Origin of the sequence: Haemophilus paraphrohaemolyticus (assembly GCF_002015045.1) — a bacterium.
Taxonomy (GTDB): domain Bacteria; phylum Pseudomonadota; class Gammaproteobacteria; order Enterobacterales; family Pasteurellaceae; genus Haemophilus_A; species Haemophilus_A paraphrohaemolyticus.
On the sequence record NZ_MUXX01000012.1, the window covers coordinates 461372 to 518914 of the forward strand.

General features: G+C 41.1%; 45 protein-coding genes, 1 pseudogene and 1 riboswitch (1 of these 47 running past the window's edge). Of the genes and pseudogenes, 10 read left to right on the plus strand and 36 right to left on the minus strand.

From position 1 onward, the window contains the following. Positions 1-1455, minus strand: partial view of a YadA-like family protein gene (locus tag B0184_RS07705; protein ID WP_078177656.1) — the start only. 3978 nt of this gene lie to the left of the window's left edge; only the first 1455 of its 5433 coding nucleotides appear in the window; the start codon lies at positions 1453-1455; the stop codon falls past the left edge of the window. 490 nt (positions 1456-1945) lie between these two features. Between B0184_RS07705 and B0184_RS07710 the strand changes: the two genes are divergently transcribed. The 3 genes from B0184_RS07710 (at position 1946) to B0184_RS07720 (ending at position 4622) form a co-directional block, all read left to right on the plus strand. Next, entirely contained in the window at positions 1946-2626 is a 681-nt protein-coding gene (locus B0184_RS07710; RefSeq protein WP_005707996.1) for a TIGR00153 family protein, read from the plus strand. Positions 2627-2636: 10 nt separating this feature from the next. Next, on the plus strand, positions 2637-3902 hold the full coding sequence (locus B0184_RS07715) for an inorganic phosphate transporter (RefSeq protein ID WP_005708004.1): 1266 nt from the start codon (positions 2637-2639) through the stop codon (positions 3900-3902). A 114-nt stretch (positions 3903-4016) separates the two neighbouring features. Continuing rightward, positions 4017-4622, plus strand: coding sequence for a TIGR04211 family SH3 domain-containing protein (locus tag B0184_RS07720; RefSeq protein ID WP_005707978.1), 606 nt, complete (start codon positions 4017-4019; stop codon positions 4620-4622). Between the two features lie 91 nt (positions 4623-4713). On the opposite strand, the gene pdxY is transcribed toward B0184_RS07720, so the two are convergent. Together pdxY and uvrB are read right to left on the minus strand one after the other, a co-directional pair. Continuing rightward, positions 4714-5577: a pyridoxal kinase PdxY gene (gene pdxY, locus B0184_RS07725; RefSeq protein WP_005708026.1), complete on the minus strand. Its 864-nt coding sequence runs from the start codon at positions 5575-5577 to the stop codon at positions 4714-4716. A 159-nt stretch (positions 5578-5736) separates the two neighbouring features. Then, the gene (uvrB, locus tag B0184_RS07730; RefSeq protein WP_005707995.1) at positions 5737-7755 is read right to left on the minus strand and encodes an excinuclease ABC subunit UvrB; all 2019 of its coding nucleotides are present in this window, start codon (positions 7753-7755) and stop codon (positions 5737-5739) included. A 149-nt stretch (positions 7756-7904) separates the two neighbouring features. Between uvrB and B0184_RS10585 the strand changes: the two genes are divergently transcribed. Next, positions 7905-8051, plus strand: a complete 147-nt coding sequence (locus B0184_RS10585) for a lipoprotein (RefSeq protein WP_005708016.1) — start codon at positions 7905-7907, stop codon at positions 8049-8051. 77 nt (positions 8052-8128) lie between these two features. Here B0184_RS10585 and msbA read toward each other — a convergent pair whose 3' ends face one another. The 8 genes and pseudogenes from msbA to B0184_RS07770 form a co-directional block, all read right to left on the minus strand. Further along, on the minus strand, positions 8129-9877 hold the full coding sequence (gene msbA / locus B0184_RS07735) for a lipid A ABC transporter ATP-binding protein/permease MsbA (protein ID WP_005708022.1): 1749 nt from the start codon (positions 9875-9877) through the stop codon (positions 8129-8131). 310 nt (positions 9878-10187) lie between these two features. Next, positions 10188-13349, minus strand: coding sequence for a type I restriction endonuclease subunit R (locus tag B0184_RS07740; protein ID WP_039851024.1), 3162 nt, complete (start codon positions 13347-13349; stop codon positions 10188-10190). Between the two features lie 831 nt (positions 13350-14180). Next, positions 14181-15806: pseudogene (locus B0184_RS07745) on the minus strand (class I SAM-dependent DNA methyltransferase); the annotation flags it as partial. Positions 15807-16045: 239 nt separating this feature from the next. Then, positions 16046-17713 (minus strand): FAD-binding protein, encoded by a 1668-nt coding sequence (locus B0184_RS07750; protein ID WP_005708028.1) that lies wholly within the window; start codon positions 17711-17713, stop codon positions 16046-16048. A 146-nt stretch (positions 17714-17859) separates the two neighbouring features. After that, positions 17860-18669, minus strand: coding sequence for an ABC transporter ATP-binding protein (locus tag B0184_RS07755; RefSeq protein WP_005705671.1), 810 nt, complete (start codon positions 18667-18669; stop codon positions 17860-17862). 1 nt (position 18670) lies between these two features. Beyond that, positions 18671-20656, minus strand: coding sequence for a dipeptide/oligopeptide/nickel ABC transporter permease/ATP-binding protein (locus tag B0184_RS07760; protein WP_005708006.1), 1986 nt, complete (start codon positions 20654-20656; stop codon positions 18671-18673). Beyond that, positions 20656-21609: an ABC transporter permease gene (locus B0184_RS07765; protein ID WP_005707982.1), complete on the minus strand. Its 954-nt coding sequence runs from the start codon at positions 21607-21609 to the stop codon at positions 20656-20658. Before B0184_RS07765 ends, B0184_RS07760 begins: the two co-directional genes overlap by 1 nt. A gap of 148 nt (positions 21610-21757) precedes the next feature. Continuing rightward, positions 21758-23356: an ABC transporter substrate-binding protein gene (locus tag B0184_RS07770; RefSeq protein ID WP_005708011.1), complete on the minus strand. Its 1599-nt coding sequence runs from the start codon at positions 23354-23356 to the stop codon at positions 21758-21760. Positions 23357-23750: 394 nt separating this feature from the next. Here B0184_RS07770 and nagE point away from each other — a divergent pair, with 394 nt between their 5' ends. Further along, positions 23751-25217, plus strand: coding sequence for an N-acetylglucosamine-specific PTS transporter subunit IIBC (gene nagE / locus B0184_RS07775; RefSeq protein ID WP_005708023.1), 1467 nt, complete (start codon positions 23751-23753; stop codon positions 25215-25217). A gap of 70 nt (positions 25218-25287) precedes the next feature. On the opposite strand, the gene hisC is transcribed toward nagE, so the two are convergent. The 3 genes from hisC to ppx all read right to left on the minus strand — a co-directional run bounded on the left by hisC (position 25288) and on the right by ppx (position 29217). Beyond that, on the minus strand, positions 25288-26388 hold the full coding sequence (gene hisC / locus B0184_RS07780) for a histidinol-phosphate transaminase (protein WP_005707992.1): 1101 nt from the start codon (positions 26386-26388) through the stop codon (positions 25288-25290). 118 nt (positions 26389-26506) lie between these two features. Then, on the minus strand, positions 26507-27595 hold the full coding sequence (gene serC / locus B0184_RS07785) for a 3-phosphoserine/phosphohydroxythreonine transaminase (RefSeq protein ID WP_005708017.1): 1089 nt from the start codon (positions 27593-27595) through the stop codon (positions 26507-26509). Positions 27596-27699: 104 nt separating this feature from the next. Further along, entirely contained in the window at positions 27700-29217 is a 1518-nt protein-coding gene (gene ppx / locus B0184_RS07790; RefSeq protein ID WP_005707998.1) for an exopolyphosphatase, read from the minus strand. 225 nt (positions 29218-29442) lie between these two features. Between ppx and B0184_RS07795 the strand changes: the two genes are divergently transcribed. Together B0184_RS07795 and lysC are read left to right on the plus strand one after the other, a co-directional pair. After that, positions 29443-29772, plus strand: coding sequence for a DUF496 family protein (locus tag B0184_RS07795; RefSeq protein ID WP_005708000.1), 330 nt, complete (start codon positions 29443-29445; stop codon positions 29770-29772). Positions 29773-29967: 195 nt separating this feature from the next. Further along, a riboswitch (Lysine riboswitch) is annotated at positions 29968-30162 on the plus strand. An 80-nt stretch (positions 30163-30242) separates the two neighbouring features. Beyond that, the gene (gene lysC / locus B0184_RS07800; protein ID WP_005708001.1) at positions 30243-31592 is read left to right on the plus strand and encodes a lysine-sensitive aspartokinase 3; all 1350 of its coding nucleotides are present in this window, start codon (positions 30243-30245) and stop codon (positions 31590-31592) included. A gap of 68 nt (positions 31593-31660) precedes the next feature. Here lysC and yciH read toward each other — a convergent pair whose 3' ends face one another. The 13 genes from yciH to ung all read right to left on the minus strand — a co-directional run bounded on the left by yciH (position 31661) and on the right by ung (position 45304). Beyond that, on the minus strand, positions 31661-31972 hold the full coding sequence (gene yciH / locus B0184_RS07805; protein WP_005707983.1) for a stress response translation initiation inhibitor YciH: 312 nt from the start codon (positions 31970-31972) through the stop codon (positions 31661-31663). Between the two features lie 76 nt (positions 31973-32048). Next, complete coding sequence (pyrF, locus tag B0184_RS07810) at positions 32049-32741, minus strand: orotidine-5'-phosphate decarboxylase (protein ID WP_005708013.1); 693 nt, start codon at positions 32739-32741, stop codon at positions 32049-32051. Positions 32742-32752: 11 nt separating this feature from the next. Continuing rightward, positions 32753-33949 (minus strand): lipopolysaccharide assembly protein LapB, encoded by a 1197-nt coding sequence (gene lapB / locus B0184_RS07815; RefSeq protein ID WP_005707984.1) that lies wholly within the window; start codon positions 33947-33949, stop codon positions 32753-32755. Beyond that, positions 33949-34233 (minus strand): LapA family protein, encoded by a 285-nt coding sequence (locus B0184_RS07820; protein WP_039851043.1) that lies wholly within the window; start codon positions 34231-34233, stop codon positions 33949-33951. The genes lapB and B0184_RS07820 overlap by 1 nt, the downstream gene beginning before the upstream one ends. Before the next feature lie 21 nt (positions 34234-34254). Then, on the minus strand, positions 34255-34536 hold the full coding sequence (locus tag B0184_RS07825) for an integration host factor subunit beta (protein WP_005707980.1): 282 nt from the start codon (positions 34534-34536) through the stop codon (positions 34255-34257). A gap of 133 nt (positions 34537-34669) precedes the next feature. After that, positions 34670-36334: a 30S ribosomal protein S1 gene (gene rpsA / locus B0184_RS07830; protein WP_039851029.1), complete on the minus strand. Its 1665-nt coding sequence runs from the start codon at positions 36332-36334 to the stop codon at positions 34670-34672. Between the two features lie 96 nt (positions 36335-36430). After that, complete coding sequence (gene cmk, locus B0184_RS07835; RefSeq protein ID WP_005708030.1) at positions 36431-37102, minus strand: (d)CMP kinase; 672 nt, start codon at positions 37100-37102, stop codon at positions 36431-36433. 27 nt (positions 37103-37129) lie between these two features. Continuing rightward, positions 37130-38203 (minus strand): trypsin-like peptidase domain-containing protein, encoded by a 1074-nt coding sequence (locus B0184_RS07840; protein ID WP_039851032.1) that lies wholly within the window; start codon positions 38201-38203, stop codon positions 37130-37132. 64 nt (positions 38204-38267) lie between these two features. Next, on the minus strand, positions 38268-38852 hold the full coding sequence (locus B0184_RS07845; RefSeq protein WP_050855462.1) for a DUF1919 domain-containing protein: 585 nt from the start codon (positions 38850-38852) through the stop codon (positions 38268-38270). Between the two features lie 120 nt (positions 38853-38972). Beyond that, positions 38973-39929, minus strand: a complete 957-nt coding sequence (locus B0184_RS07850; RefSeq protein WP_005708020.1) for an ABC transporter substrate-binding protein — start codon at positions 39927-39929, stop codon at positions 38973-38975. A 145-nt stretch (positions 39930-40074) separates the two neighbouring features. Next, positions 40075-42078, minus strand: coding sequence for a bifunctional tRNA (5-methylaminomethyl-2-thiouridine)(34)-methyltransferase MnmC2/FAD-dependent 5-carboxymethylaminomethyl-2-thiouridine(34) oxidoreductase MnmC1 (gene mnmC / locus B0184_RS07855; protein WP_039851045.1), 2004 nt, complete (start codon positions 42076-42078; stop codon positions 40075-40077). 4 nt (positions 42079-42082) lie between these two features. Continuing rightward, the gene (gene glnD, locus B0184_RS07860) at positions 42083-44629 is read right to left on the minus strand and encodes a bifunctional uridylyltransferase/uridylyl-removing protein GlnD (protein ID WP_005708019.1); all 2547 of its coding nucleotides are present in this window, start codon (positions 44627-44629) and stop codon (positions 42083-42085) included. Positions 44630-44632: 3 nt separating this feature from the next. Next, positions 44633-45304 (minus strand): uracil-DNA glycosylase, encoded by a 672-nt coding sequence (gene ung, locus B0184_RS07865; protein WP_005707994.1) that lies wholly within the window; start codon positions 45302-45304, stop codon positions 44633-44635. A 200-nt stretch (positions 45305-45504) separates the two neighbouring features. On the opposite strand from ung, the gene grcA reads away from it, so the two are divergent. Beyond that, on the plus strand, positions 45505-45891 hold the full coding sequence (gene grcA, locus B0184_RS07870; protein ID WP_005708007.1) for an autonomous glycyl radical cofactor GrcA: 387 nt from the start codon (positions 45505-45507) through the stop codon (positions 45889-45891). A 67-nt stretch (positions 45892-45958) separates the two neighbouring features. On the opposite strand, the gene B0184_RS07875 is transcribed toward grcA, so the two are convergent. Beyond that, positions 45959-46354 (minus strand): hypothetical protein, encoded by a 396-nt coding sequence (locus tag B0184_RS07875; protein ID WP_039851035.1) that lies wholly within the window; start codon positions 46352-46354, stop codon positions 45959-45961. 61 nt (positions 46355-46415) lie between these two features. Beyond that, positions 46416-47810 carry a prephenate-dependent tRNA uridine(34) hydroxylase TrhP gene (gene trhP, locus B0184_RS07880; protein WP_005708018.1) on the minus strand — a complete coding sequence of 465 codons (1395 nt, stop codon included), beginning with the start codon at positions 47808-47810 and terminating at the stop codon, positions 46416-46418. 142 nt (positions 47811-47952) lie between these two features. Between trhP and B0184_RS07885 the strand changes: the two genes are divergently transcribed. After that, positions 47953-48336, plus strand: coding sequence for a cytochrome b562 (locus B0184_RS07885; protein ID WP_005707988.1), 384 nt, complete (start codon positions 47953-47955; stop codon positions 48334-48336). A 70-nt stretch (positions 48337-48406) separates the two neighbouring features. Here the strand turns inward: B0184_RS07885 and B0184_RS07890 are convergent, their stop codons facing one another. The 7 genes from B0184_RS07890 to mepM form a co-directional block, all read right to left on the minus strand. Further along, positions 48407-48919: a GNAT family N-acetyltransferase gene (locus tag B0184_RS07890; RefSeq protein WP_005708027.1), complete on the minus strand. Its 513-nt coding sequence runs from the start codon at positions 48917-48919 to the stop codon at positions 48407-48409. Positions 48920-48966: 47 nt separating this feature from the next. Further along, a complete protein-coding gene (gene narQ, locus B0184_RS07895) occupies positions 48967-50679 on the minus strand; it encodes a nitrate/nitrite two-component system sensor histidine kinase NarQ (protein WP_005708005.1) in 1713 nt (570 codons plus the stop codon). Between the two features lie 20 nt (positions 50680-50699). Beyond that, positions 50700-51518 (minus strand): pyridoxal phosphatase, encoded by an 819-nt coding sequence (locus B0184_RS07900; RefSeq protein WP_005708025.1) that lies wholly within the window; start codon positions 51516-51518, stop codon positions 50700-50702. 89 nt (positions 51519-51607) lie between these two features. Further along, complete coding sequence (locus B0184_RS07905; protein WP_005707979.1) at positions 51608-52456, minus strand: OmpA family protein; 849 nt, start codon at positions 52454-52456, stop codon at positions 51608-51610. Between the two features lie 144 nt (positions 52457-52600). After that, positions 52601-54316 carry a single-stranded-DNA-specific exonuclease RecJ gene (gene recJ / locus B0184_RS07910; protein WP_005707989.1) on the minus strand — a complete coding sequence of 572 codons (1716 nt, stop codon included), beginning with the start codon at positions 54314-54316 and terminating at the stop codon, positions 52601-52603. Positions 54317-54319: 3 nt separating this feature from the next. After that, positions 54320-55033 (minus strand): bifunctional protein-disulfide isomerase/oxidoreductase DsbC, encoded by a 714-nt coding sequence (gene dsbC, locus B0184_RS10675; RefSeq protein WP_005707991.1) that lies wholly within the window; start codon positions 55031-55033, stop codon positions 54320-54322. A gap of 18 nt (positions 55034-55051) precedes the next feature. Further along, entirely contained in the window at positions 55052-56440 is a 1389-nt protein-coding gene (mepM, locus tag B0184_RS07915; protein ID WP_005707999.1) for a murein DD-endopeptidase MepM, read from the minus strand. Between the two features lie 209 nt (positions 56441-56649). Between mepM and znuC the strand changes: the two genes are divergently transcribed. Beyond that, positions 56650-57462, plus strand: a complete 813-nt coding sequence (gene znuC, locus B0184_RS07920; RefSeq protein WP_005707987.1) for a zinc ABC transporter ATP-binding protein ZnuC — start codon at positions 56650-56652, stop codon at positions 57460-57462. Positions 57463-57543: the final 81 nt, after the last annotated feature.

Here is a 57543-nt window from a genome sequence, read left to right on the forward strand (position 1 = left end):
GTTAGGACCAGCAATAGTACGAACTGTTGCATCATTTACAGTTTGAACTGCATGAGATGCACCTGTTGCTCCAACAACTTCTGTTGAGTTAGCACCCAATACAACTGAATTTTCTGTTGTTAATTTAGTAATATTCGCACCCAATGCTACGGAGTTTGCACCGCTTACATTTGAGCTAGTACCCACTGCGATAGCGTTTTCAGCCGTTGCTTGTGTCTCTTTACCTTGCGCAATAGATGCCTTACCTGTTGCGTTAGCTCTATTACCAAACGCAAGAGCACTTTCGTTTGTTGCTTTTGACGCATTACCAATGGCAATTGCGTCGGTAGTAGCGTCTTTTCCTGAGGCAGAGTATCCTAGATCTTTTTCCAAACGTTTTATAGCTAAATTCAAACGAGCAACCGCTGCAGTTGCACTAGCGACTCTAAATTTCTGCTCTGGAGTATCTGTTGTTTTTAGATTCTCCTCCTCTTTAGTTAAGGTTGTTTCAGCTTTAGCAAGATCACTTTTAAGATTATTCAATTTAGAATTGATACCGGTTTTATCAGAGTCTAAATATCCACCTGCAACTGCATTATTACCTAATGCTATTGAATTGTTCTTAATTGCAACGCTGTTTGTACCAAATGCAATCGTATTCGAACCTATAGTAGAAGTAGTAGCGCCATGACCTAAAGCAATGCTACTTGTTGCTCGAGCACCAGCCTCTTTACCAATAGAAATTGTCGAGTCAGCATTTGACTCAGAATTTCTATAAACAGTTCCTAGCTTTTGCGATGTAGCATCACGATCAAAAAACTCGCGATATGCACCTGATAATTGTCCGATAGCAATTGACCCATGAGTATCAGCCTGAGCAATAGCTCCTATTGCAACCCCACCATCTCTATTACCCCCGATTGAAGAAAAAGCACCTATAGCAACACCACTATTATGTACAGCCTTCCAACCTTTATTATCATTAATATCAGCTCGTGCACCAATACCTAAAGATACAGCCGGCCCTGCTACTTGAGCACCATAACCAACAGCGGTAGCCATTGAGTCTTTACCACCCTGTCCACCAGCAGAGATACGGTTACCAATTAACGTATCTCCAGTATTACCATCTTGATTATCAGCAATATCAAAACCAATCTTCACAGAACCTGCGCGAACAAGAGGATTATTACTAATAAGGATAGTACTGTCTGAATTTTTCGCAGCCTGAGAAGATCCTTGCAATATTGCAATTTGTTTAATTGGATCCGCAATTGTAGTGCTAACTTTATCTTGATTAATATAAGTAGCAGCCATCGCATGTTCAGCCATAAGAGAAGAACAGGTTACTAACGAAACTGCTACTAATTTTGAAATTGTTTTTGATTTAGTTTTGCCCTTTGCTGAAGCAAGTTCAGAAACCGCTACCCAAGATTGCGTTGCGTGATTCCAGATCACACGGAAAATTTTGTTCATAAAATTTTTCCTTATATTAAAAGGTTGTAAAAAAAATCAAAGCTGTACATTTACAATAAACAGCTTTGAAGATAAAAAATCCTGCGCCGATAGTATCAATAGAATGCGTATAAGTCGAGCAATTTTACAGATGTTTACAATTCTTTATATATGACATCCTATCTTTAAAAAACTACCTATATAAATGCAAAAAAGCTCGCCAAATTTGACGAGCTTTTTTAACTTACGTAAACCGTATTAATACAAATTACACACGTTTGAAGTCAATGTGAACCAATTTTGGTTTGAATCTCAAAGCCGGTGTCCAGATTTTGGGGTGCAGATCATTTAGCGGTTAAATTCACCAAAACTTTTGCAAAATTTAACCGCTTGCATACCCCCCTACCACAATTACCCCGTGATCTTTCCAATAAAATTAAGTAAAATATAGGCGATTTTGTCTACTTTTCATAGCAAGATCATTTTAAATTCATTCTAATGGAGAAATTTTATGGCAATGAATAACATTTTAGGTTTATTCGCACAATCGCCACTCAAACCTCTCAAACAGCTCTCTGTAAAAGTAACTGAATGCAGCGAGCAGTTAGAACCCTTCTTTGAAGCTTCTTTCAATCATGATTGGGATACGGCAGAAGACATTCGAAACCACATTGTGGAATTAGAACGTGATGCCGATTTGCTCAAACGTGAAATTCGCTTGAAATTACCTCGCGGATTATTCCTCCCTGTTGAACGCTCGGATCTATTAGAAATAGTTACACAACTGGATAAATTAGCAAACTACTCAAAAGATATCGCAACCCGAGTTATTGGCCGTCACTTGGAAGTGCCAGAAATTATGCAGCCTGCATTCCGCCAATTTATCTTCCGTAGTCTCGATTCTTGTCGCCAAGTACGTAAAGTATTAGGCGAACTGGATGAGTTACTTGAAACGGGCTTCCGTGGCCGTGAGCGTCGTTTCGTGAACGAAATGATCTTAGAGCTAGACAAAATTGAAGATGATACTGATCAACTTCAAATCGCACTACGTCGTACACTTTTCGGCTTAGAGTCGGAATTAAACCCAATTGATGTAATGTTTTTATATAAATGTATTGAGCGAATCAGCATCTTAGCAGATCAAGCTCAGCGTATTGGTTCGAGAATCGAACTGATGCTTGCAAAAGCGTAGGAGACAGCTGATGGAACTTTTACAAGAATACGGCTCAATTTTAGTGATTGTTACAGCTGTTTTAGGATTCTTAATGGCGTTTGGTATTGGTGCAAATGATGTATCAAATGCAATGGGAACTTCAGTAGGTTCAGGTACAATCACCATAAAACAAGCAATTATTATCGCAATGGTTTTCGAACTTGCAGGGGCTTATCTTGCAGGTGGTGAAGTAGCTGATACCATTAAAAGTGGTATTATTCAAGCAGATGCTTTTACGGATACGCCAGAAATTTTAGTTCTAGGGATGATGTCTTCTCTTTGTGCAGCAGGTGTTTGGCTAATTGTTGCAACTAAAATGGGCTGGCCTGTTTCAGGCACGCACACTATTATTGGTGCTGTAATTGGTTTTGCTTTAGTTACCGTTGGCGCTAGCTCAATTCAATGGGGACAACTAACCGGGATTGTAGGTAGTTGGTTCATTACTCCTGTTCTCGCTGGAATTATCGCTTTCGTGATTTTCGTGAACTCACAAAAATTGATTTTTAACCGCTCAGAACCGTTCAAACAAGCGAAGAAATATGGTCCATTCTATATGGCTGTTACCATTTTTATTCTTTGTATTGTAACGATCTCAAAAGGTTTAAAACACGTTGGTCTTAACTTAACTAACTGGCAAACTTTTGGTATTTCACTGGGCTTATCGCTTATTGCGGGTTTAATCGGTGCTGTTTATTTCCGCAGCCAAGCTTTTGAGAATAAAGTGAAAGATAAAAGCGGATTCGGTGGCGTTGAAAAAATATTTAGTATTTTGATGCTTTTAACCGCTTGTGCAATGGCTTTCGCACACGGTTCAAACGATGTAGCTAACGCAATTGGTCCATTAGCGGCAGTTGAATCTATCGTAACAAGTGGCGGACAACTTCAAAGCTCTGTTGGTATGGCGCCTTGGGTATTACCACTCGGTGCTGTTGGTATGGGCATAGGTTTGGCGGTAATGGGTAAATCGGTTATGGCAACAGTGGGAACAGGTATTACTGAACTTACGCCAAGCCGTGGTTTCGCAGCTCAATTTGCTTGTGCTGTTACCGTAGTTCTTGCATCTGGTACGGGTTTACCAATTTCAACGACACAAACCTTAGTAGGTGCAATTCTAGGTGTTGGCTTCGCTCGTGGTATTGCGGCAATCAACTTAGGTATTATCCGTAATATCGTTGCGTCGTGGTTTGTTACCTTGCCAGCAGGTGCGGTACTTTCAATTATTATTTACTACCTCTTGCACACAATTTTCCATTAATTTTATTAGGGTGGAATTCAATTTCGCCCTTTTAATTTTATTTCTAAACCATTTCCGAAAATGGAAGTCGAACAGAAATAGTTTAGAAATAAAAATTTTCTATAAGGATTTTCTATGTCAAAAAAATTACACAAAGCACTTCTCTCTTCACTACTACTAAGCTGCTCGCTTCCTGCCTTTTCTTCAGATTACATCACCGAAAACCTCAGTACTTATATGCGTAAAGGTGCTGGAGATCAATTCAAAATTTCAGGCAGTATTCAAGCAGGAGAGAAAATCACGGTGCTAGATCGCAAGGAACGCTTTGTGTTAATTCGTGACAGCCGTAATCGTGAAGGCTGGGTACTTGCATCTGAAGTTTCACAAACCGCAAGCCCGAAAGAGTTAATCCCTCAACTACAACAACAAGTTCAAGATTTAAACGGCAGACTGGCTAAAATTGATAGTGACTGGCAACAACGCACAGTTGAAATACAACGCCGTAGCAACGAATCGCAAAAGCAGACAAGTGATTTACTTGCTGAAAATGCACAACTTAAACGTGAAATGGAAATTCTAAAAAATAAAAATCGTAGTTTAGAAACCATGCAAGATAGCGAGAAACGCACTATCGCCATTCAATATTTTATTTATGGTGGCTCTGTTTTAGTGGTAGGCTTAATTTTAGGTTTAATATTGCCATATCTTGCACCACGTCGTAAACGTGGAGGGTGGGCATAAAAATCTCTTTGATAATTAAAACGGTAAATTGCTTTCAAAAGTTTGTAAATTAAAACTACGAAAGCAATTGACCTCTTTATAATTTAGAGTATTACGCTATTTTCACCGCTTTATACTGGCTTTTCGGACTCACAATCCACTCTCTTGCTGCAATAATTTGTAACTCATATTTTCCGCTTTGTTGTGTAACACTCATTACATCATTTACCGCATTTGCCGTATGCTCGAAGGCCTCTAAATCTGATTTACCATTGAGCAAATTTGCTAAAAATAGACCGCTTGTTAAATCTCCTACGCCTACAGGATCACGACCAACAAATTCGTGCAATGGTCGGCGGATATGCCAAATCCCTGCTTCAGTTGCGAGTAACATTTCAAACTGGTTAGGGTCTTGCCCTACTTTGCTTAAGTGTTTCACCAACACACGTTTCGGCCCTTTTGTTAAAATCGCTTTGGTTGCTTCAACTGCTTGAGCAAAGTTTTCTACAGGTAAGCCCGTAAGCTCTCGCAATTCCACCAAGTTTGGGGCAATTAAATCGGCTTTTGCCATCGCTTCATCACGCAAAAATTCCGCCACACCAGGGGCAACAATGCAACCTTTGTCAGGATGCCCCATCACAGGATCGCAAAAATACACCGCATTCGAATTTTTCGCTTTAATTTTCTCAACCGCTTTTAAGATTTCAGCACCCTGCTCTGCTGCACCAATATAGCCCGATAAAATCGCATCACATTCGTGCAGTGCATCAATCTCATCAATCCCTTTCGTAATTTCGCCAATTTGTTCTTTAGGAATCACCATTCCTTTCCATTTACCATATTGAGTGTGGTTGGAAAATTGCACCGTGTTCAACGCCCAAACATCCACCCCAAGCAACTGCATCGGAAACACCGCGGCTTTATTGCCTGCATAACCATAAACAACGTGCGATTGAATAGACAATACGTTTTTCATTATTTTCTCCTTTAAGAACGATATTGTTTGCATAGATAGATCTAGGACAATAGCACGCTTGGAGCAAAATTTCATCTGCTTTCAAAATGAAAGTTGGTCGGATTTCTTTGCTATTTGCAAAAAATAAGAGAAATCGACTGCTTGAAAAGCAAAAATGAGCTAAACCTCTAACAAATGCCCCTTCAACTGCCCAATCTTATCCCTCACCGCTGCCGCTTTTTCAAATTCCAGATCCTTCGCGAAATCTCGCATTTGTTGTTCGAGATGTTTAAGTTCTTTTTCCAGTTCCTTACGCGATTTAGGTGTGTAGGAAGCGGTGGAATTTTCGGAAACTTTTGCAGATTTTTTGCCGCGTTTTGGTTTGTCGGTTTGACCGATGTCGAGCAATTCTCCAACTTTTTTGTTTAATGCTTGTGGAACGATGCCACGTTCTTCGTTGTATTTCATCTGTTTCTCACGGCGGCGTTCAGTTTCGGTAATCGCTTTTTGCATTGAATTGGTGATGCGGTCGCCGTAGAGAATCGCTTTGCCGTTGAGGTTACGTGCGGCACGTCCGATGGTTTGGATAAGCGAACGTTCGGAGCGTAAGAAGCCCTCTTTGTCGGCATCTAAAATCGCCACCAGCGAGACTTCGGGCATATCCAAGCCTTCGCGCAATAAGTTGATGCCGACCAACACGTCGAACATCCCCATTCGCAAATCGTGAATAATTTCTACCCGCTCAACGGTGTCGATATCGCTATGCAAATAACGCACACGTACGCCGTGTTCGTCTAAATAATCGGTTAAATCTTCCGCCATTTTTTTGGTGAGCGTGGTAACCAAAACTCGTTCGTCCACCGCTACTCGTTTGTGAATTTCGGAAAGTAAATCGTCTACTTGGGTTGCTACTGGGCGCACTTCAATAATCGGGTCTAGTAAGCCTGTTGGACGCACCACTTGATCCACCACATCAGGGTTTTTCTCTAATTCATAAGCCCCTGGAGTCGCAGAAACGTAAATAGTTTGTGGAGACAGCTGTTCAAACTCTTCAAATTTGAGCGGGCGGTTATCCAGTGCCGAAGGTAAGCGGAAACCGTATTGCACAAGCGTCTCTTTTCGTGCTCGGTCGCCACGATACATACCGCCAATTTGTGGCACAGTAACGTGCGATTCATCAATCACCAAAATACCATCTGCTGGCATATAATCAAACAAGGTCGGTGGTGGTTCGCCCTCTTTTCTACCCGAGAGATATCGGGAGTAGTTTTCAATACCTGAGCAATAACCGAGTTCATTCATCATTTCGATATCAAACTGGGTGCGCTGGGTAATGCGCTGCTCTTCCAGCAATTTATTCTCTTTGATGAAATATTCGCGACGTTCCACTAACTCTACTTTGATCTGCTCAATCGCTTCTAAAATGCGCTCTCGAGGCGTTACATAGTGAGTTTTCGGGTAGATGGTGTAACGCGGCACACGCCCCAAGCTATGCCCCGTGAGCGGATCGAACAGGGAAAGATTTTCGATCTCGTCGTCAAACAGCTCCACGCGTAAAGCGACTTCGTCTGATTCCGCAGGGAAAATATCAATTACCTCACCACGAACGCGGAAGGTAGAACGCTGGAACGCTTGGTCATTGCGAGTATATTGCAACTCAGCAAGACGAGAAAGAATAGTGCGTTGGTCGATAATATCGCCCACTTGCAGATGCAGCATCATCTGCATATAAGCTCCTACATCTCCCAAGCCGTAAATAGCGGAAACGGAAGCCACTACAATAGTATCGCGACGTTCAAGGAAAGATTTGGTTGCAGAAAGTCGCATCTGCTCAATCTGTTCGTTGATCGAAGCATCTTTTTCGATAAAAGTATCGCTGCTTGGGACATAAGCTTCTGGCTGGTAATAATCGTAGTAAGAAACAAAGTATTCCACCGCATTTTCGGGGAAAAAGGCTTTCATTTCTGCATAAAGCTGAGCGGCAAGGGTTTTATTCGGTGCAAGCAACATTGCGGGGCGGTTCAACTGGGCAATTACGTTGGCAATAGTAAAGGTTTTGCCTGAACCCGTTACACCTAATAAGGTTTGATGTGCCAAGCCATCATTTAGCCCTTCGGTTAATTTTTCAATTGCAGAAGGCTGATCGCCAGAGGGGCTAAATGGACTATGCAGAATAAAAGGTTTGCCTTGTTTGCTCATACGTTTCCTTTTTTAATACTGTAAAAATGTGAGGTATCTTACCACAATCAAGCGGGCAATTTATCGGGATTTTTTGCTTTACAACCCATTTTTACAAAATGCTCGGAACGCTTTATAATGGCGACTTCTTTTACTTTATAGGCGGTCTTATGAAAAAAATAGTATTACTTTTAGTAAGCGTGTTGGCAATCACAGCTTGCTCTCAATCGAAAAATATCTATTTTAACGGTGCGGAAGGCTCACATTCAGGCATTCGTTATAGCACAACAGATAAATCTTTTTCGCTTAATCCATAGAAAAAACCTCGCAATCTAAATGATTTGCGAGGTTTTCTTTTTTCCTATATGCCTTTTAGTTTAGATAAGCAACTTCCTTACGCCCCAAATTGCAATTTATGAAGTTGCTTATAAGCACCATCAAGTGCCATCAATTCGCTATGCGAGCCACGTTCGACAATCTTACCCTGATCGACCACCAAAATTTCATCCGCTTTTTCAATTGTTGATAAACGGTGTGCAATCACAAGCACGGTTTTGTCTTTTTGCAACTCAGCCAAGGCAGATTGAATTGCGCGTTCTGATTCGGTATCTAATGCAGAAGTCGCTTCATCCAATACTAATACTGGCGAATTACGCAATAAAGCACGAGCAATTGCTAAACGCTGGCGTTGTCCGCCTGAAAGACTCGCCCCATTTTCGCCAATAACGGTATCTAAACCATCATCCAATTTTTCGATAAACTCCATTGCGTGTGCCGCTTTGGCTGCCTGAATAATCTCTTCACGAGAGAATTTGTCGGTTGCCGCATAGGCAATATTATTAGCAATCGTGTCGTTAAATAGATGCACCTGTTGCGAGACAATCGAACATTGTTCACGTAAATTCGCTAACGTGTAATCTTGAATATTCACACCATCAAGCAAAATCTCGCCTGAATCAACGTTATAAAAACGGGTTAAAAGGTTGGCAATCGTCGATTTACCTGAACCAGAACGCCCTACCAATGCCACGGTTTTACCTTTAGGAATGCTAAATGAGACCTGATTTAATGCTGGAGTCTCTTTACCTTCATAAGTGAAAGAAACATTTTTAAACTCAACATTGCCTTTGGCACGCTCAATTTTAACCTTGCCTTTATCTTCTTCTGTCGGTAAATCTAAAAATTCAAACAGCGTTTGACACGCCGCCATTCCTCGTTGGAACTGTGAGTTCACATTCGTCAGTGATTTCAGCGGACGCAACATTGCCATCATTGAAGAGAACACTACCGTGAATGAACCGGCAGTTAAATCCTCAATATCTAAGCCTTTTACAGTCGAAAGATAAAGCACTGCCGACAATGCAAAAGAAGCAATAAGCTGCACTAAACCATCTGAAATCCCATCAGAAGAGATCACTTTCATCCCTTTCAAACGCATATCGTTACTCACGCGTTCAAAACGTTCTTTTTCAACTTGCTGCCCACCAAAAGAGATAACCTCTTTGTGCCCTTTGAGCATCTGTTCTGTGGTTACAGTCAGATCGCCCATCGAACTTTGAATGTTGCGGCTTAACTGACGGAAACGGCGAGAAACAATGGCAATTAACGTACCAATAATTGGTGCAAGCACGAAAAGTACAACCGAAAGTTGCCAACTAGTATAGATCATCACCACAAAAAGCGAGATCAAATAAACGCCTTCGCGCACAATCGTAACTAATACGTGTGAAGACGAATTTGCCACCATTTCCGTATCATAAGTGACACGTGAAAGTGAACGACCAACAGGATTTTGGTCAAAATAGCTCACAGGCATATACATCAAATGCTGGAAAATATTGCGGCGAAGCGTCATCACCACTTTGCCCGACACCCAAGCCAAACAATAACTCGCAAGATAGTTTGTGATACCACGCACGAGAATGAACAGCACCACTAACACCGCCATCAATTTTAAAAAGCCGTGATCTGCTTGACCAAAGCCCTCATCCAGTAACGGTTTAAGCAGATAAATCAGTCCTGAATCGACCAAAGCATTGAGCACCAACGCTATAGCCCCAACAATTAAGCCCCATTTATATTGGCTAATGGTTGGGAATAAACGCTTAAACGTCTTGAATGTTGAAAGATCTTTTTCTTGCATAATTCTCTATTTAGTAAGGAAAATCGGGCGTATTGTACTCTGAATTTGCGTTTTCACCAAACTGCCCCTATTTTTCATCTAAAGTTTCACTCTCTACCAAACAATTCTCTTACTTTTTCTGGATAATTCTCCCGATAATACGCCCCGCTGCTCTCTTTGCGATCCAACATGACTTACGCCATAATTTGCACAGTTTTTAGAGCGTAGTGGATTTCGATACCTTGAAAATCGGCATAGATGAGCGGAGCAAACTCTTATTGCAAACGGTCTGATTCTACAAAAGTTCTGCTAAATCAGACCGCTATACTGCTCAAACACTCAACTCATCCGCAATCTCTTCCGCTTGCTTCAACACATACTCCACCGCACCTTCTGCCTGATCAGGTGGGTATTTGTAGCGTTGTAGGGCGCGTTTAACGAGAATACGCATTTTTGCCCGTACCGCTTCTTTGTATTGCCAGTCGATTGTGACCGATTTTCTAAGTGTTTCCGTGATTTCTTTCGCCAGTTTAGAAAGCACTTCATCCCCCATCAAATCTTTTGCACTTTGATTTTGAGATAGGGCTTCATAGAAGGCAAGTTCTTCCTTGGTTAATCCTAGTTTTTTCCCTAATGCTAAACGTTCTTGGAAATCTTGGCTCATTTTAAAGAGTTCGTCCAAAATCTCTACCACAGTCAAATTGTGATTGTGGTATTGATTCAATGCTTCTTTCAAACGCTGTTCAAAATCTTTTTGCAATGTTAGGTTTGTGCCTGATCTAACTTTAATTTCACTTGCTAAATAACGTTCCATTGCCGTAACCCATAAATTTTTAGTTGGGCTATTTTTAACAGTTTGTAAAAATTCTTCGGAAAGCAAACTGATTTGAGGTTGTGGTTTTTCTAGCAGATCAAATAAATCAATCACGCCTTCAGAATAGACGGCTTGATTGACCAGTTTTTTTAATAAAATCTGTCTTTCATTTGTACCTGTGCCTTTTTGTTCACGTTTAGTTAAAATTGCCCGTACGGCATCATAAAAAGCAATTTCTTGGTTATATGGCTCAACTTCAGCCAATGAGCCGCATAGCATATAGCCTTTTTTCACCAATCCCGCCGCTTTCAAAAAGGCTTTTTTGCGTGGCTCGGTTTCTTTTTTATTAAACCAATGTTGCTCGTGTGCTTTGCCATCAAACGGTAATTGATCGAGGCTTAAAATATGGTTAGCAGCAAAACGAATCGCCATCAAAAGATCATTCGGATTATCTTTTTCTAAGGCAATCTGAACATCAAAGGTTTTCCCTTCAACCGGCGTTGCAAACAGGATGCGGACAAACTCTAAATGCTCTTTCATTTTAAAGAACACTTCAATCACGCTATCCGTCAGCTTGCCCTTGCCTTGCGAGTTAGTATATTGTTTGGTGGCTTCTTTGAGCTTGTCAGCAATACCGACATAATCCACAATCAAGCCGCCATTTTCTCGGCTTTTATTGCGGAATACACGGTTTACTCGGGCGATGGCTTGCATCAGGTTGTGCCCTTGCATCGGCTTGTCGATATACATCGTATTACAGCAAGGCGCATCAAAGCCTGTCAGCCACATATCGCGCACAATCACCACTTTCAGCGGGTCGTTTGGGTCTTTAAAACGGCGTTCCAGCGTTTGTTTTTCCTGTTTGCTGTAAACGTGTTTCTGCATTTCCGGCGCATCGGAAGCAGAACCCGTCATCACAATTTTAATCGCCCCTTCGTTAATATTGTCCGAATGCCATTCAGGGCGCAGTTTGATGATTTCATTGTATAAGTCCACGCAAATCTGACGGCTGGAAACCACCATCATTGCTTTGCTGTCGACGACTTCATTGCGTTTGGCAAAATGTTGCACAAAATCTGCGGCTAAATCGGCCAGGCGGGCTTGCGAACCCAGCAATTTTTCCTGTAAACGCAGGGCAGGGGATTGCTCCTCTTCCAGCAAATCATCAATTTCTTTGAATAGCTCACCGTGTTCTTTTTCGTTTAAGCGGATTTGGCGCGCTTCATACACAATCGGCACCGTTGCGCCATCTTCTACCGCATCTTGCAAGTCATAAATGGACACATAACGTCCGAACACATCTTGCGTGTCCTTATCTTCTAGGCTAATCGGCGTACCGGTAAAACCGATAAACGAAGCATTGGGCAGCGCATCGCGCAAATGGCGGGCGTAGCCTGCCTGAAACTTGCCGTTATGCAGCTTTTGCGTAAAGCCATATTGGCTGCGGTGAGCCTCATCGCTGATCACAATAATATTGCTGCGCTCATTTAAAACAGGGAAGCGGCTTTCTTCCTCATTGAGGGCGAATTTCTGAATCGTCGTAAAAAACACGCCGCCGACTTCATTTTGTGCGAGCAGTTGGCGCAGTTGATCACGGTCTTCCACTTGTTGCGGTGTTTGTTTGATTAAATCTTTGCCTGAAGAAAAAGTTTGGAAAAGCTGACCGTCTAAATCGTTGCGGTCGGTAACCACCACAATAGTGGGATTTTTCAATTCAGGCTGGGCGAGTAGTTTACCCGCGTAAAACAACATGGAAATTGATTTACCCGAGCCCTGCGTATGCCACATCACCCCAATGCGGCGGTCGCCTTTTTCTGAAGTCGCCCAAATGGTGGAATCTACCGCTTCATTTACGCCGTAATATTGATGGTACGCCGCGATTTTTTTAATGGTTTTGCCAACGGAATCCCGTTCAAACAAGACGAAATAGCAGATATAGTCGAGTAAATCCTTAGGCTGCAACAAGCCATTGAGCAGGCTTTGCAATTCATCATCAAAATATAAGCGCGCGCTTTTATTTTTTTCATCCACCACTTTCCACGGCGTAAAGCGTTGGAAATCTGCCGAAAGCGAGCCCAAACGTGCGGCAATGCCGTCTGAAATAATCAGGGCTTGGTTGTAAACAAACAGCTCGGCAATCTCATCTTTATAGGTTTCAAACTGATTAAACGCCTGCAATAAATCCGCCGATTCGCGCAACGGATTTTTGAGCTCAAACACCACCAAGGGCAGACCATTGACAAAGCCGATAATATCGGGAATCCGCTTGCCCCCTTTACGGCTACGGATTTCCAGCTGATTGACGGCAACAAAGCGATTGTTTCCCCAATGCTCAAAATCCACCAAGCGCGCCATCTCGATTTTCTGCTCACCATCAGCCTGATATTCCACCCGCACGCCATCACGCAACAGCTTATAAAACGCCTGATTGCGTACCACCAAGTCGCCAATATCGCTTTTCGTTGCCGATTTGACCACAGAATCAACCGCACTTTCAGGCAGCTGCGGATTAAGTTTACGCACCGCCTCACGCAGTTGCTCAATAAAAACTACACCGCTCAAATCGCCACGGGCAAACTCGCCCTCATGAACAGGCAAGTCTTTACCATAGCGATATTCCCAATCGAGGGATTGCAGGCGTTGAAGGGTGAGTTGTTCGATGTCGTTTTCGTTTATCATTGTCATTTTTCTAAAGTAAGATTACTGTTCTTCAGGATCTTTTATTCCTAAAAATTTATTGAGTATAAGTTTTGGCGGTAAGATAATTTTCTTTTCTTTTAATAGTTCCTTATCAAAACTTTGACCCTCTCTGGAGCTTGGTTTAATTAAGTCATTAAAGTACTCAAACTTATATTCCATCACCATTTTTAAATATGATGAATTAACAATTTTATTATTTATGGAATAAACATGGTATGCCGAACTGACAGAACCTATATCATCCTCCATTATTCCCCAATTTAGAATTTCTCTACTCATACCAAATACTAAATCTGTTTTGTGTAATAGTTTATTATTTCCTGGATTTTTTGATAATTGTTTATTGAATTTCTGACTTCTAGGAACAATTCCATTATTTGTAACGGAATATTCTGGAATATTTTTTAAATTCTTTACTTTTTCTTTTTTCTCTTCAATAAATTCATCAAACGCTAAAATCTTCCAACCACTAGGAACATCAATGTTCTCAAAAACATCAAATTTATTTGGAAATTCAGCTGTGATCTTTGTTAGTTCAGCTAGTTTTTCATTTGGCATTTGTAATAATTCTTTTACTGTTTTTCCGCTAATTACAGACATAGCCTCCAGTTCAGATTCAGCTTGCGTTTTTCCTTTAGCAAGAGCAGTTGCCTTAGCTATAACTGGATCAAAGTCAATAAACCAGCTTTTAAAAATTGCTTTGAAGATTTGGTTTAGAGTTTGGTTGATTTTTGTGCTGAGTAAGAGCTTTTCATTCAAAATAAAGGATTGACATACATTAGTCTGTTTTTTTACTGAGGGGGTGAAATTATCATATCCTAATTCACCCAAATTCTTCTTAATCTCCGCTTCCAATTCTGCACTTTTCGCAAATTGCTCCTTTAAAAGAGCGGTCAGATTTTGCATTTTTTCTGCAAATGGTACGCCGTCGTCTTCTTGTTCTGCGGTGCCGACATAGCGTCCCGGTGTGAGGACGAAGTCGTTGTCTTTAATTGCTTCTAACGTAGCGGATTTGCAGAAAGCGGCTTGGTCTTCATAGCCGTCTGATTTTTGCCAAGCGTGGAGGGTATTGGCGATTTTGGCGATGTCGTCAGCGGTGAAATCACGCAATACACGGTCTTTCATATAGCCGATTTGGCGAGCATCGATAAACAATACTTCGCCTTGACGCTTTTTGTTGCGGTTTAAGAACCAAATGCAGGCGGGGATTTGGGTGTTGGTGAAGAGCTGGCCGGGCAGGGCAACCATACATTCGACCAAGTCGGCATTGATGATGGCTTTGCGGATTTCGCCTTCGTTATTGGTTTGACTGCTCATGGAGCCGTTGGCAAGCAACAATGCCATTTTGCCGTTGGGCGATAGGTGGTAAATCATGTGTTGCAGCCAAGCGAAGTTGGCGTTGCCTTTGGGCGGCGTGCCGTATGCCCAACGTGGGTCGTCGGCAAGGGATTCACTCCACCAATCGCTGATATTGAAGGGCGGGTTTGCCATGATGAAATCCATCTTTTTGTCGATGTGTTGCGGCTGGGTAAAGCTGTCGGCGTTGTGTTTGCCGAAGTCGTAATCAATGCCACGAATCGCCATATTCATCGCCGCGAGTTTCCAAGTGGTTGGGTTGAATTCTTGCCCGTAGATGGAAACGTTGTTGATGTTGCCTTGATGGGCGGTAATAAAGCGTTCGGTTTGCACGAAAAAGCCGCCGCTTCCCATAGCCGGGTCATACACGCGGCCGGAGTATGGCTCGAGCATTTCGACAATCAGGGAAACAATGGATTTCGGCGTGAAATATTGTCCGCCGCGTTTGCCTTCTGCTTGGGCAAAGCGACCGAGGAAGTATTCGTAAACGTGGCCGAGAATGTCTTTTGCGCCTAAATGAACGGGCTCGCCGTTGTAAGTCGGACGGGTAAAGTTGGTATCGGAAAAGAGGATAATCAGCCCGCGCAGGGTGTCTTCGTTTACCGCATAGCCGCTGATGCGTTGGAGTACGCCTTTGAGTTTTTCGTTATCTTTTTCAATAGCATCAAAGGCATCATCAATCAGTTTGGCTACGCCAGAAAATTTCCCACCCCAAGGTAGTTCAGCCCCGATGTTTAAGATGGAAACGGCTTTAATTTCGTCCCAACGGGCTTGCTGCGGCACCCAGAATACATTGTCGGCGGTATAGTAGTCGCGGTTTTCCAGTTCGGCGGTTAAGGCGTCTTGATACTCTTCTTCAGTATCAAAAAAAGTGCGGTCAAGATATAGGGGATTTTCAGGTGTGGAGAGTTCCGCCTGAATTTTTTCCTGTTGATGAGTGAAATTATCAGAAATGTATTTTAAAAAGATAAGACCAAGAACGATATGTTTATAGTTAGCGGCGTCAAGTTGTTGGCGGAGTTTATCCGCAGATGCCCAAAGTTTTTCGTCTAAATCGTTTAAAAATGACTGAGCGAGGATCTGGTCACCAGATTTGTCGTTTGTCGTTTGTCGTTTGTCGTTTGTCGTTTGTCGTTTGTCGTTTGTCGTTTGTCATTATACTACAAATCCCTAAAAAAGATGAATAAAAACAATAATTTATGGTTTAATTGATTAAAATTTGTAAGGTGTTTCCACCCTACAAAAATGTGCTATTTTACCCGAAATTCTTGGGTAGATATAGACTATTACTCACTTTAGCCTATTGTTTGATTTTTCGCCTAATCTATCATTTTACTCATCATTTGGCGATAAATTCTCTCACTTTTTTCGGGATAATCCGCCCGATAATGAGACCCTCTACTCTCTTTCCGCGCTAACATCGCATTCACCACTGCTTGAGCCGTTTTTAAGCCGTAGAAAATTTCAATACCTTGAAAATCAGCGTTTTCGATCGGGTCAAAATCCTGCTCCAAGCGGTCTAATTTTTCTTGTAATTTGCAAAGGTTCTCTTCAGTACGGTAAACGTTGGCGAATTTAGTCATTGCTTGACGAATTTCACTGAGCACTTGCGAAGCCGTGAGCGTGTTATCTGCATTTTCATTATGTAAACGGTTTAACGCCTGTTCTGCAAGATTTTTGGCATTTTCGACCGCTTGTTCGTTTATTGCAGAGGCTGAACAAGCGGTTAAATCTTGCTGGATTTTTGCCATTGCACGTTTGGCGAATACTAAACTTCCACCGACAGAATTGCCGCCCAAGCGATTTGCGCCTTCAATGCAAGAAGAAACTTCGCCCACCGCAAACAAACCTTGCACTGCACTTTCTGCATTAGTGTCAATTTCAATGCCTCCGTTACAGCTATGGGCGAATGGTGCAATCGACACACGATCAGTTAATAAATCGATTCCCGCATCGGCTTTCAGCCAATCTAAATAAACGCGGTAGAACTCTGTTTGATCTTGATAAAGTTTTGGCGAATAGTGCAAATAAACGCCCTGCTCTTCTGGGGTTTCGAGCAGATATTGCATAATGCGTAAGTCGAATTTTACGCAATCAAAATCGACCGAAAATGGCGCATAGGCACTACGTTCTGCTACCATTTGAGTAAATTCTTCTGCCGATAAATCAGGGAATAATGAGTTGCCGTTTTTATCCGTTACTGCAGTGCAATATTTCAGCGTATGTTCGCCAAACAGCACTTTGTATTTCGGGGCAATAAACGAAGGAATAAACTGAATAAACTCTAAATTAGTCAGTCTAGCTCCTGCTTGCAAGGCAAGAAAATGGGTAGAACCAATCACATCAGCAGGGTAAAGATTATCTTTATAAAGCCCTGCAATTCCACCACTGGCAAGAATAATGGTGGAAGTTTGCACGTAAAAATAAACGATTTTTCGACCGTTCTTTTCTGGGTTTTGGTAAGCAAAAACTGCCCCCACTACGTGATGATTTTCAGTTGCAATATATACAAGGCTAGCATTTTCAAACAACGTCGTCGTATTTTGTTGAGCAATAATCACCTCCGCATTTTTACGTGCTTTTTGCCATTCGTTAATCAGATAAATCGGGCGGGCGTGTTTGGCAAAACAAGCAGGGCGGTTATCGTTACGTTTCCACGGGTAGAAACCAATTTCATTCAATAATTCAACCGCTTGCGGTGAGTCTTCAATATAGGCTTTGACGATTTCAGGGTTGTTCATTCCTTGTGCCACACGCTCAATATCTTGCTGGAATAAGTCCTTATCGTGCTCCTCGCCTGTTACTTGAATGCCCAAGCTTGCTTTCAGTGGAAAAAAACTTGCCCCAGAACCAAGTTGGGTTTTAGTGATAAGAATGTGATTGATGCCTTTTTTGTGGGCTTCAACGGAACAGCTCAAGCCACCAATGCCTGAGCCTACGATAAGGAGATCGGTTTTAAGGGTTTGGGTAATTTGGATGTTGGGCATTGTAGATTTATCCTCTTACTAGCCCCCTCTTTAGAAAAGAGGGGGTATTCTTTAAACATCAACATCTTGCAAAAAACTCAGGCGAGTTTCCTCGCCTGTTATTCACTCTAAAGAGCGGTCAAATTTGCAAAAATTTTTGCAATCAATTACAACAATGATGGGGCTGCACCGAGCAATTTTTTGGTGTAGTCAATCGTTGGGTTTTCAAAAATTTCTGCGGTGGTGCCTGTTTCCATAATTTTACCGCCGTTCATTACTACAATGCGGTCAGATACTTGGCGGACAGTTTGGATGTCGTGTGAGATGAACACCATGGCAAGGTTGAGTTCTTTTTTCAAGTCTGCCAATAAGTTTAGCACTTGAGCACGAACAGAAACATCGAGTGCAGACGTCGGTTCATCAGCCACAATCAGGCTTGGATTTAACGCTAAGGCACGAGCGATCGCCACACGTTGCTTTTGACCACCAGATAAGCGCGTTGGCTCAACCGCTGCAGCAGAGCGTGGAAGCCCTACGCGAGAAAGCAGTTCATACACGCGTTTTTCGCGTTCGTGTGGTTGCAGAATATTATGAATATCCATCGGATCTTTCAAAATATCCAACACTTTCATCCGTGGGTTTAACGCAGTGGCTGGATCTTGGAAAATCACAGAGACTTGTCGACCAAAACGTTTGCGTGCTTCTGAGCTGCCATATTCCATTTGTAAGCCGTTAAATTTTACCGTGCCTGAAGTCGGTTTTAAAAGACCGATCATCACATTCGCCAGCGTTGATTTACCGCAACCAGACTCGCCCACCAAGCCGATGGTTTCGCCTGCTTTAATACCTAAAGAAACGTTATTCACGGCGGTGAATTTTTTGCGGTTAAATAACGAGCCGTCGCGAGAAGGGAATTGCACCACAATGTTCTCTAAATCGATGATGTTTTGTTCTTTGATTACTTTGATACTGCTCATCTTATGCCTCACTTGCGACTTTAGTTTCAGCTGCTTTGCCTGCTAAATGCGAAGCCCATAGGTGTTGTGCATCGCCTTCGATTGGCGTTAATACGAGTTTTTGGTTCGGATCAGCTTCTGGGCGTAATGAACGGCTTGCGAAGCGGTCGCCAGTGGCGAAGTCGTATGGAGATGGTACGCTACCAGGGATTTGGTATAAGCGTTCCGCACGCACTTCAGTTGAAAGCACAGAACCTAATAAACCTTGGGTATATTCGTGGGTTGGATGTGCCAATAAGGATGATGTCGGCGCAGTTTCCACCACTTGACCTGCATACATTACGGTGATGGAGTGTGCAAGTTGTGCGACAAGTGCCAAGTCGTGGCTCACGAATACCATCGCAAAGCCGAGTTTTTCACGCAATTCATTGAGCAATTTCACCACTTCTGCTTGAACAGTTACGTCTAATGCGGTAGTTGGTTCGTCCGCAATTAAGAGTTTCGGTTCGCGGGTTAATGCCATTGCGATTACCACACGTTGGCGTTGACCACCTGATAACTCGTGCGGATAGCGGTTCAACACTTTGCTTGGATCTAAGTGTACCCATTCCAACAATTTTTCAGCGGTGTGTTTGCTACCACGTTTAATCAGTTGGTTCATTTGATCTTTGATACGCATTGATGGGTTTAATGCACTCAAGGAGTCTTGGTAGATCATCGCGATTTCTGTACCACGTAGCTCAGCTAAATGGTTAGAGTTCAACAAGCTGTGTTGTTTGCCGCTGCGGTCAGTAAAGAGAATTTCACCCGTGATTTTCGCAGTTTTCGGCAATAAGCCCATAATGGAGAACGCTGTAATCGATTTACCACAACCAGATTCGCCCACCAATCCCATCGTTTCACCTTCGTTTACAGTGAAGCTGATATTATCCACAAGAGGAATGTCACCATAACGATTTGGGAAACGAATCGACAAGTTTTTCACTTGTAAAATTGGTTTCGCATTGCTGTTAAGTTGCATACGGTCAGTGCGAGTAACTTCTTTATCGTGTAAGCGTAAGAGATAGCGTTTCAGTGCCAAACCTTCGCCCAATGCTTCTTGCACGTCAGTTGATAAACGTTCATCTGATTTATGTTCAGATTTTTTGCTTGCTTTCAAACGTGGGTTCACTAATGCATCAGTTAAGCCTTCTGCAAGAATATTTAACGCTAATACGGTGAGTAAAATCATCACGCCCGCAAAGGTTGTTGCCCACCACGCACCGTTTAACACGATGTTACGACCTTCCGACAACACGTTACCCCAAGATGGATGTGGTGGTTGTACGCCTGCACCTAAGAAAGAGAGTGAGGCTTCAAACACAATCGCATCTGCTACCATTACGGTTGCAAAAACCAATACAGGTGCCGCGGTGTTGCGAACTACATGTTTGAGTAAGATATAAGTGCGGCTACCGCCGATTACGCGCTCTGCACGCACATAGTCTTCATCCCATTGAGATACCACATTTGCACGCACTACACGAGCAAGTTGAGGTGTATAAACCACAGCAATGGTGAAGATAATTACTGGCACAGTGTTACCGAATGTAGCAAGTAATACAGCCGCTAATGCGATACCTGGGAATGCCATCAAGATATCCATCAATCGCATAATGATCTCATTACCCCAGCGGTCTGCGGTTGCGGCGGTTGCCCCGAGAATGCCCCCAAAGAGAATCGCACAGCCCACAGCACCTAAACCGATAAAGAGTGATGTTTGTGCACCATAAACAATACGAGAGAAAATATCGCGACCCAAGCGGTCTGTTCCGAATAAGAAATCACCACTTGGTGGACGCATACGGGCAATTGCCGCTAATGGATCGTGCGTTGCTACCACAGGTGCAAAAACTGCCACTAATGCCACTAAAACTAAGAAAACTAAAGCGATTTTTGAAGCGGGTGAGAGTGCTTTGAAACGTGCTCCGCCCATCGATAAACGCTGTGCTAAACCTTGACGAAACATTATAGACTCCGAATTTTAGGGTTGATTAGAACATACAAGACATCCACGATGATATTCACAATCACGAATGTAAATGCGATAGTTAATACCACACCTTGCACCAAGTTTAAGTCGTGGTTCACGATACCGTTGAAGATCAATTTACCCATACCTGGTAAGTCGAAGATTTGTTCGATAACCACTGCACCACCTAATAAATAGCCCACGCGTAAACCAAGCACAGTCACAGGCGTAATTAAAGCGTTGCGTAACACGTTATAGCGAATCACGGTCGGATATGGTACACCGTTACCAATTGCAGTACGCACATAGTCTTTATCCATTTCTTCAACCATTGTAGTACGCACCACGCGGATTAAAGACGCACATACAGGCACAGCTAATGCAAGCGAAGGTAAGATCATTGATTGCACATAACCGCTTGGATCTTCACTAAATGGTACAAAACCACCAGAAGGTAACCAGTCAAGTTCAAGCGAGAACCATTGAATAAGTAAAATACCGAGCCAGAAAGATGGTGTTGCGACTGCCGCCACAGAGATTAAACGAATTACTTGGTCTACCCAGCTGTCACGATAAAGTGCCGCTAACACACCAAGTGTAAATGAAACCACCGCAGCAAATACTACACCAATTAAAGTAAGTTGGAGGGTAATTGGGAACGATTTTGCAATCATACCGCTAATTGGAAGCTCTGGCGGCATTGTCATCCCAAAATCAAAGAAGAATAAATTGCCGAGAAAGCGGAAATATTGTACGAAAAGTGGATCATTTAAGCCGTGGCTTTCACGATAAAGTTCTTTTGCCGCTTCTGATGCACTTTCACCCAATGCAACAGTGGCGGGATCGCCAGGAGTGAATTGAAGTACCACAAATACAAGTGCGGTTACCCCCAAAATCATCACGGGCAATGCCATCAATCGGCGAAAAAGTAAGCGAAGTATAATTTCCATGTTGTTCCCCAGTTATCACTGCGAATATAGAGAATATATGGCAGAGTTGTGTTTAAGAATAGAATGTGGGTTGTTTATTTTCCTCTCCCATAAAGGGAGAGAGTGAATTAACAACCCAACATTTTAAAGAGCGGTTGATTTTGCCGAATTATTTACGACCAACACCTAAGAAAGATACCCCTGTTGTTGCCAATGGTTGGTAGCCTTCAAGTTTGCTTTCATCCCACGCAGATGGAAGTTTACGGTGAACGATTGGATAAAGTGGCACTTCAGCCGCGATAAGATCGAACGCTTCTTTCCAAAGTTTGCGTGCTTCTTCGTGGTTTGCCGCACGCACTGCGCCATCTAAGAAGCCTTGAAGTTTCGCAAATTCAGGCGTGTTGCTCCAACGGAAACGGCGTTTCGGCCATACATCACCACGGTACCACCAGCTTAATAATAAGTCTAAGTCATCACCGAATACAGACGGATCCCCTGGTGCGATCCCCACACTAAATGAGCCCACGTCCACGTTGTTTGCATAGAATGCACCAGATTGTAAGTGTTGAAGTGTCACTTTCACGCCTGGGATGTTATTCCAAGATTCTAAAATTAACGGCGCACACTCTTTCACCCAGTCGTGGTCGGTTGAAAGTAATTCAAATTTAAGCTCGGTTAAACCTGCTTCTTTTAACAATGCCGCCGCTTTTTCTGGATTATATTCATATTGCGTTGCCGCTTTCATATAATCTGGGTGAGTGCTTTGTACATAGCAAGTTGATGCTTCTGCATTACCATCGAATACGAAGTCTACTAATTTTTGTCTGTCTAAACCGTAGTGTAACGCTTGACGCACTTTTGGATTGTCAAATGGTGCTTTTTCGCAGTTAAACATTAAGAATAATAAGCCGAATGATTGCACTGATTTAACGGTTTGTTTTTTTGCTTTTAAGCGTGGAATATCAAGATATGGCACACTTTCCATCGCTTGTGTACGTTTAGATTCTTGTGCAGTAACACGTGCTGCCGCATCAGATAACAAGAACCATGACATTTTTTCCACTAATGCTGGATATTTACCGTTATAAGGCTCATAAGCTTCAAAGACGATTTTGTCATCTTTGACAGCTGAAACGAATTTATATGGGCCAGAACCGATTGGGTGAGCATCAAATTTAGATTGACCTACCTCTTCAATCACGTGTTTCGGTACAATTTTCACGATAGTTAAGCGTTTAGCAAATAACGCAAATGGATATTTGAGTTTGAACTCAACGGTTTTATCATCCACCGCTTTCACGCTTTCAACGAAGTCAATGAACATCACGAATAAAGATTTATTCGCAGGATCCATAATACGATTGTATGAATAAACCACATCTTCTACGGTAACTGGTTTACCATCGTGGAAGGTTGCACCTTCACGAAGGGTTACGCGCCAAGTGGTATCATCAATTTGTTCTGGCTCTTTCGCTGCTAATGCAAGATAAGGCTCACGAGTTGCAGGGTGTAAATCCACCAAACCTTCAAAAATATGCAAGTTCGCTGCAAATGGTGAAGCACCACTTGATGTCATTGGGTCAAAACCTGTTGAAAGCGGGTATGCAATCCCTGCTTCAATGGTTTTACCTTTAATACCACTTGCCACTGCATTTGGCACGAATGTACCTAATGAACCGCTAAATGCCAAACCTGCAGTAACACCCGCTGCAACTTTAAGGAAATGACGACGAGATTCATTATTGAGGGAAGAACAATATTTAGTCATATTAGACTCCTTGTTTGTGATGAAAAACTCATTGTGTTCCTATCGTTTTCTCAATAAAAAACTGAAAACACAACCAGCAAACTCATTCTTTTAAAATGAAGTGAAGCAATCACTTTTTCAAATAAAATGATTTGGTTAAATCATATTTTCTTCCAGAATCTCTGTCAATAAAGGAAAACGGTTAAATTTTGATTCTGTGATCAATGTCACACTCTTTTTATTTCTACCCTTTTCGGAATTTTTACAATAGAAAAATAAAATGCATTTTCGAGTGTCACGCCATTTTTAGAGATTAAATATAGTGATCCACTTCACAAATTTATATAATGCTTCTTGCTATTCTTAATGCAAAACTTGTATTCTTTATCTACATTCAAAACAAAAGGAGCTTCTTATGAGTGTTCTCAGCTATGCACAAAAAATTGGGCAAGCCTTAATGGTGCCTGTAGCAGCCTTACCAGCTGCTGCGGTATTGATGGGGATTGGTTATTGGGCAGACCCAGATGGTTGGGGGGCAAATAGCCAGTTCGCCGCCTTACTGATTAAATCAGGGGGGGCAATCATCGACAATATGGGCTTATTATTTGCGGTAGGGGTGGCGTTCGGACTGTCCAAAGATAAACACGGCTCAGCCGCCCTTTCAGGCTTAATCGGCTACTATGTCGTCACCACCCTACTCTCTCCTGCAAGCGTGGCTCAATTACAACATATTGATGCCAGCCAAGTGCCAGCTGCCTTTGGCAAAATCAACAACCAATTTATCGGTATCTTAATCGGTGTGATTTCAGCGGAACTTTACAACCGCTTCTATCAAGTAGAATTACCGAAAGCCCTCTCATTCTTTAGCGGTAAACGACTTGTACCAATTATCGTATCTTTCGTGATGATGGCTGTCGCATTTATCTTGCTCTATGTATGGCCTCACATCTTCAATGCACTTGTAGGTTTTGGTGAATCCATCAAAGATTTAGGTGCATTCGGTGCAGCCATCTACGGCTTTTTCAACCGCTTGTTAATCCCTGTTGGCTTACACCACGCCTTAAACTCTGTATTCTGGTTTGACGTAGCAGGCATTAACGATATTCCAAACTTCTTAGGTGGTGCAAAATCTTTAGCTGAAGGTACTGCAACTATTGGTGTTACAGGTATGTACCAAGCTGGTTTCTTCCCAATGATGATGTTCGGCTTACCAGGTGCAGCCCTTGCGATTTACCACTGCGCGAAACCAAGCCAAAAAGCAAAAGTCGCTTCTATTATGCTCGCAGGTGCGTTTGCCTCATTCTTCACAGGGATTACCGAACCGCTTGAGTTCTCATTTATGTTCGTTGCTCCTGTGCTCTACCTCATCCACGCGATTTTAACAGGCATTTCTGTTTTCATCGCAGCAACTATGCATTGGATCGCAGGCTTCGGCTTTAGTGCAGGTTTAGTGGATATGGTGCTTTCTACCCGTAACCCACTTGCCGTGAACTGGTATATGCTTATCGTGCAAGGCTTAGTGTTCTTTGTGATTTACTACTTCGTCTTCCGCTTTGCAATTAAAACCTTCAACCTTAAAACTTTAGGTCGTGAAGAAGAAAAAGAAGGAACCGAAGCAACTCCTCAAGCACAAACCAACCAATCACGCGAAGAAAGAGCAATTCAATTTATTGATGCGCTCGGTGGTGCAAAAAACTTCAAAACCGTAGATGCTTGTATCACTCGCTTACGTTTAACTTTGATTGACCACAACAACATTAACGAAGCTAAACTTAAAGCTTTAGGCTCAAAAGGCAACGTCAAAATCGGCAATGATGGCTTGCAAGTAATTTTAGGCCCTGAAGCAGAATTAGTCGCCGAGGCAATTAAAGCGAAACTCTAATTTTCGTTAATCATAAAAAATCCGCCTTTTACCTTTTCAGGTTAGGCGGATTTCCATTTTCTACTTCAGACTATTTTAGATTTAATACCTTCACCAACGCATCAAACAAGCGGTCATTTTCTGCTGGCAATCCAATACTAATACGCAAATGATTTGGCATGCCGTAACCTGCGATTGGGCGAACAATTACACCTTCACGCAATAACGCATCGTAAATTGGCTGAGCAGGTTGTTTGAAATCAATGGTAATAAAATTGCCTTTGGATGGGATATATTCCAAACCATATTGTTGGCAGAACGCTTCGTAGCGTTGCATTTCTAAGCGATTATTTTCTGCCACTTTTTTGACAAACGCATCATCATTCATTACCGCCACTGCGGACGCCAGTGCAAGGCTGTTGCAGTTAAATGGTTGGCGAACACGGTTTAATAAATCTGCAATTTCTGGGTTCGATACCGCATATCCAATACGCAAGCCCGCCAAGCCGTAGGCTTTTGAGAGTGAGCGAGAGATAATCAAATTCGGGTATTTTTGTAGTAATCCGAAAGAATCCACCCGCTCTTCTGCTTTGGTAAATTCGGTGTAAGCCTCGTCTAACACAACAATAATCTGGCTTGGCACTTTCGCTAAAAACGTATCAATTTCCGTTTCAGTTAAGAAATTACCTGTTGGGTTATTCGGGTTCGCAATAAAAATCAGCTTGGTTTTCTCGTTGATTGCTGCTTCAAAAGCATCCAAATCATGCCCCCAATTTTTAGTAGGAATTTCACGTGCTACGGCGTTAATCGCCTTGGTGACAAGCGGGTAAACAATAAAGGCATATTGCGAATAGATTACTTCATCATGTTCACTGGCAAAAGTATGAGCAAAAAGCTCAAGTAGATCGTTTGAACCGTTACCCAGTGTGATTTGATTAGGTTGTACACCGAATTTTTTCGACACTGCCGCTTTAAGCTCAAAGCCATTGGCATCTGGATATCGGGTAAGCTGGTCAAGTTGGCTGATAATCACCTGTTTTGCACTTTCAGGGAAACCAAATGGGTTTTCATTAGAAGCTAATTTGATGATGTTGGTAATGCCTAATTCGCGTTCTAATTCTTCAATTGGCTTACCCGCTTGATATGGAGAGAGCGATTTCACGCCCTCGTTAGCGATGTTAATGTATTGCATATGTTTTCCTTATTTTTCTTAAAATAAAACGCCCAAATCAGGCGTTTCAATTATTCCTCTCTTCCCTTGTGGGAGAGAGACAGAAAAAATTGTGTTTAGCAATTTTTTCAGAGAGGGGTTAAGCATTCTCTTTCGCAAATTTATCCATAAACGCAATCAAGGCATCCACGCCTTCAATTGGCATTGCGTTATAGATAGAAGCACGCATACCGCCTAATACTTTATGCCCTTTTAATGCTTGTAAACCACAAGCGGTCGCTTCTGCCACAAATTTTGCATTAAGCTCATCGTTGTCGGTCGTAAAGGTCACGTTCATTACAGAGCGGTTTTGTTCCGCAATGTAGTTACGATAGAAAGTGCTTTGGTTGAGGTAATCATATAAGCGTTGTGCTTTCGCCAAGTTGCGTTGCTCAACGGCTTCCAAACCACCTGTTGCTAATAAGTGTTTGAACACAAGCGAACATAAATACCATGCAAAAGTTGGGGGCGTGTTGATCATAGAATCTGCATTGGCTTGCACTTCATAGTTCCAAATAGATGGCGTGTCTTTGCGTGCTTTGCCGATCAAATCTTCGCGAACGATTACAATGGTAATCCCAGCAGGACCTAAGTTTTTCTGAGCACCTGCATAAATCACACCGAATTTGCTGATGTCAATTTTGCTTGAAAGAATGTTAGATGACATATCTGCCACTAACACCGCATTACCTACGTTTGGAATTTCTTTAATTTCCACACCTGAAATGGTTTCGTTGGTGCAATAATGTACGTAGTCATACTGCTCAGCAATATCGCTGAAGTCTGTACGATTGACAGAAATCACACCATTTTCATCCGTTTCAATGATAGAAAGCTCATCAATTTCGCAGAAGTTGCGGGCTTCTTTCGCTGCGGTACTCGACCAGTGACCGCTATTTAAATAAAGTGCTTTGCCTTTTTTACCGATTAAGTTCATCGGAATCGCTGCAAACTGCCCTCTTGCACCGCCTTGTAAAAAGAGGATTTTGTAGTTGTCTGGAATATGGAAAAGCTCACGGAAATCTTTATCCGCTTGAGTAATTAATTCCATAAAGAGCTTACCGCGGTGGCTGACTTCCATCACCGAAGTGCCTTGATCTTGCCAGTTTAAAAGTTCTTTTTGAGCCTGTTCTAACACCGCTTTTGGCATCATCGCAGGGCCTGCACTAAAATTGTAAACTTGTGTCATGTGTTTGCCTCTTTTTAATTAAAAGTCGTTTCATTCTAGCGAAAAGCGAATCGCTTTCAACCTTCAAGCGGTGAAATTTGCAAAATTTTTTGAAATTAGACCGCTTATTCGATATTCAATTGCAAATCAATCATCGCTAACTGTTTTTGCTCATCCAATAGATCGGCTTGCACCAATGGATTTTCGTTCAAATACCCATTTTCAAATTGTAATTGCCATTCATTTTGGTTGATGCTCAGATTTAAATCCGCGGGCATCACGCTTGCTTGTCGAGAGCGGTTGAATAACACTGCCAATCGGAATAATCGTAGCAAGGTTAAAATATCACGGTATTGATAACGGCTAGTACTACGCAAATCGCTCTTCTTAAAACCTTTCAAATGGAAACGCATTAAAGTTGCTAACAACGCTTGTTGTTCATCATCAAAGCCTGCCAACGTTGCATTTGAAATAATATATGCCGAATGTTTGTTGACGTTATTGTGGTTAATCACGATCCCAATTTCGTGCAATAAACTTGCCCATTTAACCAGCTCGCGTAACTCCGCCACTTGATGACGGTTTTTCCACATTTTTACTTGGTCAAAAAGCGAAAGTGCTGTATGTTCCACTCGATGAGCTTGAGCTTTATCAATATTGAATTGAATAGCTAACGCCTGTGCAGTACGTTGGCGAATGTCGTCCACTTGGAAATATTTTTCCAAGCCGTACATCAATCCTTCACGTAATGCTCCATCGGAATAACGCATACTTTCAATTTTGAACGTGTGGAATAATGCCAATAAAATCGCCAAACCAGGCACGAGCACATCAGCTCGTTCTTCAATCAAGCCTTTAAGCTGAATTTCTTTTAGTGCATCAAATTCTAAGCAGGCTTGAATAATGTTTTTTAAGCGTTTTTCGGTAATCAAACCATCACGAAAACCGTTTGAAATTAACACTTTAGAAACGGTTTTGATTGTGCCAGATGATCCCAACACATGTTGCCAGCCAAGTGAACAATATTCGGTTTCTAAATCTTCTAATTTTTCCATTGCCAGCTGATACGCTGATTGAAAGCGTGCTTCGCTTAGCTTTCCTTGGGGGAAAAAACGCTTAGCAAAACTCACACAGCCCATATGCCGGCTTTCCGCACGAATTGGCGTGAAATCATCACCAATGGTCATTTCAGTTGACCCCCCCCCAATATCCACCACTAATTTTCTGCCTTTTTCTGGCTGGGTATGGCTGACGCCTGAATAGATAAGACGAGCTTCATCTTGTCCAGAAATGATTTGAATAGGGAAGGGAAAAATAGCTTGAGCCTGTTTCAGAAATTCATCATTATTTAATGCACGGCGCAGTGTGTAAGTGCCGACCACTTTCACATTTTCAGCCGAAAAACCTTGTAAACGATCTGCAAAAAGCGATAAGCAAGCCAACCCACGATCCATCGCTTCTTGATTTAAAATACGGTTTTCATCTAAGCCATCCGCTAAACGAACACGGCGTTTTAGGCGAGAAAGTACTTGAATTGAACCGTTTACAATTCGAGCGACAATCATATGAAAGCTATTCGAACCAAGATCGATAGCAGCAAATTCGCGAGACTGTTCAGCAGACGTTCGGGTTTCCACAGGCATTAAACTTTCCTTAAAAGGTCAAAATATAAAAAATATAGAAAATGGTTGGATTGTATCACTTTTTGCCCCAAACAGGCTAAAGTTCCCCCTTATAGTATAAAATTTTTGCTGCTTATTTGCTCAAACGCAGAAAGGTTTATAAAAATTTTTGACGAAAGCACCTAAAAGGGCTAGGATTTAGGCAGTTTTATCATTATTCTTTCCATTAAGTTAGAGGATATTTTTATGTCAGACGCACAAAAACAATCTTTCCAAGATATGTTGGACTACGTTCACCTATATCGCCTAAAAAACAAGCTACACCGTGAAACAGCAGACAACGATCGTAAAATCCGCGACAACCAAAAACGTGTGTTATTGCTAGATAACTTATCACAATATATCACCGATGAAATGAGCGTAGCGGAAATTCGTGCGATTATTGCAAATATGCGTGATGACTACGAAAACCGCGTGGATGACTATATGATCCGCAATGCCGAGCTTTCAAAACAACGCCGTGAAATTCGTCAAAAAATGGCATCACATAAACAAGCGCCAACAAAAAAAGATTAATTTACACTTACTGACTCAAGCGGTCGTTTTTCCTCTTAATTTTGCAAAAGAGAAGAAAAATTTGACCGCTTATTTTTTTACTTTCAGCTTCTTTCTGCTCAATCCTTAAGCATGTCTTTGCTTTTTCAGAATTTTCCCTTGACACTTACTCAAAATCACGTATTTTAGGGTTAAGTTTTCGCTAGACAAACGTTTGCGAAACAGAGAGGCGCAACACTCAGGCAGATTAATTCTAGGCAACTAGGGCCGTTTGACGATTAATTGATGGGAGTGCTTGCCGAGGTGTGAATTCACTAGACTGGAATGAACATCGGCTAGGTCAGGTTGAATCCTACTAGCTGTCATTTAAATCTCGTTTAAAGCGATTTTAAATGGAGTGCTCTGATGGAATGGCTTGCCCACAAATCTACTCAATTTCCTTTCGAATCACTAAAATCACAACGTCATCCCCTTAATAGGAAATTTTTATTATGTCTAAACTTTCTGTGGCGAAATTTGGTGGTACAAGTGTCGCTAATTTTGAATCGATGTCATTATGTGCAAATATTGTAATTCAAGATCCAAACACTCGCATTGTGGTATTGTCTGCATCTGCTGGTGTAACCAACTATTTAGTTGAACTCGCAAACGGTTGCGAAAAAGCACGTCGAGGTGAAATCATTGCCGCCGTTCGTACCATTCAATACAATATCATCGAAAAATTACAACACCAAGCAGAAATTTCAGCTCAAATTGATGAATTATTAGCTCGTATTGAAGCACTCGCTGAATCTGCAAGCCTTGCTACTTCAACTGCCCTTGCGGATGAACTGATCTCTCACGGCGAGATGATGTCTACCAAAATCTTCACTCAATTATGTGCTGAACGTAACTATCCTGCCGTTTGGGTAGATGTGCGTGAAATCGTTGCAACCAATAGCCACTATGGTAAAGCAGCACCAAACGATGAAAAAACCAAATTACAATCTGATGCGATTTTAAAACCGCTTATTGCAGAAGGTAAAGTAGCAATTACACAAGGCTTTATCGGTCGTGATGCCGAAGGTAAAACTACTACATTAGGTCGTGGTGGCTCAGACTACTCTGCCGCACTTTTAGCAGAGGTGTTAAACGCAGATGATGTGTTAATCTGGACTGATGTACCAGGCATCTACACTACAGACCCACGCGTTGAACCAAATGCAAAACGTATCGATACAATGGCATTTAACGAAGCGGCTGAAATGGCAACCTTTGGTGCAAAAGTGCTTCACCCTGCAACCTTACTGCCTGCTGTGCGTAGTAATATTCCTGTATTCGTTGGTTCAAGCAAAGCACCAGAGCAAGGTGGTACTTGGGTAACGCGTGATCCACAACCACGCCCAACTTTCCGAGCAATTGCTTTACGTCGCAATCAAACCTTACTCACGCTTTCAAGCCTTTCAATGCTTCACGCAAAAGGTTTCTTAGCAAATGTATTCGCCATTTTAGCGAAACACAACATTTCTGTAGATGTAATTACCACCTCAGAAGTAAGCATCGCATTAACGCTAGATAAAACAGGTTCAGCTTCAACAGGAGCAGAGATGCTTTCTCAAGATTTATTAGATGAATTAAGAGAACTCTGCCACGTTCAAGTAGAAAACGACTTAGCTTTAGTTGCGATTATTGGTAATAACTTGCACACCCAAGCAGGCGTAGCAAAACAGTTATTCCACCAATTAGAAGGCTTTAATATCCGCTTAATCAGCTATGGCGCAAGCACGAATAACGTTTGCACCCTAGTGAAAAATAATGAAGCTGATGATGTTGTACGTGCATTACACGCAGGATTGTTCTAATTCCTAAAATAACTAAGCGGTGATATTATGCAAAAGTTTTGCGAAATATCACCGCTTGTTTATTGAAATCAACCACCCGCTAGCTTTACTTTAAAACCTTTCTGCTCTAAAATTTGTTTAAGTAATTCTCGGTTATCACCTTGGATTTCAATCGTACCATTTTTTACTGAACCACCTACACCACTGCGTTTTTTCAGTTCTGCAGCAAGCAATTTTAACTCAGTATCTTCTAAATCTAACCCTGTGATAATGCAAACGCCTTTACCTTTTCGACCGCTTGTTTGGCGTTGAATGCGGGCGATGCCATCACCTTTTGGGCGTTCTTCTTTAGTTTTTTCTGGCTTAATTCTGCCTGTTTCTGTTGAATAGACTAATGTCATAATAATTCCTATAAATGGCCCAGATAACCCCCCCCCTCAAGCAAGGGGATAAGTAAGTTTTTTTAATTATACAAAATTAGGCAATACTTGCGTTAATGCTTTTAAGTACCGCAAGTGGAGCTTCTGCCTGAGTAATTGGGCGACCGATGACAAGGAAATCTGAACCGGTTTCAATCGCTTGTTTTGGTGTCATCACACGGCGTTGATCACCAAAATCACTTCCTTCAGGGCGAATACCTGGGGTAACAAGTTTGAAATCTTTACCACAGTGATTACGTAATACTTCTACTTCTTGTGGTGAACAAACTACGCCATCACAGCCCGCACGTTGAGCCAAGTGAGCTAAGCGGATTACTTGCTCCATTGGCGAAGCGTTAATGCCGATTTGTAACAAGTCTAAATCTTCCATACTGGTTAATACGGTAACCGCAATCAATAATGGAGCATCCTTACCGTATGGTTCAAGAATTTTACGAGCCTGTTCCATCATCGCTAAACCGCCAGAAGCGTGAAGATCAACCATCCATACACCTAAGTCTGCTGCCGAACGTACCGCACGAGCCACTGTGTTTGGAATATCGTGATATTTTAAATCTAGGAACACATCAAACTTACGTTCGTGGAGTTGTTTCACAAAATTTGTGCCGAGCGTAGTAAACATTTCTTTGCCTACTTTAAGGCGACAAAGTGAAGGATCAACTTGATCCACAAAATTCAGCGCTTCACGCTCTGTTTCATAGTCAAGTGCAACAATAACTTTATTATTCATAAAAACTCCAATTAGTGAGATTGTGGTTCAATACTGTGTGTAGCTTTAATCGTTTCCCAGTGGCGACAAGATGGACAATACCAGCTTAAACGGTAACTATGGTAGCCACAATTTGAACAACGATATTTAAAACTTTTTTTAATCTGCTCGCCGACCATATTATGCAGCAAAATCAAACTCTCTTTACCGCTTCCCTCTTCCGCTTCGTTAATTTGGTAATAGATAAAACGATGGAAAGTAAGCATATTCGGGAACTGACGTAATTGCTGATATAGCTTAGATTGAGCTGCAATTTTACCATCTTTTTCATCAATCAATTGCGTTAATGCTAAATCAACATTTGGATTCTGCTTTGCCTGATTTGCTTTAATTAAAAAGAGCTCATAGCCGGAGAGATCATTTAATTTTAAATAGCAATGTTTAATCTTATCTAGTACTTCACCAATATAATCAACATTTTGGCTAAGCACCGCTTCGTAATAATCTGCTGCTAAACGAAATTGCTTATTTTCTAGGTGAAAATCGCCCAATAGCATAGAGGCTCTAGAACAACTCGGCAAATGGAATAATGCTTTATTTAGGGCATCTAAGAAAGCTTTTTGATCATCATTTTTGACCGCTTGTGCATATTCACAATAATAATGAGCTAATGGGGTTTTATCAGACTCAGGCGAAATTTGCAGCAACTTTTCCGAAGCATTTATTGCCTTTTTCCACTCTTTGGTTTTTTGATAAATGGTCATTAATTGTGTAAGAGAATTGACTGCAAAATCAGGCTCATCAAGCAATAAAATATAGTAATTTTCTGCACGATCATAAAAACCTGCCGCTAAGAAATCTTTCGCAAGTTGCTGCTTTGCTAATAATTTCTGCTCAATAGAATAATCTGGACTAACATCTATTGCTTGATGGATGCGTAAAGCACGATCAACTTCGCCACGTGAACGGAATAAATTGCCTAATGTTAATTCCGCTTCAAATTGTGACTCTTGAGAAATTTGATTTTCAGACTCTTGCTTTTGCAACATTGAAAGAAAAAGATCAACAGCTTTTTCTTGTTGATTAGATAATAGGAAGTTTAATCCCGTCACATAGTCACGGGAAAATTGATTTTGAACGGTCTCTTGATCCTTTTTGGCACTCCTCCGCCCCATATACCAGCCATAGAGGGCTGCAACTGGAAGTAAAAGGAACAATAATTCAAGCATTATTCAGCCTTAGGCGAAGTCAGTTCTGTAATTTGCTGAGATTGGCGTTTCACACGGCGATTTAATGCAATATTTTGCAATTTCACTTTAAGGTAGAAAATACCTGTAATCAACCAACCTAAAATTAACCCAAATCCAAATAAGATGGCAACAAGAGTAGACAAACGTAATTCGCTTTGTGCAATAACATAGTTAAATGTAATGAGCTGATCATTATTTGCCCCAATGGTAATACCCACTAGAATTACCGCTAATGCAATCACAAAACCTAAAATATACTTAATCATCTCTACCCTCATTAAAAATTAGACTAAATCAACGCACTCTTTGAGTTTTTTTCCTGCCTTGAAATGTACTACTGTTTTAGCTTCAAGTTTAACACTCTCTCCGCTTTTAGGATTACGAGCAACTCTCCCCTCTCTATCACGTATAGAAAAACTACCAAATCCTCGAATTTCAATACGTTCACCCATTGCTAATGCAGAAACCATTTTTTCTAAAATTTCATTAGCCCCTTCATCAACTAAATTAGAAGGAAGTAATGGATTAAGCGTTGTTAAGTTAGCCACTAATTCTGACTTAGTCATATTTTCTATCCTATGAACTAATTATATTTAAATATTTCTATTTACTTAAATATAATCAGTCGTTGCGACATACCTCGTAACTAAGCGGATATGCTTAAACACATATCCGCCTTGATTACACTAGAAGTGTGAATTATTCACCTTTAGCTTGAGCAAATGCTGCAGCCATTGCGTTTGGTACTTCAACTTCTTGTTTGTTCACTTGAGCAATTGCTGCTGATTCTTCAGCTTCAGCTTTCGCACGAACAGATAAGTTGATTACGCGCGCTTTACGATCAACACCTGTGAATTTTGCTTCGATTGCATCACCTACAGAGATTACTGAAGCGATGTCTTCTACGCGGTCAAGAGTTGCTTCGTTTGCACGGATAAAACCTTCAACGCCACCTTCTAATTCAACAGAAACACCTTTAGCATCTACTGCTGTTACTTTACCTGCAACGATTGCACCTTTTTTGGTTGAATCGATGAAGTTAGTGAATGGGTCTGAGTTTAATTGTTTGATACCTAAAGAGATACGCTCTTTCACTGCATCAACTTGTAAAACAATCGCTTCTACTTCGTCACCTTTTTTGTAGTTACGAACAGCTTCTTCACCTTGAACATCCCAAGAGATGTCAGATAAGTGAACTAAACCGTCAATACCACCTTCTAAACCGATGAAGATACCGAAGTCTGTGATTGATTTGATTTTACCTGAAACTTTATCACCTTTGTTGTGAGTTTCAGCGAAGTGTTCCCATGGGTTAGCTTTGCATTGTTTTAAACCTAATGAGATACGACGACGTTCTTCGTCCACTTCAAGTACCATTACTTCGACCACATCACCAACGCTTACTACTTTAGATGGGTGGATGTTTTTGTTAGTCCAATCCATTTCAGAAACATGAACTAAACCTTCAACACCGTCTAAGATTTCAACAAAACAGCCGTAGTCTGTTAAGTTAGTTACTTTACCAGTTAATTTGCTATTTACTGGGTGATTTTGTGCGATTGCTCCCCATGGATCTTGACCTAATTGTTTTAAGCCTAATGATACACGAGTTTTCTCTTTGTCGAATTTAAGAACTTTAACAGTTACTTCTTGACCTACTGTAACCACTTCGCTTGGGTGTTTAACACGTTTCCATGCCATATCTGTGATGTGTAATAAGCCATCAACGCCACCTAAATCTACGAATGCACCGTAGTCAGTTAAGTTCTTAACGATACCTTTAACTTCTGAACCATCAACTAAGTTTGCTAATACTTCTTCACGATCAGCAGAGTTAGTTGTTTCGATTACTGCACGACGTGATACAACCACGTTGTTACGTTTCTGATCTAATTTGATTACTTTAAGTTCTAAAGTTTGACCTTCAAGATTTAAAGAATCACGAACTGGACGAACATCTACTAATGAACCTGGTAAGAATGCACGAACACCGTTTAATTCAACAGTAAAACCGCCTTTTACTTTACCATTTACGTAACCTGTAACACTTGCTTGTTCTTCGAATGCTTTTTCTAATGCAATCCAAGCTTCGTTACGTTTTGCATCACCACGAGAAACAACCGTTTCACCGAAACCGTCGTCTGTTGCTTTTAACACAACATCAACTTGATCGCCAACTTGAACTTCTAATTCACCTTGTGCGTTCGTGAACTCTGATGCTTCGATACGTGATTCAGATTTGAAACCAGTATCAACAATTACATAACCTTTTTCGATAGCGACTACGGTACCTTTAACAACAGAACCTAAACGAGCTTCGTTTGAAAAGAATTCTTCAAGTAGTTGAGCAAAATTTTCTGACATAATTTTCTTCTTAAATAAAAATAAACTTCCACCTAACATCCTGTTAAATGGGGTTGGTAATAAAAGCAAAACAATCCTTGTTTTACTCAAGAAAAACTAAAGACCTTTGGAAGAAATGTATTCCAAGGCTTGACGAATGACTTCATCAATCGATAAATGCGTCGAATCTAATACTAATGCATCTTTCGCTGGAACAAGAGGTGCAACCGCTCGATTTCTATCACGATAATCACGCTCTTTAATTTCACCTAAAATCTGTTCAAAATTAGCATTAAATCCTTTCAATTGCAACTGTTTTACGCGTCTTTTTGCACGTTCTTCTGCACTTGCATCTAAAAAGAGCTTAACTTGAGCTTCTGGAAAAACAATCGTCCCCATATCACGCCCATCTGCCACCAAACCTTTTTCACAGGCAAAATCACGCTGGCGTTGTAGCAACGCTTCACGCACTTTTGGAAAAGCTGCGACTTTAGAGGCATTCTGACCCGCTTCCGCCGTACGAATTTGGTCACCCACATTTTCGCCATCTAAAATTACATTTACCTCGCCATTATCAGGTACAAATTGCACATTCAAATTACGCCCGACTTCCGCCACTGCATCTTCATTTTCTAAATTCACTTGCTTTTTTAGTGCATCTAATGCTGTAATGCGATAAATTGCCCCAGAATCTAAAAAATCAAAGCCTAGCTTTTCGGCTAAAGCATAGCAAAGCGTTCCTTTGCCTGCGCCACTCGGGCCATCTACAGTAATAATCACATTTTTCATTATCATTGCCTTTTTAAATTGTTCAAATTATTCATCAACAGGTTGATATTCTGGAAACTCCCCCACTACCACATTAAATTCTAGTGCTTTGCCTTGTCTAAGCAACAACACTTTCACTTTCGTATTTGGGCTGATATTCCCCAAAGCTTCCATCATTTGCGAAGCTGAAACGGCCTCAATATTGTCAATTTTTAAGATAATATCACCTACGTGGATGCCCGCTTTCTCGGCAGGACCATTCGGATTCACACCCGTAATCAAAACGCCTTTTCCCTCCCCCATTTGTTGAGCACTAAAGAAAATATCGCTTCGTACTCCAAAATAACCACGAATAACTCGCCCATCTTTGATGATTTTATTCATAATTTCGACCGCTTGATTGATTGGAATAGCAAAATTCAGCCCCTCTGCAATCGAATCTGTGCCGGTTACACTCAACTCACGGATTTCTCCACTATTTTTAAGGCTAATCGTATTGATCCCAATCAACTCACCTGCCGTGTTGATCAACGCTCCGCCCGAATTTCCTTTACTAATCGGTGCATCGGTTTGAATAAAATTCTGTCTTGTGCGGTCAGAAATCGTATTCCGCCCTTTCGCACTAATAATCCCTTGCGTGACACTCTGCCCTAAATTGTACGGATTCCCAATCGCCAACACCACATCTCCCACTTTGGATTCTCGTTGCGGATTTTGCGGAATAGTAGGTAATTTCCCACCATCAATTTTTAGCACAGCCAAATCAGTTAACGCATCGAATCCAACCAAAGTTGCCGAATAGCCTTTACCCGATTGCAAATAAACATCAATCTGGTAGCCATCTTTAATAACGTGATTATTGGTTAGCACATAACCGTTTTCCGTCATAATCACGCCCGAACCTAAATTCAATCGAGAACCGTTGCTGCTAGATTGATCTAAAATCTGCGTATAAATATTTACCACGGCAGGCGAAGCTTTTTGTACAGCTTCCGAATAGCTAAAGAGGTCAGGCTGAAATACATTCAACTGTTTGACTTGCTTCCCAACCCAAGGAAAAAGCAAAATCAGCCCTGCAAAACAGAGCCCAAATATCACCGCTTGTATGACCTTCTTTAGCATCATTTTCTTCTTAAACCGCCGTTTTAACTGCTACAAAATTGTCGCATTATAACATAACTTTTGCTTAATTTTGGATAGCATTAAACCAGCTTACATAATCAAATTGATCGTAATATTTCTGCCCATTCCAGCCTGAAAACTCAAATAAATCGCCAACTTGCCCTTGTTTTTCAAAACCTTTGATATAAAAGCTGGATTTGATTTCAGGGTAAGGCTTATGCGTAAACACTACTTTATACTTAAACGGCAGTTGGTCAAAATCTTGTAAATCTTGCTCAGTGCAACCGTCACGATCTGTCATCATAATGAACAGATTACCTAAATTTAGTCGCTGAAGACGCTCTTTCCATTTTGCCTTAGCTTCTTGCTCGCTGTGATAATGCATAAAATGTATCGTGATATCGCTTAACTTTCCTACAGGGTAAGGCTTATCATTAGTTATAAAGCCCAGCTCAATTTGATTATAAGCGGTCATATTTTGCAGATATTTTACAAAGTCAGCAGGTTCAAGATAAAGATTTACAAAAGGCGAACGGAATTGCTCCCCTAAATCGTGCAGAATAAGGGCACCATTGCAATTACTGGCAATCACAGACATTTCGTGATTGCTCAAACGTTGTTGATTTTTCTGATTAATTGATTTTCGCATCTGGCGATTAAACCAATTTCTAAATTTAGTAAATAACAAAATTCTTTCCTCTCTCCAAAAATACAAAAGAACAGCAATTTATGGTTGCTGTTCTCTATGACAAAAAGTTCAAAGCGAAGTTTAGAATGTTTCTTTAGCTTCTTTTAACAACGCTTTTGGAATAGTAATGCCATAAGCTTTAGCTGTTTGCGTATTGACTGAAAGCTCCATTTTGCTCACTTCGTGTGTTGGAATTGAACCCACTTTTTCGCCTTTTAATACACGAGCCGCCACTTTACCTGTTTCCACGCCAATATCATATTGATTTACCGCATAAGCCGCCAATGCCCCACGTTTTACCGTATCACGGTCAGCTGCAATCACAGGCACTTTAATTTCTAATGCAGCTTTGTGTAATGCTTCATAAGCAGAAACCACTGCATTATCTTCAGAGATATAAATTGCTTGCACTTTACCCGCTAAACTGCGTGCTGCTGTGCCAATATCTGCACTACGTTGTACGGCAACAGGCACTACTTTGATATTTGCTTTCGCAGCTTCCGCCTGCAATTCTTTTAATACAATCGCTGAGTTTACTTCACCTGCACTAAACACATAGCCAACCGCTTTAAGCTCTGGTACAAATTTATGGATTAACTCCAGTTGCGGTTCAATCGCTTTATGGTCTGAAACACCTGTTACATTCGTGCCTGTTGGCTCCCAAGATTTGACTAACTTAGCGGCTACGGGATCAGTTACCGCAGAATAAACCACAGGAATAGTTTTAGTTGCTGCGACAACAGGTTGAGCTGATGGGGTTGAAATTGGAATGATGATCTCTGCTTTATCGCCTACAAATTTACGAGCAATTTGCGCTGCTGTTGCAGTGCTGCCTTGAGCAGATTGATAGTCAATTTTAATCTTTTTGCCATCTTCAAAACCTTGATTTGCCAACTCATCAACAATCCCTTTTCGAATAGTATCTAACGCTGGATGCTCAACAATGGCAGTAATAGCTACCTTCGGCAATTCTTGAGCAATTGCATTGAATGAAAACGCAGTTAAGGCAGAAATAATTAATGCTTTATAAGATTTCATAACATCATCCTCTGTGAAAATCAATTTTTGCACTATTAAACTAGTACAGGTGCAACTCAAGATACTCCAACTTTTTGAGAATAACAAGGGGAAAATTTCCTCTTATTGTTAAGTGTCTAAATAATAAACAACTTATATTGTACCGCTACTCTACTTTACTCCCCTTCAATAACTTCCGCATCCAAGTGCGGTTTGGATTTAACGCTTGCCAAATATCTTCGCTGATTGGCAAAGGTTCGCCTGCAATTAAGCTTGCCAACAATTCGCCCAATAACGGGGCAGAAGTTAAACCACGTGAAGCCAAGCCGTTAATCATATAGAGGTTAGTAAAATTTTCCGTCTTTTCGACTGCTTGTTTGCGGCGTAGTAGATTATACAAATTCGCATATTGAGCTTTTTGAGCCTCAAAATTCGGCACAGCTCCAACCATTGGAATACGATCTCGAAGAGCTGCACGAATGCCTACTTTTGCGAGATTGCCAGACAAATCTATCCCTTTCGTCCAATCACAAGCGGTAAGGTTTTGTTGTAGTTTTGCAAGGTTCTCTTCATGTTCTGATGGGCTAAATTCCGTTGTCGCATCATCACGAATATGGCTTGCGCCAATGCAATGTGTGCCTTTTGACGATTGCGGGGTTAAATAGCCATCGTAACAAATCACGCATTTTAATTTAGCTAATTTTTCAGTCGTTGGCACTTGGCTTACCTGTCCACGAACAGGATAAAGTGGAATCCCTTGTGCTTGAGTGAAAGCATTAAAACTATGTCCATTGGCAAGCACTAAAACCTCGTGCGAGAAGGTTTCGCCCTGATATTGCCACTGCCATTTTCCATTCACAAATTGCGGATCTTTGACTTCGTGATTTAGCACAATTTTCAGCCCTTTTTGTGCTAACCATGCAAAGCCATTTTGCACCAATTGCACGGGTGAAAGCCAACCGCCCTCTTGAATAAATGCCCCGCCTTGGGGTACAGAAGTACCTAATTTTTCGCTCAATTCTTCTGCCGAACAAAGTTGGAACAAGCTTTCATCTTGGGTGATTTCTGCCATTTTGGCTAATTTTTTGACTTGCTTTTCATCGTAGGCATAAAGAGCCACGCCCGTTAAAGCGTGCTCGAAATCAACCGCTTGTTTAAGCCCATTCAAGCGTTGCAGCGCGTAATCAAAAGCGTGCACATAAAATCGCACATTGCGATCGTCATCATCGCTTAATTGCGGATAAATCGCCCCTTGCAAATTGCCCGAAGCATTGCGAGCAACCTGATCATCTTTGCAATAAAGTGTGATTTTCTTGCCTTTTTCAATCAGTGATAACGCCAGAAAGAGGCTTGCAACACCACCGCCAACGATCGCGATATCTTGGCAATGTTCAGCATTTTGTTGGTAAAAGTAAGGAAATTGTTGTAATTTGCTTTCAACCTCTACATTTTTCGTTCCCCACAACATCTCCCGCTTTTTACCAAAGCCTTTGCGTTTTTTCACCTCAAAACCGACCGCTTCTAATCCGCGTCTGACATTGCTTGAGGCAGTAAAAGTAGCAAAAGTGCCGTTAAGACGTGTGGTGCAGAACATCTGCTGATAAAGCCCCTCATTCCACATTTCGGGGTTTTTATCAGGCGAAAAGCCATCCAAAAACCACGCATCTACAGCTCCATTATACAAATCGCCCCATTGCGAAAGGCTTTCTTGCATATCGCCAAACCAAATATCAAGATAAATCTTACCAAAATGGTAACGCTGACAGCCCACTTGGCGAGGTTTCCAACAAGCGGTTAAATTTGTTGAAAGTGTTGCAAATTGCGGATAACTTTCATGAATTTGGCTTAATTGTGCCGAAGTTAAAGGATATTTCTCAAATGAGAGAAAATACAAACGTTGCAATTTATGCGTTGGATTTTCCGCTCGAAATCGCTGGAACTTATTCGCTACCGCCAAGAAATTTAAGCCCGTGCCGAAACCTGTTTCAGCAATCACAAAACTTTCACGAGAGTGCGAAAGCCAGTGCTCCCAAAGTTGATTGCCCTCTTGGAAAACGTAGTAACTCTCCGCCAAGCCATCTTGGGTAGAGAAATAGATGTCGTCAAACAGCTCGGAAACGGGCGTGTTGTTTTCGTTAAATGTAAGTTGAGAGAAGGTAAGTTTTTTCATATTTTTATACATCCAATTCTGCCACAATAATCCGTTTAAGCTCTTTCTTTTGCGTCTCACTTAACGCTTTATTTTCCTGCGTACTTACCACAAAAAAATCCTCCACACGTTCACCGATAGTAGTAATTTTCGCGTTAATCAGAACCAAATCCAACTGGTTAAAAATCTGGCTAACTTGAGCCAATAATCCCTCACGATCAAGCGTGAAAAGTTCAAAAGCGGTTTGATTTAGGTTGGAATTTACCAAAAAGCGAACTTTAGTTTTGCGTTTAAAGGTTTGGTGTTTTATTGGTTTTTTCACTACCGAAAAAGGTTTGAGCTGCGGTTCAGTGAGCTCTTTCTGCAAGGTTTGCTGAATTTGCTCGCAACGGATTTCATCCAACGCCATCCCGTTTTGTTCGGTCACGATAAAGCTATCAAAAACGAGATCATTCTGACTGGTAATAATTTGAGCGTCGTGAATGCTGATTTTTTTCTTACTCAAGGCATTCGCAATGCGGGCAAAAAGTTGTTTCTGATCTTCACAATGGATAAAGATCTCCGTTGCCCCTCGGGCGTGCTCGTTAGAAATCAGCACCAACGGCAGTTGCTGTTGCTTAAGCAGAGCCAAAGCGTGCCACACTAGCTGGGTTGGTTTGTTGCGTAAAAAATAGCTTTCAGGACTACTCACCCAGTAAGTTGCTAAACGTTTGTGCTGAGTAGGTGTCAGTGCTAATTTCATAATTTCTAACGCCTCAGCCCGGTTGTTTTCGGCCTCTTTTTTGTAGTCCAGTTGCTCGGTAAGTTGCTGGGTCGTGAACTCGAAAAGTTGTGAAAGCAGCGTGCGTTTCCAATCGTTCCAAAGGGTCTCATTAGTGGCACAAATATCCGCCACCGTGAGGCAAACCAGATCGCTTAAAGCGGTCTGATTTTCCACAATTTTTGCAAAGGTTTGCACCACATTAGGATCGTGAATATCACGGCGTTGAGCGGTGATCGACATCGTCAAATGCTCTTTTACCAACCACGCCATTTGCTTCGCTTCCTCTTCATTAAAACCGTGCAAACAGGCAAAATCGTACATATCCACCGCCCCATTCTCTGCGTGCTCGCCCTCTCTGCCTTTGGCGATGTCGTGTAATAATGTGGCAAGATAGACCAATGGTTTATGTGTGCAAGCATTGAAAATTTGATGACAAAGCGGATAGGCTTCCTTGCTCGCTTCATCAAGAAAACTTTCGAGCTTCAACATTACGCGAACAGTGTGCTCGTCCACAGTATAAATATGGAACATATCAAATTGCATCAATCCCGTGATGCCTTGCCACGCGGGGAAATAAGCCGAAAGCACACCTAATTGATGCATCGGCACAATTGCCCGTTTTGCCATTTGTGGCTGCTGTATAAGCTGAATAAAACGGCTTCGTGCTTCTGGTAATTCGCACAATGGCTGTTGATGTTTTTGCAGGGCAATACGCAGATGGCGTAGTGTCATCGGATCAACTTGCAATGTTTGGTGTTGCGTAAGGTGCAAAAAGAGATCCAATACCGTTTCTGGCTGTTTTGCAAAAATCCGATGATTTTCAACCGCTATTTGCTGGTTTTGAACATAAAAATGGGCATCAAGCGGTCGTTTTTCCCCTGTTTTTTGCAAACCAATCATTTCTTGCTGCACACAATTAAGTAAAAGTTGGCTCAGTTGCGAAATAGATTGCGTGGCTTGGAAAAAGGTTCTCATCATCGCTTCGACGGGCTGATTGCCTTCGCCTTGATAGCCCAGTAATTCGCTCAGTTGCAATTGGCGGTCAAATCGCAGGCGATTGTCATAGCGTTTGAGCTGCGTATGCAACGCAAATCGCATTCGGAAAAGTATGTTCTCCGATTGTTTAAGTTCTTGATATTCTTCAGGAAAAAGCAAACCTTTGTTAAAGAGTGCATCAAAACTACGTGCACCATAATGACGTAGCATAATCCAAAGCACTAAATGCAGATCACGAAGTCCACCTGGGCTATGCTTAAGATCGGGTTCAAGATTGTAGCTCGTATTGTGATAACGGGCGTAACGCTCTTCTTTTTCTGCCATTTTGGCTTGGAAAAAATCGGGCGTTGCCCAAAAATCCTCTTGGAAAATAGCTTCAACCAAGCGATGCCAAAGCTCAACATTGCCGTATAAAAAACGTCCTTCATACATATTAGTTGCAACAGAAAGCTCTTGCTTGCCAATCTCCAAACACTCTTGCAAAGTACGAATGCTCGCTCCTACTTGTAATTTCGCATCCCAAAGCAGGTTAAATAGCTCATTTAATTTAGCGTGAGTAGCATCATCTAATGTATGTTCGGTAAGAACGAGAATATCCAGATCAGACAGCGGGAACATTTCACGGCGACCATACCCGCCAACGGCAATAAGAGCGAGATCTTGACAATCTGCAAAACCAAAATCGTGCCAGAGTTTCAGCAAATTTTGATCATAAAAATCGCTGCGTCGGTACAATAACTCCATTACATCGCTTGAGGCAAATTGAGTACTTTGCTCGCTGTTAAATTTGGCAAGCTGTTCTTTTAAATTCATTGTTTACACCTCAAGCGGAAGCTGCCAATTGATTTCCGCCATTCCGTGTGCTTTCAAATATTCATTCGCTTTAGAAAAATGGTGGCAACCAAAAAAGCCGCGATAAGCAGCCAAAGGCGATGGGTGAGAAGCAGTTAAAACACAATGTTTATTACGATCGATGAATGCCCCTTTTTTCTGGGCGTGACTTCCCCAAAGTAAAAAAACAATGTTTTCACGATGTGCATTGAGCTTTGCAATAACCTTATCAGTAAAGGTTTCCCAGCCCCAGTTAGCGTGCGAATTGGCTTTACCCTCTTCAACAGTAAGCACTGTGTTGAGCAACAACACACCTTGTTTTGCCCAATTGACCAAATAGCCGTGCTTTGGAATAACAAAACCTTCAATATCTGTTGCTAACTCTTTATAAATGTTGATAAGCGATGGAGGCGGAGCGACGGGCGGTTTGACAGAAAAAGATAAGCCATGGGCTTGATTTGGGCGGTGGTAGGGATCTTGCCCTAAGATCACGACTTTGACTTGATCAAACTCGGTGAGAGAAAAGGCACTAAACACCTCATTTTGCGGTGGATAGATCGTCACGCCAGCATGTCGGGCTTGATGCACCTGTTGCAAAATTTGTTGAAAATAAGGTTTCTCTTTTTCTTCGCCAATAGCTTCTTTCCACGTTTTCATAATAACCTCCTATGCGAAACCAGTGAATATAAATACATAATCTGTATTATTTTTACTCAATTAACGCTATTTTTGCAAAAATGTTCAAATTTTTATCGCTTTCTATCTCGATAGGGGTATAATGCCCTCATTCAAAAAAAGTTGAATCTTTCAAATTTTTTTATAGTTTATTTTCAATCCCTTATACTAGGAGTCTTAAAATGATTAAAGGTGTTCAAATTACTGAATCAACAAACAGCAACTTATTAAACTCATTCTGGTTATTAGACGACGAGAAAAACGAAGCTCGTTGTATCGCTGTTAAAGGCGACGCTTACAAAGAAGACCAAGTTGTTGCAATCAGCGAATTAGGTCAAATCGCATACCGCGAAGTGCCTATAAATGTTGCTCCAACTATCAAAGTTGAAGGTGGTCAACACTTAAACGTAAACGTTTTACGTCGTGAAACGTTAGAAGATGCGGTTAAACACCCAGAAAAATACCCACAATTAACTATTCGTGTTTCTGGTTACGCAGTTCGTTTCAACTCATTAACTCCAGAACAACAACGCGATGTAATTACTCGTACTTTCACAGAAAGCTTATAATTACGAGCTGATTGTTAAGCTATTTTAAAGACGGGTTTTATACCCGTCTTTTTTATATCCAACTTATTTACAATGAATCCGAAAAAAGCGTTGAATTTTCTTCGTATTGTTTTGAATTAAAGTGATAAATCAAATTCGGTGGATACCAATTCCCGATAACAAGAACTCTTTCACCACCAAATAATTCCATAAGAATAAACGCCCCTTTGCCTGCAATGCTTTCTGAATTCAGCATTTCATTCGATTGAACAATGGCATCAGGCACACAGTTTAACTCCTGCCTTAAATCTTCATCTGGATATATCCCGTTCTCTTCTTTATATTTGCTAATACATTCAATAAGAATATCTGCTCTTTTTCTAAATTCAGGCTGTAATAAATATGACTCCACATAAAAAGAGATTTGCAATCCAGCTAGAAATAAAAAAGGAAAACAAATAAGAAACAGGACAAATTTTTTCATTATCGCTTTTCAATCATCAATGTTATTTTATAAAAATGGTGGGATAAATCCCACCCATTCTTTATTTATGCGGATTTCTCGTATTGGTATCAATTAAATTACGCATTAACAACGCAAAATCTAAATCAATATCTGCAGGCACATCTAGGAACACAAAGTGTCCATCTCCTAATCCTGCTTCCACGCTTTCATTTTTGCGGTTTAACAAGCGGTTGATATTGAACACAATATTACCTTTTGGCGTCATCATCTCAACTGAATCACCGACTAAGAATTTATTTTTCACTGCTACTTCCGCCATGCCTTCCGCATTGCGTTTGCCCGTAAATTCACCCACAAATTGTTGACGTTCAGAAATGGAATAGCCGTATTCGTAGTTTTGGTATTCATCGTGCGTATGACGACGAAGGAAACCTTCGGTGTAACCGCGATGTGCTAAGCTTTCAAGCGTATCTAATAAGCTCTTATCGAATGGTTTACCCTCTGCAGCATCATCAATCGCCTTGCGGTAAACTTGGGCGGTTCTTGCACAATAATAGAATGATTTAGTACGACCTTCAATTTTTAATGAATGCACGCCAATTTGGGTTAAGCGTTCTACGTGTTGCACCGCACGTAAATCTTTGGAGTTCATAAAATAAGTGCCGTGCTCATCTTCAAAGGCAGTCATCTGCTCGTCTGGGCGGTTTGGTTCAGTATAAAGGAATACTTTATCGGTCGTTGAACCTTCTCCAAGTGTTGGAGCAACATTGGTCACTTCAATTTCAGGTTGGTATTTTTGCACCGTATCTTCTTTTGGCACAATATTACCCACCTCATCCAGCTTGCCCTCTTCCATTTTATATTCCCAGCGGCAAGCGTTAGTACAAGTACCTTGGTTTGGGTCACGTTTGTTAATATAGCCAGAAAGCAAGCAACGACCAGAATATGCCATACATAACGCGCCGTGCACGAAAATTTCTAGCTCAATATCTGACACTTGTTTGCGAATCTCTTCGATTTCTTCTAGCGAGAGTTCACGCGATAAAATCACGCGGGTTAAGCCCATTTGTTTCCAGAATTTTACCGTCGCCCAGTTTACCGCATTAGCTTGCACGGAAAGGTGAATATCCATTTCTGGAAAATGTTCACGCACAAGCATAATCAAGCCAGGGTCTGACATAATCAATGCATCGGGTTTCATATCTACAACCACTTGTAAATCTTTAATGAAGGTTTTGAGCTTAGAGTTATGCGGTGCAATATTCACTACCACATAGAATTTTTTGCCAAGCTCGTGTGCTTCCTTAATCGCAATTTCAAGGTTTGCGTGGTTAAATTCGTTGTTACGTACACGTAAGCTATAGCGAGGTTGCCCTGCATACACCGCATCCGCTCCATAAGCGAAGGCATATCGCATATTTTTTAACGTGCCCGCAGGCGATAATAATTCTGGTTTTGCGTATTTTAAAGTCATGATTACTCTCTTCTGATTACAAGTCAGCACCTTTCATAATGAAAGGTATAAAAGCATTATTTTCTAAGAAATACCCCTTTGTAGCAAGTAATTGTTCCATTAAAATAGCACTTCTTTTATTTATTCTTTTTAAGGATTTCAAATGAAGCTTAAAACACTATTAAAAACTTCTCTAATGGTGGGATTATTCGCATTTTCTACAAATGCACTTTCAGCTGGCGTGATGAAAGAGATGATTCAAATGAAAAAGCAACTCAACGCTCTTAACCAATCTCAAACCAGCGAGGAATTCCAAGCTGCTGCTGAGCAATTTATCGAATATTCAAAAGATGCTCAACATACGATGCCAAAAAGTGTAGGAGATGATCAAGAACGTTTCAAAGGCTACCAAGCAGGCATACAAGAAGTGATTGATGTGGTAAATCAAGCCAACGAAAAAGCTAAAGCGGGCAATTTAGCAGAAGCGAAAGAGATGATTGAACAGCTTGATGAGATGAGAAAAAAATATCATAAAGAATATAAATAATCCATTCTGAACCATTATATGTTTGCAAAACGGAAGCTTTAAGCTTCCGTTTTGCAATATCATCTATAATCTAAATTTTCTGATACGACAACATCAACAACGTCCGCCATTTGTCATTATTCTGTTCATCTTTGCCCATATTCGCGATGTTGGGAAAACGTCCCCACTGCTCAAAACCGTGCTTAAACATTAAATTTTGGCTTACTTGGTTCATCTCAAATACATAAGCCATCAAGGTGTGAATCTGATGATTCAACATTTCGGCTTGCATAAATTCGATAATTTTTGAGCCGTAGCCTTTACCTTTCGCACTGGCATCTAAGTAAATGCTAATCTCAGACGTATGCACAAAAGCAGGGCGCTCATAAAAAGGGGAAAAACTAAACCACCCTGCAATCCCTGCTTCATCTTCCACCGTCCAGATCGGATATTTCTCGCTTGAAAGATGGAAATCAAACCACGCTCGGCGGTTTTCCGTGCTAGCTAACTCAAGATCCGCGGTGATTTGATGGGTTGGAATCGCTTGGTTATAAATATCTAAAATGGTTTGGAAATCAGTTTCTATTGATTTTCGGATCTGCATTCTCTGTCCTTTTTCAAAATAGTGAAATTTTTTAACCGCTTATCGTATTAGCGTTGCCCTAACATATTCGGCAATACAATCATTACTTGAAAACCGCCATCTGAACGATTACTGAAACTCAATTCGCCATTTAATTCGGCAGCTCGTTCTTTCATAATGGTTAAGCCGTAATGCCCTTCAGGCTCTAAAACAGTTTCAACGCCTTTACCATTATCTTGAATAATCAGATAGTGCTCGCCTTCTGAATTGGTGTCGGCTAGCACATCAATTTCGGTTGCATCAGCATGTTTAATAGCATTGATGACCGCCTCCCGGGTAATTTGCAATACGTGTACTTGCTCTTGGGCATTAAACATCAGCGAAGGCAGTTTACAATTTAGGCGAATTTGGGCAGACGTGCGGGCACGTAAGGTGTCCAACATTCGCTCTAATGCGCTGGTTAAATTAGACTCTTCAATGGTTAAGCGGAATGTTGAAAGTAGCTCTCGCAGTTGGCTATACGCATCGTTCAGTGCTTTTTCTAAATCATTTAGAATGCTCGCTTGTTTTTGCCAATCTTGAGCCTTTTCGCCATTACGTTTGAGTAAGCTCAACTGAATTTTAAAGAAAGTAAGCGACTGCGCTAGAGAATCATGCAATTCTCTGGCAATAATCGACCGCTCTTCCATCAAAATAAGTTGCTGTTGCTGCTTATGGTTTTTCACGACATAAACGCTTCGCCCAATCATTTCTGACACACTCTGAATTAAGCGCTCATCAGGGCAAAGTAAGGAAGGTTTCCAACGTAACATCGCAATTTTTTCATTTTCAATCGCTATTTCGTGTTGTTGCCAATGGCTAGAAAGCAAATCTTGATCAATCTTAACATTCCAATAATCTGCCCCATAAACTTCAATTGCAATGCCTTTGAGCTGTTCATTATCCAGAACTGTCTCCAACACTTGATGCAGAAGATCTTTGCTAATAGGCTTAGAAGTTAAAATTTGCGAGCAGTGATAAAGCACCATAATGGAGCGGTTTACAGCGGTCAAACGACGCGTTTTATCTGCCACTTTTTCTTCCAGTGAACTATACAATTTTTCCAATTCGCTTGCCATTTGAGTAAAGGTTTTTGACAACACGCCTAGCTCATTGGGTTCGTTAATCGCAAGTTCTACATGGTTAAAATCTTCCTGTTGAATTTGCTGGCTAGCAAGCACAAGCTGATCAAGATGTCGAATAATGCGTCGGCGTGTGTACCAAACGCCATAATAAGCTAGGGCAATAATAAGCAACATCGAAATAGCGATTACGCCAATCGCAATCATCAATTTCTGTTCAGCAAATTTCTGTAAATTCTTCACAAAAGTATCAATTTCATCGACATAATACTCTATATTGCTGAGATATTGCCGTTTATCTTGCATTTCGATATAAGTCGCCATTTGAGACCAATGTGCTTTGAGATTTTGATAACCTTGTGTTACTTTCTCAGGGGCACAGTCGGAATGGAGCTCTTCATATAAGGCATTAAGACTAGCTTGATATTCTGCCAAACGTGAGCCGCGGATTTCAGGATGGAATTCCATTTCGTGCAAGAAACGGTAGCTTTGATAGCGCAACGAACCTGCCACGTTAATCAACCGAGCGTCTGCGTGGTTACTCCACATAATACCTAGCGAAATGCCGCTAATCAGGGTCGCAAAAGCAATAATGGTGAAGAAATAAAGCCCGATACGGCGGGCAATAGAATTTTTAGGATTAACAACAAAAGTGTTCATTGAAGATTATCGGGGGTCTCTTAAAGTTGGAATAATTGTGTAAGTTCTGTAGCGATGCTATCTTCACTGTTCGAGCCAATGGTTTTATCCGCTTTTTGTTGCACTTCGTCTTCAGAACCGCCCATTGCAATGCCTAAGCCTACAAGTTGTAACATCGAAATATCGTTAAAATTATCTCCAAAGGCAACGACCTGAGCAGGGTTAATACCTTCACGCTCAAGTAATTTCGCTAACATCGCCCCCTTGCTATTGCCAACGGCAGTAATATCAGCACGATCGACCCAAGACCATTCTGGACTAACTTGATCAAGCGGTAACGCATCGACAAACTTTTGCATTTTGGCTAAATCAGGATCGCTAATTAGCACCTTCCACACCGTCGTGCCATTATCGATTTCTTTTTGGAATTTTTCGACTTGATGCACATCAGGTCGCACATTTTCTGGGCAAGAATCCACCCATTTTTGTAATTTAACAAAATGCGGGTTAAGTTCCTCGTAGGTCATTGCATCGCGGAAATAGACAGAAACGTGGATGCCCTCTGCTTGTGCATTATTGATCAGCATCGAAGCTAATGCTGGCGTGAGTGGATTGCTTTCCAATACATCATCTTTTTGGAAATCGTAGAGGTAAGTACCGTTACAGCAAACCACTGGTGTATCTAAATTCATTTCTGCATAGTAAGGACGAACGGCGGTGTGATGACGACCTGTTACAAAATAGACTTTTATGCCTTTTTCTCTTGCCTTTTGAATCGCTTGTTTGCTTGATTCCAGAATGGTTGCGTTCGGGGAAAGTAATGTGCCATCTAAATCAAAGGCAATGGCTTGATATTTCATAAAAGTTCCTTTGTGTTTGAAAAAATGAAAAAGAAAGGGTAGCCAATTGGCTACCCTTATATTCTACTCAGTTCTATAAACCCTGTAAATTATTTACCAGAGTTATATGCTGGTGTTTGGTAAAGTGGTGCTGGACCGTTAGGACCTGCAACGTTACCACCTTCGCTTTGTTTTACAAGTCCACCATTTGCAGAAATTTCTACACGACGGTTTGGACGTAAACAATCTTTCTCAGCTTGACCTTTCAAACCTTCACATGCTTTAACTTGATTTGCTTTACCATAGCCAACTGCTTCGATTTGAGCAGTTACGCCTTGTTGGATTAAACGCTCTTTAACTACATTTGCACGACGGTTAGATAAATTTAAGTTGTAAGCTTCTGAACCTAAACGGTCTGTGTAGCCAGCTACTTTAACTTGTTGTGCTCCAGAAGATTTTAATTGTACTGCAACGTTATCAACAACTTCTTTACCTTTTGTTGTTAAGGTATCTTTGTCGAAGTCAAATAAGAAGTCACCGCTTAAGTTGAATGATGCATTACCGTTACAACCGTTTGGATACCAGAAGAAGCTTTGTGCATTCATATTTTTGTCAAAACCGATTTTGAATTGACAGATTTTGTGAACACCATTTTCACGGTAGTTAAATACGTAGTCCCATTCACGAACGCCATATAAGCCTTCTTCAAAGTGAGGACGACCAATTAAGTAATAAAGTTGATCTTTATTCATACCACGTTCAATTTGACGAACGTTTTCCCAGTTTGGCCATGAACCAAATTGTGAACCATCGTGATTGAATTCTGACTCTGAAATTTTAGGGAATACAGGATTCTCAATAAAACCTTCATCTGAAACTTTGCTTAAATTACCACACGCAGCAACTGCAATCGCTACGCTTGATAATAACAAACCACGAAAAACTGTTGTTCTTTTCATTTTTTTATTCCTTTATTAATAAAGACACTATTTAGTAAGGCGAATTTTCTCAAAATCCAACCAGTATACTTAACTAGATTTTGATGAATCGCGAAAATTCTACAATACTACGCAATGAATTTCTATACTTATTCAATATAATTATTAAACAATTACATTTTCTACACGTAACTGTAAATTCTTATTACCTTTATACTCATTTATGTCAAGTTTGTAAATTATTTTGGCTTGTTTAATCGAAAGATCAGGGAACAATCGGGTATCAATATTAAACCAAATGGCATCCAACAACATACCTTGTTGGTTTTCTACCATCATTTTTAGATGGCATCCACCTAATAACCGCTGTTGCAGGATTTTAAAATCGCCTTCAAACGTTGGCTCAGGGAAATGTTGTCCCCAAGGTCCTGCCTGTTGTAATAAACTTGCAGTTTCCAAGGAAAATTCGCCCGCTTGTAATTCGCCATCGGTGTAAATCACACCTCGCAATAGATCTGGTTCAATCATTTCGTTAATCACTTCATCAAAAACTTTCTGGAATTTAAAGAAGTGATCTTGGTGAATGGTTAAACCTGCCGCCATTGCATGCCCTCCAAATTTCACAATTAAATCAGGATAAAGTGTATCAATTCGCTCTAATACATCTCGCATATGCAAACCTGCAATAGAACGTGCAGAACCTTTGATAAATTCGCTTTCTTCACTCTCTTGGGCAAAGGCAATCACAGGGCGGTGAAACTGATCTTTAATGCGCGAAGCCAAAATACCAATCACGCCTTGATGCCAATCCGGCTGATAAAGCGTAATGCCGTGGGCTTGCTCTTTTTGCGAGAGTTTTGGCAATTTTGCACAAATCGACAAAGCCTCTGTTTTCATCTCTTGCTCAAACTCTTTACGAGTTTGGTTGAGGCTATCAAGCTCAAATGCCAATTGCCGAGCTAAATCCATATTATCCGCAATTAGTAACTCTACACCGAGAGACATATTCTCTAATCGCCCCGCTGCATTTAATCGCGGTGCAATTGCAAAACCTAAATCAGCCGCTTGTAAATTACTTAAATCGCGTTTACTCACCTCTACCAAGGCTTTAATCCCTGCACGGCAAGCCCCAGAACGAATACGGCTTAATCCTTGATGGACTAAAATACGATTATTGTGATCAAGAGGCACCACATCGGCAACCGTGCCCAGTGCGACCAAATCAAGCAATTCAGCTAAATTGGGTTCTGTGCCCGTAAATAGATTTTCTTCTCGCATCTTGCCACGTAGTGCTAGCATTACATAGAACGCGACGCCTACGCCTGCCAAGGATTTTGAAGGAAATTCACAATAGGGTAAGTTGGGATTAACCATCGCATCTGCTTTAGGGAAACTATCTGCCGGTAAATGATGATCGGTAACTAGAACCTCGATTCCATGCAATTTTAGATAATCAATCCCTTCAAAAGAGGATATGCCATTATCAACGGTAATCACCAAATCTGCCCCTTTGATCACCACCATTTCCGCTACGCTTAAACTTAATCCATAGCCTTGCAAGAAACGATCGGGAATCAAATATTCTACTTGGCTAAAACCGAACTGGCGTAATGCCAATAAGGTTAATGCAGTACTGGTTGCCCCGTCCGCATCAAAGTCGCCTACAATCACAATCCGAAATTGCTTTTTGTAGGCTTGCACTAAAATTTCGACCGCTTGTTCAATGCCCGCCAACTGTTTTGGGCGATGTAAAAACTTCAATGTTCGCTCTAATTCTTGAGGAGATTGAACGCCTCGACTTTGATACAAGCGGTTTAAAAGCGGATGATCAGAGAGTTTTTCCTGAGTTAAAAGCGGTCGTTTTTTTATAATTTTTTGCACAATCTATTTTTCTTCTGCCAACATTTTCGCAAGCTGTTTTGGCTCCACATAACCACCAATCACGCTACCTGTCTCGGTGACCATATAAGGCGTGCCTGTTACACCAAACTGAATACCCAAGTCATAATGTTTTTTCACGATATTCGGGTTTTTTAATGTTTTTGGTAATTCTCCGTTTTCTGCATCATTTAACGCTTTCACTTTATCCATTGCCGTCCAGATTGCTTCCATCTGTTTTGCCGTTTGCGTGTTCATTCCACCGCGAGGGAAAGCAAGGAAACGAAGAGTAATGCCTTCATCGTTATACTCTTTAATTCGTTGATGCACTAAATGGCAGTAATGGCAGGTAATATCCATAAAAATATTCACCACATACTTTTCATTTTTAGCAGGGTACGTGATCATCTCATTTTGTAACGCATTTAGCTCTGCCATTTTGGATTGATGCGTAATATCAGTCACTTTGCCATTTTTGATTTCTAATACTTGGATCTGACCATTTAAGACATAGCGCCCATCATCACTAATATAAACCACACCTTCATTTGAGCTTGCCGTTTTAAAATGGGGAATTGCCGAATCACTAATGCGAACATTCGTTGCCCCCATTTTTTCTAAGGTTGCTTTTAAGTTCACATCATCTGCCATTACATTTGCAGAGATTAATCCTGCTGAGAATAGGGCAAAGCCTAATTTTGCCATCTGATTTTTTTTCATAATTTCCTACTTTATGTTTTAAAGTTTAAGTTTCTCTTGAACGTTTTTCGCACGCTCTAAGAAATTTTTACGCTCTTTACTTGCCATATCTGAACCAGAACCTGGTAATTTCACCGTCATTGGGTTCACAGGTCTACCATTGATATGAAACTCATAGTGTAAATGAGGCCCTGTCGAACCGCCCGAATTGCCAGATAGCGCAATTCTCTCCCCTTTTCGCACCGTTTGCCCTACTTTTACTAGCGATTTACTCAAGTGCATATAGACGGTTGTAATATGTCCGTGACGAATTTTAATATAATGTCCAGCCCCTTTCGCTTGGAATGCCACATGTTCAACCACACCATCACTTGGTGCGATAATTGGTGTACCCGTTGGAACCCCAAAGTCTACCCCATTATGCGGACGAACGCGTTTGGTAATGGGATGCAAGCGACGAGGATTAAACGGTGAAGAAACCCGAGCGGTAAACAACAACGGCTGACGTGCAAAGCCTTTAGTCAGAGTTTCCCCGTGATTGCTATAATAACGCCCATTTGAAGCTTGGATGGCATAATAGCGTTTATTGCCACTTTCAATCAAAATTCCTTCTACATTACCAATATCAGTCACCGCATCATTAATATATTCTCGGCGAACTAAAATTGCAAAACGATCGCCATTTTTCACTTTGCTAGTTGCAATTTGTGATTGTAATCCAACCGCTAGTTGATTGATTTGGCGATCTGATAACCCTACATTTCGCAAACTGGTGGTAAAACTGCCTTGAATCGCCCCTTTTATCACATCTTGTCGCCAAACGCCTTTTTTCTCAATGCGCTGGTAACTGAACTTGCCATTTTCTTGACGTTCATAAATGCGTTCTTCTTTTTCAGAGACCAACCAATTGAGGTATTCCAATTCACCAAAGTTGTCTAACACCCAGTAGAATTGTTGTCCTGCTTCAAGCTTGCCTAATGTGGGATATTGGCGAATTAAGGCTTTTGCATCATCGTCCCCCAAACCTGACTGCTCAAGCACATCACTTAATTTATCGCCATTGATCACCACATAGCTAAATTGATCTTGGATGCGTAATGCTTCATCGGCAATATTGACAATATCGCTAATCAATTGCTCTGCTTCTTCTGGCAATTTTTCTTGTGCCACTTTGGGCTTACCCTCTTTACCTTCTTCCTCATCATCTTCAGAGGCTAATTCATCATCGTAAGAAGTAGCATTAGGGTCTTCGGTTAAATCTTGTTTTTTCTCTGCTTGTTCAGTGTCTGAATTCGTGCTTTCCACATCATCGACAATATCGTTATCTAAATCATCTAAAATAATGACATTTTCTTGCGATGACGCATTCAATGGTGTTTGTTTTTTTAATGAAAGGGCAATGCCAATACCAATAGAGAGTACCGCCATCAAAAACAGAAATATTCTAATTTTCTTTTTCTTCCGTCTTCGATCCCTTGCGAAAATAATGCGTGACAAAATCTATCCTGTGCGTTTTTATGTAAATTTACTGAAAATTTTCGACAAGATTGTAAAAGAAAAATTCCATCTTGTCATTTAGATAAAAATCCGTTAAGTTGAGCGACCAAATAAATCCCTAAATTTTTTATGAAAACAGTATGAAAATACATCAAATCACGCCTCTACCCCGTTCAGGAAAATCGCTCCGCCAAACTAAAGGCGAAATATTAGTTTCACTTAAGCAGATTGAAGTGGAATTTAACGGTAATAAGGCGTTAAAAAATATCAATTTAACCATCTACGCCAACGAAATTATGACCATTGTTGGACCAAATGGCGGGGGAAAATCGACCTTATTAAAAGTTTTACTTAAATTACTGATACCAACCAAAGGCAAGGTGGAACATAAAAAAGGGCTAAAAATTGGCTACGTGCCTCAAAAATTGCATCTTGATCACTCAATGCCGATTACTGTCAAAAAATTTCTTTCACTTAAGCCCAATTGCAAACCTTCTGCGATTGATGAAGCATTAAAGCTATTTTCAATTGAACATTTAGCACAAAATAGTATGCAGAAGTTATCTGGCGGGGAGCTGCAACGTGTGCTGCTGGCTCGGGCAATTTTAAACAGGCCTCAACTTTTAGTGCTAGATGAGCCGATGCAAGGGGTGGATATTTCAGGGCAGACAGAACTTCACCAGCTTTTAAACAATACGAGAAAATGGCTCAACTGTGCGATTTTAATGGTTTCACACGATCTCAATATTGTGATGGCGAATACCGATGAGGTCATTTGCGTGAACCGCCATATTTGCTGCGCGGGTACGCCCGAGGTCATTACAAACGATCCTCACTTCATTCACTTCTTTGGTGACCAATTTGCTCAAAATGTGGCATTTTATTCGCACCATCATAACCATCATCATAATTTACACGGTGATGTATGTAGTGGAGTTTGTCAGTGTAATTAAATAAATTTCTTCGTCAATAACTTCTGCCAAATCTCCCCTACCCCTCTTTGCTAAAGAGGGGGAGGTACAACCTGATAACAT

What these genes read in the sequence shown, in the direction of transcription:
- B0184_RS07710 (WP_005707996.1), top strand. Translation starts at nt 1,946, where the DNA reads ATGGCAATGAATAACATTTTAGGTTTATTCGCACAATCGCCACTCAAA.
- B0184_RS07715 (WP_005708004.1), top strand. Translation starts at nt 2,637, where the DNA reads ATGGAACTTTTACAAGAATACGGCTCAATTTTAGTGATTGTTACAGCT.
- B0184_RS07720 (WP_005707978.1), top strand. Translation starts at nt 4,017, where the DNA reads ATGTCAAAAAAATTACACAAAGCACTTCTCTCTTCACTACTACTAAGC.
- pdxY (WP_005708026.1), bottom strand. Translation starts at nt 5,577, where the DNA reads ATGAAAAACGTATTGTCTATTCAATCGCACGTTGTTTATGGTTATGCA.
- uvrB (WP_005707995.1), bottom strand. Translation starts at nt 7,755, where the DNA reads ATGAGCAAACAAGGCAAACCTTTTATTCTGCATAGTCCATTTAGCCCC.
- B0184_RS10585 (WP_005708016.1), top strand. Translation starts at nt 7,905, where the DNA reads ATGAAAAAAATAGTATTACTTTTAGTAAGCGTGTTGGCAATCACAGCT.
- msbA (WP_005708022.1), bottom strand. Translation starts at nt 9,877, where the DNA reads ATGCAAGAAAAAGATCTTTCAACATTCAAGACGTTTAAGCGTTTATTC.
- B0184_RS07740 (WP_039851024.1), bottom strand. Translation starts at nt 13,349, where the DNA reads ATGATAAACGAAAACGACATCGAACAACTCACCCTTCAACGCCTGCAA.
- B0184_RS07750 (WP_005708028.1), bottom strand. Translation starts at nt 17,713, where the DNA reads ATGCCCAACATCCAAATTACCCAAACCCTTAAAACCGATCTCCTTATC.
- B0184_RS07755 (WP_005705671.1), bottom strand. Translation starts at nt 18,669, where the DNA reads ATGAGCAGTATCAAAGTAATCAAAGAACAAAACATCATCGATTTAGAG.
- B0184_RS07760 (WP_005708006.1), bottom strand. Translation starts at nt 20,656, where the DNA reads ATGTTTCGTCAAGGTTTAGCACAGCGTTTATCGATGGGCGGAGCACGT.
- B0184_RS07765 (WP_005707982.1), bottom strand. Translation starts at nt 21,609, where the DNA reads ATGGAAATTATACTTCGCTTACTTTTTCGCCGATTGATGGCATTGCCC.
- B0184_RS07770 (WP_005708011.1), bottom strand. Translation starts at nt 23,356, where the DNA reads ATGACTAAATATTGTTCTTCCCTCAATAATGAATCTCGTCGTCATTTC.
- nagE (WP_005708023.1), top strand. Translation starts at nt 23,751, where the DNA reads ATGAGTGTTCTCAGCTATGCACAAAAAATTGGGCAAGCCTTAATGGTG.
- hisC (WP_005707992.1), bottom strand. Translation starts at nt 26,388, where the DNA reads ATGCAATACATTAACATCGCTAACGAGGGCGTGAAATCGCTCTCTCCA.
- serC (WP_005708017.1), bottom strand. Translation starts at nt 27,595, where the DNA reads ATGACACAAGTTTACAATTTTAGTGCAGGCCCTGCGATGATGCCAAAA.
- ppx (WP_005707998.1), bottom strand. Translation starts at nt 29,217, where the DNA reads ATGCCTGTGGAAACCCGAACGTCTGCTGAACAGTCTCGCGAATTTGCT.
- B0184_RS07795 (WP_005708000.1), top strand. Translation starts at nt 29,443, where the DNA reads ATGTCAGACGCACAAAAACAATCTTTCCAAGATATGTTGGACTACGTT.
- lysC (WP_005708001.1), top strand. Translation starts at nt 30,243, where the DNA reads ATGTCTAAACTTTCTGTGGCGAAATTTGGTGGTACAAGTGTCGCTAAT.
- yciH (WP_005707983.1), bottom strand. Translation starts at nt 31,972, where the DNA reads ATGACATTAGTCTATTCAACAGAAACAGGCAGAATTAAGCCAGAAAAA.
- pyrF (WP_005708013.1), bottom strand. Translation starts at nt 32,741, where the DNA reads ATGAATAATAAAGTTATTGTTGCACTTGACTATGAAACAGAGCGTGAA.
- lapB (WP_005707984.1), bottom strand. Translation starts at nt 33,949, where the DNA reads ATGCTTGAATTATTGTTCCTTTTACTTCCAGTTGCAGCCCTCTATGGC.
- B0184_RS07825 (WP_005707980.1), bottom strand. Translation starts at nt 34,536, where the DNA reads ATGACTAAGTCAGAATTAGTGGCTAACTTAACAACGCTTAATCCATTA.
- rpsA (WP_039851029.1), bottom strand. Translation starts at nt 36,334, where the DNA reads ATGTCAGAAAATTTTGCTCAACTACTTGAAGAATTCTTTTCAAACGAA.
- cmk (WP_005708030.1), bottom strand. Translation starts at nt 37,102, where the DNA reads ATGAAAAATGTGATTATTACTGTAGATGGCCCGAGTGGCGCAGGCAAA.
- B0184_RS07840 (WP_039851032.1), bottom strand. Translation starts at nt 38,203, where the DNA reads ATGCTAAAGAAGGTCATACAAGCGGTGATATTTGGGCTCTGTTTTGCA.
- B0184_RS07845 (WP_050855462.1), bottom strand. Translation starts at nt 38,852, where the DNA reads ATGCGAAAATCAATTAATCAGAAAAATCAACAACGTTTGAGCAATCAC.
- B0184_RS07850 (WP_005708020.1), bottom strand. Translation starts at nt 39,929, where the DNA reads ATGAAATCTTATAAAGCATTAATTATTTCTGCCTTAACTGCGTTTTCA.
- mnmC (WP_039851045.1), bottom strand. Translation starts at nt 42,078, where the DNA reads ATGAAAAAACTTACCTTCTCTCAACTTACATTTAACGAAAACAACACG.
- glnD (WP_005708019.1), bottom strand. Translation starts at nt 44,629, where the DNA reads ATGAATTTAAAAGAACAGCTTGCCAAATTTAACAGCGAGCAAAGTACT.
- ung (WP_005707994.1), bottom strand. Translation starts at nt 45,304, where the DNA reads ATGAAAACGTGGAAAGAAGCTATTGGCGAAGAAAAAGAGAAACCTTAT.
- grcA (WP_005708007.1), top strand. Translation starts at nt 45,505, where the DNA reads ATGATTAAAGGTGTTCAAATTACTGAATCAACAAACAGCAACTTATTA.
- B0184_RS07875 (WP_039851035.1), bottom strand. Translation starts at nt 46,354, where the DNA reads ATGAAAAAATTTGTCCTGTTTCTTATTTGTTTTCCTTTTTTATTTCTA.
- trhP (WP_005708018.1), bottom strand. Translation starts at nt 47,810, where the DNA reads ATGACTTTAAAATACGCAAAACCAGAATTATTATCGCCTGCGGGCACG.
- B0184_RS07885 (WP_005707988.1), top strand. Translation starts at nt 47,953, where the DNA reads ATGAAGCTTAAAACACTATTAAAAACTTCTCTAATGGTGGGATTATTC.
- B0184_RS07890 (WP_005708027.1), bottom strand. Translation starts at nt 48,919, where the DNA reads ATGCAGATCCGAAAATCAATAGAAACTGATTTCCAAACCATTTTAGAT.
- narQ (WP_005708005.1), bottom strand. Translation starts at nt 50,679, where the DNA reads ATGAACACTTTTGTTGTTAATCCTAAAAATTCTATTGCCCGCCGTATC.
- B0184_RS07900 (WP_005708025.1), bottom strand. Translation starts at nt 51,518, where the DNA reads ATGAAATATCAAGCCATTGCCTTTGATTTAGATGGCACATTACTTTCC.
- B0184_RS07905 (WP_005707979.1), bottom strand. Translation starts at nt 52,456, where the DNA reads ATGAAAAGAACAACAGTTTTTCGTGGTTTGTTATTATCAAGCGTAGCG.
- dsbC (WP_005707991.1), bottom strand. Translation starts at nt 55,033, where the DNA reads ATGAAAAAAAATCAGATGGCAAAATTAGGCTTTGCCCTATTCTCAGCA.
- mepM (WP_005707999.1), bottom strand. Translation starts at nt 56,440, where the DNA reads ATGGCGGTACTCTCTATTGGTATTGGCATTGCCCTTTCATTAAAAAAA.
- znuC (WP_005707987.1), top strand. Translation starts at nt 56,650, where the DNA reads ATGAAAATACATCAAATCACGCCTCTACCCCGTTCAGGAAAATCGCTC.